Raw genomic sequence first — 54,527 nt, 5'->3', positions numbered from 1 at the left:
CGTAGCTCCCTTTCGTTTGGGACTGCAAAGGTAGAAACTTTATTCTATTCTCCAAAATTTATTTTAACTTTTTTTTGAAGACCCAAAACCTTTTCTCTTATTCCCTGTTATCCCTCTTTTCAACCTCTCTTTCAATCCCCGCTCCCCTTGCGAAAGCGTGTGCAAAAGTGCAACCTTTTTCTCGTTCTGTCAAGTACTATTTGAAAAAAATTTTTGGCAGTTTTTATATGCCATTTCCTGACCGATTGTATTGCTCTTTTTCAAAAAACTACCGCTCTTTCTTCCTGAGCGGGACGCAAAGATAGGCAGTTAAATAATGCTGTGCAAGCCATAAAACGAAGTTTTTATCATTTTACTTTAACATACTGTAAAACAGCTATTAAATTTACAATACAGGGTTTGGTCTGTTTTTATGATAATTTTGAAAAATGAATAGCAGTATTCCCACAGCATTATTAGAATCACTAAGGGGAAAGACAGAGTTCTCTGAAAAAGAGTTTATTACAGCACATGAATCACCCCAACAGGTAACTTCAATCAGGCTAAATCCTTATAAACCCATTAATTTATTTACAACTTACCCTTCTGTTCCCTGGACGGAGTTTGGAAAATACCTGGAGCAAAGGCCTTCTTTTATTTCAGATCCGTTATTTCATGCAGGTTGTTATTATGTACAGGAAGCTTCCTCCATGTTTTTAGAATATGTGGTAAAGCAAAGTGTAAACTTAGATTCTGATATTCGCGTATTAGATTTATGTGCAGCCCCCGGAGGAAAAAGCACGCTGCTATCATCCATTCTATCCAATAGCAGTTTATTGGTTTCTAATGAAATAATAAAAAGCAGAGTCCCGGTGCTGTCAGATAATCTTACTAAATGGGGGCCAATAAATACCGTTGTTACCAATAATGATCCGAAAGATTTTTCCCGGCTCGCAGATTTCTTTGATTTGCTTGTAATTGATGCTCCATGTTCAGGATCGGGAATGTTCAGGAAAGATCCTGCGGCAATTGATCATTGGTCAGAAAACAATGTAGAGCTGTGCAGCCAGCGCCAGCAGCGTATTTTAGCTGATTCTTTATCCACTTTAAAAAAAGACGGAATACTTATTTATTCTACCTGTTCTTATTCCTATAAAGAAAATGAAGAAATAGCAGATTGGATTTGTGATACTTTTGACTTAACAAGCATTCAGGTTCCGATAAACAAAGAATGGGAAATTGTAGAAACTGTTTCTGAGAAACATAAGTGTTATGGATACCGTTTCTACCCGCAAAAAGTAAAAGGAGAAGGTTTTTTTATAAGTTGCTTCAGAAAAAATGAAGGGAATTATTCTTCGCAAAACAATCGTTTTAAGACTTTAAAGATTAAAGGCACTGATGCTGAGATTATTAATGGTTGGATTAATGGCGATAATACTGCTCTTATTCCAGTTAAAGACGGTTATTCTATCATTAATAAAAATCACGAAAGCGATATCCAGGAACTTCAATCAAAATTATATTTAAAAAAGTCGGGTGTATTTGCCGGAAGAATTGCAGGAAAAGAGCTCATACCGGATCATGAACTGGCATTAAGCCTTATTTTAAGTCCAGCTGTACAAAGAATAGAGCTTTCAAATCCGCAAGCTTTATCTTATTTAAGAAGAGATGAGCTGAAAATTGAATCGGCGGATAAAGGCTGGGGATTAATGTGCACTAATAACTTTGGATTGGGGTGGGCTAAAATACTCCCAAACAGGATTAACAATTATTATCCGAAAGAAATGAGAATTTTAAAAGAGTTTTAAGATTAGAAATTACCGATAGAAAGAAGTACCAGCGTACATGCCTCTATTGTTTCAATCCCTTTTTGCCGGGCAAGCTCTTCAAGTTCCGGATTTTCTGCGCCCGGATTGAAAATAATCCTTCTGGGGTTAGTATTTAGAATATAATCATACAGGACTTTCTGATTCTGCGGACCTACATATAAAGTAATCGTATCAATATCCTTATGAATAATTTCAGGTTTTTCAATAGGAACTCCCGCTACTTCTCCCTTTTTTAAACCTACGTTTACAATTTCATGCCCGGCATGAACAAGTCTGTTTGATGCCAGATAAGCATATCGTCCCGGATTAGGTGTTGCACCAAGTACAAGTGTACGTTTCATATTTATAAGACCTCTTTTGAAGAAAATTGTTTATTTAATATAGCTATCTGGCCAATATGATAAATATGGTGATGTATTAATCCTTCAACAGTTTCTTTGAAAGAAGTACCAGAACCCAAAGCAGGAATACGTTCCTCATCAACATAATCCTCCCATTTTTCCTTCGGGAAATTCAAAATCTGTTCTTTCAATTCATAATGAATTTTACTAAAAAGGTCTTTTAATACCATCCATTCTATTCCTGCAGGATCGGGCCAATCCCCTCGTGACGGTACTTTTACTTTTCCGCCCTGCAATCTTTCGTTCACCTCTTCCGTCCAAGCAACCATATGCAGCAAAATTTCGGCAACAGAATGCGCATTATCAGGTCTATTGTGAATACTTAACTCCGAAACCTGGTCCAAGATCTTTGTTACTGCCGTTCCATACCAGGGATCACCATTTACAACATTTTCTAATTTTTCAGCCAGATAAGAATTAATAGAGTACATAAGCTTATCCTATCAATTTCCTTGCCGCTTCAGCGCAATTTATTCCATCTATTGCTGCAGAAATAATTCCACCGGCGTACCCGGCTCCTTCGCCGCATGGGAATAGTCCTTTAACCTGAGGATGCTGCAATGTTTCAGCATTTCTTGGAATCCGGACAGGAGACGAGGTACGTGATTCTACGCCAACCAATACCGCTTCATTCGTATAATACCCTTTACCTCCATATCGGGCCGGCATTTTTTTACCGAAAACAGGCAAGGCTTTTTGCAAAGACCTAAAAACTATATCGGGTAAGACTTCATCAAGAGGAGCACTTTTAGTACCGGGAAAATATGAATTATCAGGCAACGATGCAGAAAGTTTGCCCTGAACAAAATCTACCATTCGTTGAGCCGGAGCAACCAGGCCAATGTCTGGGTTGACACTATTGCCTCCTGCTAAATACGCCTTATGTTCAACTTCAGCCTGATATTTCAAAAGGCTGAACGGATCTTCACTACTGCCTTTAATATCTTTTAAATTGATTTGAACTACCGTACCTGAATTTGCATACGGATTATTTCGTTTTGAAGGAGACCAACCGTTTACCACAATTTCTTTATAATTGGTAGCACAGGGAGCAATGATACCTCCTGGGCACATGCAAAAAGAAAATACGCCCCTGTCTCCTACCTGTTCAACAAGATTATAATATGAAGGAGGAAGATACTCACTGCGTACTTCACAATGATATTGCGCCTGGTCAATGATCTCCTGTGGATGCTCGATACGAACTCCTAAAGCGAAAGGCTTTGCCTCCAGTAGAAGATTCTTCTCGCGTAATAAATAAAAAACATCTCTTGCAGAATGTCCTGTTGCCAGAACCACGGCATCGGCTTCAAATTTATTTCCGTCAGCCGTTTTTACTCCTTTTATTTCATTGGCTGAAATTATAAGATCAGTTATCTTACTATTAAAGTGTACCTCTCCACCTGCATTTAAAATCGTTTCCCGAATGGCTGAAATAATATGAGGCAATTTATTAGTGCCGATATGAGGGCGTGCATCTATTAATATATCTTCTGTTGCCCCGTGTGCGACAAAAGTTTTCAGTACTTTCTGTATATCTCCACGTTTGTTTGACCGTGTATAGAGTTTCCCATCCGAGTAGGTTCCGGCTCCTCCTTCACCAAAACAATAATTCGACTCAGGATTGATGATTCCCTGTTTGGTGATGACAGCCAGATCACGCCGGCGTTGTTTTACATCTTTTCCACGTTCAAGAATAACCGGCTTTAGACCTGATTCAATACACTGCAATGCACAGAATAAGCCCGCCGGCCCCGCCCCCACTATTATAACAGGTTTTTTATTATGTACATTTCCGTACCGGAAGGAATAAATTTCAGGTAATGGCTTCTGATCCTGATATACCTCGACTTTGAGCCGGAATACAACTTGCCTGCCCCGGGCATCAATAGATCTTTTTATGATTTTAACGAGGGAAATATTACGGGAAGAGATGTTTAACCACTCAGCGGCTTTTTTCTTTAAAACAGCTTCATCATTCACTTCCTCAGGAAGTAATACTAATTCAATTTCATTCATATTGCGCCGGGGTTTTATCCCGGAAGTGCAAAATTACAAAAATTGAATCCGACCATTGCAAATAGTTCTATTTAACAAGCAGCTTGTACATTTTATCTGCTACAAATTTATTTCCTTCAGGAGTTAAGTGAACGCCATCAACAGTCAAAATACCCTTTTCCTTATTTTCAGGATTGTTCTTTAAAAGGTATTCATGAAAATCTTTCCTTAAATCAACTAGCTCACATGTATTCTTTACCGCCAGATCACGAATAATTTGAGAGTACTTATTTAAATCTCCATCCAATTCGTTGCTGTAATCTGTTTTTTCGCCAACAACAGCCGGAGTAACCAATACTACCTTTATATTTTGTGCTTCAAATTTCGAAATTAATGCCTGGTAAAATTTTTCGAATTTATCCGGATCGGTACCTGTAAGAAGCAAACGCTTGTGCCACACATCATTTACGCCTACCCATATTACTACGACGTCCGGTTTTTTGCTTAGTACATCTTCTTCGTGCCTCAGGTAAAGGTCGTAAACCTTGTTTCCACCTATCCCGGCACCTACCAGCTCATAATTTTTATCTTTTTTGTTTTCTTTAAGCATATCATTCATCAGGGTGATATAGCCTCCCGGCTGTGCTCCTGCCTGTGTTATTGAATCGCCGAAAAAGATTATACGCGTCGGCTTATTGTCTTGAAATCCGCAAAACAATAATAAACCAGAAAGTAGGAAAAGAGATAATTTCATATGATTATAGGTTAATATATTCAGTTCGGCTGCTAATTTATAAGATTCATTTCCATAAAGCCGATTGTCGTTTAAAAAATATTTTTAAATTCATCGCAACTAAAGCAGTACTGCCATTTTGGTGTTATTTATAGTATATTGTAACAAGGCACGAATTTTGAAATCAAAGAATAAACAAAAAGTATTAACCCTTTAATCATGAGAAAAAACTTTTATACCTTTTTAACAGCAATTTTTGCTACTGTACTTTTCAGTTCCTGCGGATATAACAGTATGGTTAGCTTAGACGAACAGGTACAATCGCAGTGGGCACAGGTGCAGAACGTTTACCAACGCCGGGCTGATCTTATACCCAATTTAGTTAACACAGTTAAGGGAGCCGCAAATTTTGAAAAAGAGACCTTAACGCAGGTTGTGGAAGCGAGAGCCAAAGCCACATCAATTACTGTTGATCCGAATAAGCTAACTCCTGAAAATATTCAGAAATTTCAAAGTGCACAGGGAGAATTATCCCAGGCATTGGGAAGACTTCTTTCTGTTGTAGAAAATTATCCTGAATTAAAGGCGAACCAGAATTTCCTTGGATTACAAGCGCAATTAGAAGGAACTGAAAACCGCATTACAGTAGAACGTCAAAAATTTAACGAAGTAACACAACAGTACAATTCTAAAATCAGAAGCTTCCCTAATAATATCACCGCTTCTTTATTTGGATTTGAGAAAAAGGGATATTTCCAGGCAGAAGCAGGTTCACAAAAAGCACCAACTGTACAATTTTAACATGGGTTTAACCGAACAGGATCAAAAACGCATTCAACAGGCTATTGAAGCTGCCGAACGCTTTACTTCGGGAGAAATAAGGGTTTGTATCGACAAAACATGCTCAGAAGATGTATTAGACCGGGCAGCAAAGTATTTTTCCAAATTAGGAATGGACCAGACTGCTTTGCGGAACGGAGTTTTGATTTATCTCGCTCTGAATGACAGAAAGTTTGCCATTATCGGCGATGAGGGAATTAACAAAGTTGTACCTGACAATTTCTGGGACAGCACGAAAGAAGCCATGCTCAGCTTTTTTAAAGCGAATGACATTACCGAGGGCATAGCAACCGGAATTAAGCTGGCCGGAGATCAGTTACAAAAATATTTCCCCTTCCGTGATGATGATAAAAATGAACTATCGGACGATATAGCCTTTATGAATGGCAATTAACCTCACATTATTTTAAAAAGGTGCATAAAAACTTTAGAATTTTACTTACAACCCTTTGTTTTATTGTTTTCGCCGCTTGTGTCTCGTTTGCACAAAAATTTCCGGAGAAACCAAACCGGCTGGTAAACGATTATACCAATACCCTTACAGCTGAGCAGGCAGAACAACTGGAACGTAAGCTGGTAGCTTTTGATGATTCTACCTCCACACAAATTGCAGTTGTACTAATCAATTCTTTAGAAGGATACGATGTAGCCGATTATGCGGTACGGCTTGCGGAACAATGGGGCATCGGCCGTGAAAAAAAGAACAACGGTGTACTTTTACTTGCCTCTCTCGGTGATAGAAGAGTTACTATTCAAACTGGTTATGGCGTTGAAGGCGCTCTGCCAGATATAATTGCCAACAGAATAATTGAAAATGAGATTAAGCCAAATTTCAAAGAAGGAAATTACTATCAGGGGTTAGAGCAGGGAACAGATGCCATTATAGCAGCAACCAAAGGTGAATACAAAAACGACAATCCTAAAAAGAATAACAAAGGCAGTAAATTTCCGTTCGGGCTCATTGTTATAATTATAATCATCATTGTAATTATTTCCAGAAAAGGTGGCGGAGGGGGTGGCGGACGCAGGGTAATTGGCAGCCGCGGAGGAGCGGATCTTTTCTGGTGGACGCTGATGTCAGGAATGGGTCGTGGCAACGGCAGAAGCGGAGGAGGGTTCGGAGGCGGCTTTGGTGGCGGAGGCGGTGGTGGTTTTGGCGGCTTCGGTGGCGGAAGTTTCGGTGGAGGAGGTTCAAGCGGAAGTTGGTAGAGATTGGACAGGCTTATGGTTGATAGTTTATTTCATGGTTAATAGTGGATGGTTAATAGTTCAGAGCCAATGGTTCATACTGAATTCAATTACTTATAACTTACAACTCATAAAATGATACGTAAAGATTTTCTACTTGCAGAAATACAAAAGCTGGCACAAATTCTGGCGAAGGTATTAAACCTGAAAAACCAGGGGAATGTAGATGAGGCATTACAAATCTCACACGAAACACTAAGAGACAATTTTGGAATTGATACGGAAACTCTTCAAAAATCTTCAGTCAGTCAATTTGAAGAAGAATTGAGGAAGAAAGATTTCCCTCCAGAAAAGCTTGATTTGCTGGCACAATTTCTTTTTGAGAGTGTATATCCCTTTGATACTATGCCACAAACTCATTCTGTATTGCATAAAGTTCTGACTATTTATAATATACTCGAAAAAGAACATCACACATTATCAATGGAAAATTACAGCCGTCGTACAATAATTGACAATTATTTGAATACAAACCAGTATGAGTAACTTGAAGTGGGAAAAGCTTGATTCAACATATCTGATTAAAGAACGTTGGGCCACCTTACGGGTTGATAAATGCAGGATGCCCGACGGAACGTTAATTGATGATTATTATGTACTTGAATATCCCGATTGGGTAAATGCAGTTGCTTTAACAGAAAACAATGAAGTAATAATAATAAAACAATACCGGCATGCGGCAGAAGAAGTAATTACCGAACTTCCCGGAGGATGTATTGACCCAGGAGAAACGCCTGAAGAAGCTGTCAAAAGAGAACTTCTTGAAGAAACAGGATACGCTTTCACTGCTATAGAACCGCTGGTTACATTGTACGCGAATCCTTCTACCTCTAAAAACAAAACATACAGCTTCATAGCTACAGGCGGTAAAAAAATTCAGGAGCAACACTTGGATGGGCGTGAAGAAATTATTGTTGACATTGTAAGTTTAGATGAGTTTAAACGCTTATTACTGGAAAATAAATTTGCCCAGGCTTTGCATGCAAGTGCTATATTTTATGCCTTATACAAGCTCAAATTGATCCGATAAGTTTAGCAATAAAAAAAGTCCTGTTAAATAACAGGACTTTTTTATGAACAGAGATATTTTCCTAACTCATTTTTAATTTCTTCTGTATATCAGCAACGTATGCTTTGAATTTCTTATCTGTGTCAATCAGGTCCTCTACAGTTTGACAGGCGTAAATAACCGTTGAATGATCTCTTCCTCCAAAAAATGCTCCGATAGATTTTAATGAAGTTTTTGTGTGGCTTTTTGCAAGGTACATTGAAATCTGGCGGGCCTGAACAATTTCGCGTTTGCGGGTTTTAGACTTCACCATTTCAACAGGGACTTCAAAATACTCGCAAACAAGCTTCTGAATAAATTCCATTGAAATTTCCCGGGAGGTATTTTTTACAAAGTTTTTAAGCATAGATTTAGCAAGTCCTAAATCTATTTCCTTTTTGTTTAAGGTAGATTGTGCTAATAAAGACACCATTGCTCCTTCGAGCTCACGAACGTTATTATCGATATTGTGCGCTACATATTCAATCACTTCTCCTGGCAGCTCAATCCCATCGGTATACATTTTCTTTTTAAGGATAGCCATCCTTGTTTCGAGGTCAGGAACCTGCAGATCTGCAGAAAGCCCCCATTTAAACCTGCTTAACAAACGCTCTTCCAAACCTGCCAGGTCTTTTGGCGCTTTATCAGAAGTTATAATTAACTGCTTTCCTGATTGATGAAGGTGATTGAAGATATGGAAGAAAATGTCCTGTGTTTTTTCTTTACCAGCGAAATTATGAACATCGTCCATAATTAACACATCCATGGCCTGATAGAAATTTACGAAATCGTTGATGTTGTTATTTTTCAGCGCATCAACAAATTGCTGGGTGAACTTCTCGCACGAAACATAAAGTACAAGCTTATCGCCTAAGGTCCTTTTTATTTCATTACCTATTGCCTGGGCTAAGTGTGTTTTACCTAAACCCACGCCACCATAAATCATTAAAGGATTGAAAGAGGTTCCTCCCGGCTTTCCGGCAACGGCATAGCCTGCAGAACGGGCAAGACGGTTACAATCTCCTTCAATAAAATTTTCGAAACTGTAATTAGGATTTAATTGCGGATCAACCTGCAATTTTTTCAAGCCCGGAATAACAAAGGGATTTTTAATATCCTTGTTTAAAGCAATCGGCATTGGAATTGATTGATTCTTACCTTCTGCCCCGTTTCCATTAGAAGGCATATTTGTTGTAAACGGCTTATTATTTGAAGATTTTTCTACAACAATATTATATTCTAACCTTCCATCCTCTCCTAACTGCTTCTTTACGGTTTTTCGCAAAAGCCCAACATAATGTTCTTCAAGCCACTCGTAAAAGAATAAACTTGGCACCTGTATAGTAAGAACATTTCCTTCCAGACGCAAGGCTTTGATCGGCTCGAACCATGTTTTGAAGCTCTGAGCTGGAATGTTATCCTTTATGATCTGGAGGCAATTATTCCATACACTTGTACTAGTTTTTTCCATTGAGTTTTTCTAATAAACTGATTTACAATAATTGGAGAAGGAAATAATTGAGATCCTTCAGGACATCGAATATTCGAAAAAAAACTTATTAAAAAAACTAAAATTTAAAATAAGTGTTAATTTCTTTTAAATCAATGAAATAACCTGTTTTCCTCAAGTTAAAATTCAAAAATAGCAGAATTTTTCTCCGGCCCCTATTAAACGTGTAATAGATTACCGGGTTTCCATTACTTTTAAAATATTTAAAAAATTTCCGTCTCTTTCTAAACGTTTTAATTGCTCCTCTAATATCAGTACTCACCAAATTCTTTTCTCAAAACATCCGCTATTTCACCTAAGGTTGCATACTGTTCTACAGCTCGTAAAATTACAGGCATCAGGTTGCTTCCATCATTCGCTGCATGGCTTATATCTTCTAATGCCAGCGCCACAGCCTTGTTGTCCCGCTCCTGCTTTAGTTTGTAAATCTTATCTGCCTGAAGTTTTTGAACAGACTCATCTACCCGGAATACCTCCCCCGGATATTCTTCTTCCTCCACTGTTTTATTTACACCTACTATTATCCGATCTCCCCTCTCTACAGCGGTCTGATAATCGTAAGCCGCTTTTGATATCTCCCGCTGAATGTACCCATTTTCTATTGCATTTACAGCACCTCCCATCGCATCAATTTTTTCAATGTACTCTTTAGCCTTCGCTTCAATCTCATCCGTTAAAGCTTCTATAAAATAAGATCCGGCCAAAGGATCCACTGTCTCGGTAACTCCGCTTTCAAAAGCGATAATCTGCTGTGTTCGTAAGGCAATTTTTGCTGCCTGCTCAGTTGGTAACGATAAGGCTTCATCATACCCATTCGTATGCAGTGATTGCGTTCCACCAAGCACCGCTGCCATTGCCTGATTAGTTACCCTTATAATGTTATTTAAAGGTTGCTGCGCTGTTAACACAGAACCGCCTGTCTGGGTATGGAAACGCAACATTTGTGCTTTAGGATCTGTCGATCCCAACTCTTTTACAATGTTTGCCCACATCCTTCTTGCTGCCCTGAATTTAGCAATTTCTTCGAAGAAATTAGTATGACAATTGAAAAAGAAAGATACTCTTTTGGCAAAAATATCTATATCAAGGCCCTTTTCTAAAGCAGCTTTTAAATACGCTTTACCGTTTGCCAGAGTAAAGGCTAATTCCTGTACTGCGGTTGAGCCTGCCTCGCGAATGTGATAGCCTGAGACAGAAATTGTATTCCATTTCGGTAACTCTTTACTGCAGTATTCAAAAATATCAGTAATTAGCCGCATGGAAGGCTTAGGCGGGTAAATATAAGTGCCCCGGGCCGCGTATTCCTTTAAAATATCATTCTGTATTGTCCCTGAAACTTTCTTCAGATCCGCACCCTGCCTTTTAGCTAAAGCAATATACATTGCTAACAGAATTGAGGCAGTAGCATTGATGGTCATCGAAGTGGAAATTGCTTCCAGATGAATGCCATCAAATAACGTTTCAATATCACGTAAAGAATCTATGGCCACACCAACCTTTCCTACTTCTCCATCAGCCATGGCATGGTCTGAATCATAACCGATCTGTGTAGGCAAATCAAATGCTACTGAAAGCCCGGTAGTACCCTGGCTTAATAAATAATGATACCGTTTATTTGATTCCTCTGCAGTAGAAAAACCAGAATATTGGCGCATCGTCCACAGCTTTCCGCGATACATATCTTTTTGTATGCCGCGTGTAAATGGAAATTCTCCGGGAAGCTCGTTCAGAGTTTTCTGTTCTGTATAAACCTCCCGGATTGTTATCCCTGAAGTTGTAGTAATTTTTTTATCAGACATAAACTCTGTTTGAGATTATTAAAATAACTGTTGTATTTCCTTTTTAATTATAGCTGATGCTGCTTCATACGGGCTTTCTTCCATATTGGCTAAATGCAGCAATAAGGCTTTACTCAGCTCAAAAGAAGCCGCATCAGCAGGTAATCCCTTTGCTGCATTATTTATTAAACTGATGGTATCGTCTTTAATCCGCTGAATAACTTTCCAACTCTCGCCCGAAACATAGAGCTGTTGGGTTACATTATGCTGATATTCTGCCCGTATATCAGACAGTGCCAGGTTATGCAACTCCTGAACGGTAGCCCCTGTAACATGCAGCCGAAGCATCATGTTTGAAGGATTAATACGGTCCAGGAAAAGAATCAGACGTTCGTAAGCCTGCAGACGCAGGGGAAGCGAATGAGCAAGGGAAGCCTTTTTAAGTTCAATTAAATCTGTCCGGTAAGAGTCGGATAAGAATTTTTTTATTACCAGCCAGGCAAGGTAAAACACAATAAATCCGGCTGTTATGTATTTGATGATTTCAAGTAAATATGCTAGAACTTCCATTTTTAACTTTTTATAAACATAAGGTCATAAAGCGGCATTAACAACAAAATTGAGCAATTTTAACTTATATTTGTAGTACGAAATAAAGAATTTAAGTATGGAGACAAGTACTTTAACAGCACCGGTTTCATTTACAGAAGGGGCATTAAAAGAGATAAAAAAGCTTCAGTACCAACAGGAATTAGGAGAAGATTTTGGGTTAAGAGTTGGAGTTGAAGGTGGCGGATGTGCCGGGATGAATTATATTCTGGGCTTTGACCAGAAAAAGGACGGGGACCAGGAATATGACATTGAAGGGGTAAGAGTATATATGCATAAAGCGCATGGCCTTTACCTTGCCGGTATGCAGATAGATTTTCAGAACGGATTAAACGCCCGCGGATTTACTTTTAACAATCCAAATGCATCAAGCACCTGCGGCTGCGGAACATCTTTTTCAGTTTGATAAAACGATGACTGTAACAATACAAATAATCCCACTGTCTAATCAGCGGGATTTTTTATTTTAGACCATGGCAGTTAAGATCAGTCATAAAGAGAACATTAAAGTAGCATTGCAATCGATAAAGAGTAATCGTTTGCGAACTTTTCTTACCGCACTGATCATTGCAATCGGGCTAACTGCCCTGGTTGGAATTCTTACTTCCATAGACGCTATAAAAGGTTCGTTAAACAATACGTTTTCAAGTATGGGTTCCAATTCGTTCACTATCCGCAACCGCGGGCTTGGAATACGTGTGGGTGGAGAAGGCCAGCAACCCAAACGCTTTCGTCCTATTACTTACAGGGAATCCGTTGAATTTAAAACACGGTTTAACTTTCCGGCCCTGGTTTCTGTAAACGTATTTGCAAGCTTTGCCGGAACAGTAAAATACGGAAATGAAAAAACTAATCCGAATATTTCAGTTTTAGGGGCAGACGATAATTATCTGTACACTGGTGGTTACAAACTTGCAGCAGGAAGAAATTTTTCACAGGGTGAGCTTGAACTGGGCAGCAATGTTGTAATCATTGGAAATGAAATTAAAACAACTTTATTTCCTAATACCGATGCTATTGATAAAATAATATCTATCGGAAGTAATAAGTTCAAGATTATAGGCCAATACGAAGCAAAAGGATCAAGTGTAGGATTTGGAGGCGACAAGGTATGCGTCATTCCTTTATTAAAGGCCAAACAAATTATGACCATCAATGACCCTTCTTATACAATTTCTGTTATGACCAATGACCCCCAACGGATGGATGCCGCTGCAGGCGAAGCAACAGCACTTTTCAGAAACATCCGCGGCTTAAAAGCCGGCATAGAAGATAATTTTGAAATTACAAAGAGCGACGCACTGGCACAAACGCTTCTGGAAAATATTAAATATATTACCCTGGCGGCCATTGTAATCGGCTTCATCACCCTGGTTGGCGCCTCTATTGGCCTGATGAATATCATGCTTGTATCGGTAACAGAGAGAACCCGCGAAATAGGAATCAGGAAAGCTATTGGCGCCACTCCAAAAGTTATCAGGCTCCAGTTTCTTTTAGAAGCAATCGTTATTTGTTTAATCGGCGGGCTTACAGGCATTATCCTTGGAATTCTTATAGGAAATCTTGTGGCGATGCTTTTGGGCGCAAGTTTTATGTTTCCGGTTGGCTGGGTTACTCTTGGCACAGCTCTTTGTATTGGAGTTGGTATAATTTCAGGTTTTTATCCGGCTTCAAAGGCTTCCAGGTTAGATCCCGTAGAGGCTTTACGTTACGAGTAGAGAAAAGAGATATTAGGAGATTGGTATTAGCTATAAGGTATTAGGTAATAGCTATAAGGGGAGTTATTTATTTAGAACAAAAGTTCGTTTTGCAACTGATATTCCGTCAATACCTTCTTTACGTATGGTAGTGATAAGGCCTGCTTTAGCATAGCAGCATGTTTATGATGATGCAGGTCGCTTCCTAAAAAATCAATGAGATATTTATCTACTAATTCTTCGGCTATTTTTTGAGTCGGTTTACCGTAATAACCTGTAAGAGAAAGTGTATTCAGCTGTAAATAGCAACCCGTTGCTTTAATCTTCTGGTAATTTTCTATTGAATTGGCGAAATAAGGATATCTTTCCGGATGGGCAAGCACCGGTTTATAACCCTTGTCTTTAATCTTTTCAATAGTATCATAAAAAGATTGAGGACAGTTAACAAAAGATAATTCAAAAAGAAGAAATCCTTTTCCAAGAGTCAATACCTGCCCACTTTCCAGCTTATTATCAAAAGTTTCATCAAGATAGTACTCGGCTGCAGCCTCAAGCTGGATCTCTATATTTCTTTTTGCGAGTTCTTCTCGAAGATTATCTAAACCTGTTTTTATTATTTCTGGAGTATTACGATAATAATCAGCCATTACATGGGGAGTTGTAATCAGCTTTTTAAATCCCAGCTCCATCATTTTGCTTACGAGATCAACAGAATGCTCTACAGAAGGAGATCCGTCATCGATGCCGGGAATTAAATGAGAATGCAAATCAACCTTTATTGAAGAAAAGTTAATTCCAGGTTCTTGGCTCTTCTTTTTGAAAAGATTAAACAGCATTAACGGTTATTATATTGCTCCTCGTAATAAAACTGGTAGTGTCCCGAAGTAACGTCCCTTAACCACTCTTCGTTTGCCAGGTACCAATCTACTGTTTTTTCCAGGCCCTCTTCAAACTGCAAACTGGGCTTCCATCCTAATTCCCGTTGTAGTTTAGAAGAATCAATAGCATAACGCAGATCATGGCCCGCACGATCTGTTACAAAAGTGATCAGTTTTTCAGAAGTTCCCTCTTCCCGGTTCAGCTTTTGATCCATAATCTTGCATAAAAGCCGAATCAGGTCAATGTTTTTCCACTCGTTATGTCCGCCAATATTATAGGTAGACCCGGTTTTAGCCTGGTGGAAAATAACATCAATAGCCCGGGCATGATCTTCCACCCATAACCAATCCCGTATATTTTCTCCTTTTCCGTAAACAGGCACCGGTTTATTATTTTTAATATTATTAATGGCAAGTGGAATTAATTTTTCCGGAAAATGATATGAACCGTAATTATTAGAGCAGTTGGATATTACGGCATCTATTCCATAAGTGTCCTGATAAGCTCTTACAAAATGGTCGGAGCTTGCTTTTGAAGCAGAATACGGACTGTGCGGATCGTAAGCTGTTTCCTCAGTAAACATTCCATTTTCCCCCAAAGTTCCGTAAACTTCATCGGTAGATACATGGTAAAAACGCTTGGCAGAATAATCTTCTTTCCAGAATTTCCTTGCAGCATTCAATAAGTTTACCGTCCCTACCACGTTTGTCATTACAAAATCTAAAGGACTGGTAATTGAGCGGTCAACATGAGACTCGGCAGCAAGATGAATTACGGCATCAAATTGCTCGGCGGAGAAAAGCTGGTCAATAAATCCTGCGTCAACGATATCTCCCTTAACAAAATGGTAATTTTCTTTATCTTCTATATCCTTCAGGTTGACCAGGTTTCCTGCATAGGTAAGTTTATCCAGATTCACAATCTGATAATCAGGATACTTATTTACAAAACGCCTCACCACGTGAGAACCAATAAATCCGGCACCTCCGGTAATAAGAATTTTTTTCATAATTGAGGTAAAGCCTTTCGGCTTACAGCTTTTTAAAATGGATTGTCCTTTATGTATTGCTCCCATGCCCAGGCTGAACGCATCATTTCATCTACACCCAGCTCTGCCTTCCAGTTAAGTTCTGTAGCCGATTTAGAAACGTCTCCCCAAACCTGTTCAACATCTCCTTCCCGTCTTGGACCAATCTGGTAGTTCAACTTTACACCTGTTGCATTCTCAAACGCGTTTATTACTTCCAGCACAGAAGTGCCTTTACCCGTACCGATATTGAAAACATCGTATTTCTGTTGCTGCTTACTTTCCATATGCTTTATAGCTGCAACGTGTGCTTTTGCGAGGTCAACAACATGTATATAATCGCGGATGCAGCTTCCGTCAGGAGTAGAATAATCATCTCCGTACACAGTAATGGGTCCGCGTTTGCCTATAGCACTCTGCGTAATAAATGGCACCAGATTTTGAGGGACGCCAATTGGTAACTCCCCAATTAATGCCGAATTATGTGCTCCTACGGGGTTAAAATATCTTAAAGAAATGATCTTGTAATTATCATTAGCAGAAGCAACATCCTGCAAAATTTCCTCAGCTATCTGTTTCGTGTTACCATAAGGAGATTGCGCTTTTTTAACCGGTGCGTCTTCTGTTACAGGTAATTTATCAGGTTGACCGTACACCGTGCAACTGGAAGAGAAAACAAAATTTATGGGCCGGCTTTCAAAAGCGTCCAACAAATTAATAAGGGAGTAGAAATTATTCTTGTAATATTTTAACGGCAATTGTACCGATTCGCCAACGGCTTTAAAAGCGGCAAAGTGAATGACGCCATTTATATCGGGATTTGAAGCAATGAACGCTTTTGTCTTATTTTCATCGCACAGATCAAAATTGTGAAACTCAATTTTTTTACCAGTGATCTTTTCAAGCTGGTTTAATATCTTTTCGCTTGAATTTACCAGATTATCTACAATAACCGGCGTATATCCTGCTTCTATCAATTCAACAACGGTGTGAGAACCGATAAAACCGGTACCACCTGTTACAAGTATTTTCCTGCTCATTGCTACTTATTATAATTTGCAAAATCTTTATGTTCCACTTTTTCAATCAAATCTGGTGGTAAAGATTTAAAATATTCATAGGTAATTTTTAAACCTTCAGCCCGGGATACTTTTGGCTCCCAGCCTAAAATTTCTCTTGCTTTGGAAATATCGGGTCTCCTTTGCTTAGGGTCATCAGTTGGTAGCGGCTTTGTAACCAGCTTCTGACTGGTTCCGGTTAATTTGATAATTTCTTCACCAAATTGTTTTATTGTGATCTCATCCGGATTTCCGATGTTTACAGGGTAGGCATAGTCAGAAAATAAAAGCCGGTAAATCCCTTCTACGAGATCATCTACATAACAAAAAGAGCGGGTCTGAGAGCCGTCGCCAAATACAGTTAAATCCTCACCCCTTATTGCCTGCCCGATAAAAGCAGGTAAAACTCTTCCGTCATTTAAACGCATTCGTGGACCGTATGTGTTAAATATTCTTACTATCCTGGTTTCAAGGCCGTGAAAAGTATGATACGCCATTGTCATGGCCTCCTGAAAACGCTTTGCTTCGTCGTAAACTCCTCGGGGCCCAACCGGATTAACGTTACCCCAGTATTCTTCCGGCTGAGGATTTATATTTGGGTCACCATAAACTTCTGAAGTAGAAGCTACCAGGATCCGTGCTTTTTTTGCCCTGGCTAATCCTAATAAATTATGTGTACCTAAGGAACCTACTTTAAGCGTTTGAATAGGAATTTTCAGATAATCTATCGGACTGGCGGGGGAAGCAAAATGAAGTATGTAATCTAATTTACCTGGAGTATGAACAAAGGTTGAAACATCATGGTTGTAAAATACAAAGTTTTCAAGCTTAAAAAGATGTTCAATATTTCTTAAATCGCCGGTTATCAAATTGTCCATAGCGATTACATGAAAATCTTCCCGGATAAAGCGATCACATAAATGAGATCCTAAAAACCCTGCTGCTCCTGTAATTAAAATGCGTTTTCTTGCCGGCATTATACTTCTGCTATTTTTCTACCTATACTATTGTAATAGAATCCGCAATCTATCATTTTCTGAATATCGTACAGATTCCGTCCATCAAAAATCACTTTTGATTTTAATGCTGTTTCAATTTTATCAAAATCCGGTGTACGGAACAAGGACCATTCTGTTACAATAATAAGGGCATCTGCATTTTCCAAAGCTTCGTATGGATTGTTAGCATATCCTATCGCATCGCCTTTTAATTTTTTCACGTTCTCCATTGCCTCCGGATCATAAGCTACTATCTGTGCTCCTTCATTAAGTAATTCATCAATAATATACAAAGATGGTGCCTCACGAATGTCGTCCGTTTCAGGTTTGAAAGCCAAACCCCATAAAGCAAACTTTTTACCCTTTAGATCGCCGTTATAGTATTTGCGCATTTTATCAACTAACACAACCTTTTGCAGGTCGTTTACTTTCATTACTGATTTTAAAATACGAAAATCATAGTTTGCCTCCTCGGCAGATTTTGCCAAAGCCTGAACATCTTTAGGGAAGCAACTTCCTCCATAACCTACTCCCGGGAAAAGAAAACGCTTACCGATACGATTATCTGCACCAATGCCCTTTCTTACCATATCCACGTCTGCCCCAACCAATTCACACATATTTGCAATCTCATTCATGAATGAAATTTTTGTTGCAAGGAAAGAATTGGCAGCATATTTGGTTAGTTCTGAAGAACGTTCGTCCATAAAAACGATTGGATTTCCGGAACGCACATACGGTCCATATAATTCTTCCATCAGTTTTCTGGCCCTTTCACTGCTGGTTCCTACAACTACTCTATCCGGCTTCATAAAATCTTCTACAGCAACTCCTTCCCGCAAAAACTCAGGGTTTGAAACAACATCTACAGGAACAGTGGTATTTTCTTCAAAAACAGCTTTTACCTTATCCGCTGTACCGACCGGCACAGTCGATTTAGTAACCACTACTTTATAATCTTTAACCAGCTTTGCAATATCTTTAGCAGCACCAAGCACATAACTCAGGTCAGCAGACCCATCTCCACCCGGAGGAGTCGGCAGTGCAAGAAATATAATTTTAGCATCGGCAATAGCCTCTGAAAGTTCTGTTGTAAAACTTAACCTTTTCTGTTCGATATTCCTGTTAAAGAGCAATTCAAGACCAGGTTCATAAATCGGCACCTGGCCTTCTTTCATTTTCTGAACTTTTTCCTCATTGATATCAACACAGGTAACATTATTTCCTGTTTCGGCTAAACATGTTCCGGTAACTAATCCAACATATCCAGTACCTACTACTGCTATTTTCATATATAATATTTCAAATTTTAATTTTTAAACGTTATTTTGGCGAAGATAATAATTAAGCAATAAACATGCTTTTTGTTTACAATTTTTGCATAAAAATTTATCTTCTCTTAATATTCATCTTCTCTTTTTTTAACAGAAAGGCCAGACTCTGGATAAATGGGCGAAAAAATATTTTTAAAATCATTGAAAAAGAGCAAATAACGGGATCAACTATCTGGTTTCACTTTGCTTCGCTGGGAGAATTTGAACAGGGACGACCGGTATTGGAAAAAATCAAACAGCTCTATCCTCATAAAAAAACATTTGTCACCTTTTTTTCACCCTCCGGTTACGAAGTAAGAAAAAACTTCGCTTTTGCTGATTACGTTTTCTACCTGCCAATGGATTCTAAATCCAATGCTGAAAAGTTTATTAAATTAGTCAATCCGGAAATTGCCGTTTTTACTAAGTATGAATACTGGTATCATTATTACCATGAACTTGCTGAGAAAAAAATTCCGTTATATGTAATATCCGCCATCTTCCGCAAAGAACAGCCCTTTTTTAAGTGGTATGGTGGCTTGCACCGAAGAATACTTGGCTTTGTTTCTCATTTTTTTGTGCAGGATGAAAAGAGCAAGCAACTGCTTGACAGCATGGAAGTAAGAAAAGTAACTATAAGTGGAGATACGCGTTTTGACCGTGTTTTTGAAAACTCGCAAAATCCTCAACAGATACAACAAGTTGAAGATTTTTGCAGCGGAAGCAATATTTTTATCGCCGGCAGTACCTGGCCACAGGATGAAAAGCTAATTTCTGCTCTTACCCAAAAAAATCACGGCTGGAAATTCATTATTGCACCTCATGAGATTAAAGAAGAAAAGATAATCAGCCTGGAAGAAAGCCTGAAAGTAAGATCTGTACGCTTCTCAAAGGTTAAAAGCGGAGCTGCTCTCCCTTCTGATGCTTCTGTTTTAATTATTGACAATATCGGGATGCTTTCTTCCCTTTATCAGTATGGAAACATTGCCTATATAGGTGGGGGATTTGGAAGCGGTATTCATAACACATTAGAGGCTGCCGCCTTTGGCCTGCCCGTTATTTTCGGGCCGAACTATCAACGGTTTTTAGAAGCAAAAGAGTTGATAGAAGCCGGAGCAGCTTTTAGCATAAGGGATTCTGAAGAGTTGGAAACTGTTCTTTTGAAATTGAAAGACCCGGTAATACAAAAAGAGAAAGGATTAATTGCTAAAATGTATGTTAAAAACCATACAGGAGCAACCAATAAAATAGTAGAAAAAATTAGTGATGGATTTTGATAAGAATATTTCTCTAGAAACTGAACATATTTTATTAAGGCCGCTTGAAGTAACAGATGCAGATGCATTAAGCCTGGTATCAAAAGATGATGATAACTGGACGTGGTTTCAGCAGAACCTCACAGACGCACAAGATGTACAGGCTTGGGTGGAAGAGTCTTGTAAAAGCCGCCAGAAAAACCAGAAATATCCTTTTCTAATTATTAAAAAAGATGGGAATAAAGCGATAGGTTCATCCAGCTATTTAAATATCAGCATAAAAGATGAGCGCCTGGAAGTAGGTTCAACCTGGTTAGGAAAAGAATTCCATTCTACAGGATTAAACCGGGAAGCGAAGTTTTTACTGCTAAGCTATGCCTTTGAACACCTAAATATTAAAAGATTGGAATTTAAAACAGATGTACTCAACATCCGGTCAAGAAAAGCAATATTAAAAATGGGTGCTATCGAGGAAGGAATCCTCAGAAGCCACATGATTACGCAGGGAGGCAGGAGGAGGGACACTATTTATTTCAGTATATTATCCTCTGAATGGCCGGAAGTTAAAAAAAGAATCTTTCGCGATTTAGAGATGACTTTGTGCTAAGAGATCTCTTAAATTTAACTCTTAGCAATCCCTTCTAAAGTTTCAATCCACTTTGGATTATCATTCAGGCTTTCTACTAATTGTACTTTTTCGCCGCCCAAAGCTTTAAATTCAAGGTCGTATTCTTCTGCAATTTCATAAATTGTTTCCAGGCAATCTGAAACAAAAGCAGGACTAAAAACCAGTACTTTTTTTATTCCCTTTTCGGCCAGCTGATGAATTACCTCACTTGTATAGGGTTGAGCCCACGGATCTTTGCCCAACCGCGACTGAAAGGTAACCGTGTATTTTTCCTGAGGAATTGCGAGTCTTTCTGCAATTAATCGGGCTGTATTGTAACACTGAGCCGAATAGCAGAACTTATTTACATCGGTAAGTCTGGAACAACAATCGGCAGATTGGAGGCAATGAGTTTTTGAGTTATCTGCTTTCCGCAACTGTCTTTGAGGCAAACCGTGAAAGCTAAAAAGTATATGTTCAAATTCCTGATATCCCGCTTTCCTGCCATTTTCTGCAAAAACATCAATCATGGAAGCATTATCATGGAAAGAATTAACAAAGGAAACATTTGGTATTGTTTGCCATTTACTTACAATTTCCATTACTTTCTGATGTACGGAACCTGTTGTTGCAGAGGCATATTGAGGAAACAAAGCAATAATCTTTATACTGCTTACATTGGCTGATTTCAACCCCTCCAGGGCAGATTGAATAGAGGGGCTTTGATACCGCATGCCAAGTTCCACAATATATTCATCGCCTAAACGCTGCTGTAAGAGCTCTTTAACTCTTACGCTGTAATAAAGCAGAGGCGAACCATTTTCTGACCATACCTTTTTGTAAGTAGCTGCAGATTTTGGCCCGCGAAAAGGAACTATAATACCTTTTACCAGAAGTGTACGTCCAATGGTGCTGATATCAATAACCCGTTCATCCATCAGAAACTCATCTAAATACTTTCTTACATCAGAAACAGAGGGGCTATCGGGAGTACCGAGGTTTACAAGTAATATTCCTTTTTTATTCATGAAGCTTCAAAAATAAGATTTGAACTTTCTAAATCACCCAGGGCTGAAGAATTTTAAATTAATATGATTCTTTCGATTTCCACAATTGCCACCAGGGTGTGCCCGGCGAAGCATGGTGCTCATAATGGTAACCAAAAAAATAGCAGGAAATAAATGCTAAAAAATGATTTCTTTTAAGTGTCCGCGAATGATGTTTATTTTGATGTTCGCCGTGATGCGGAAGCCAGGTACCAAAATAAAACAGCTGAACCGTGCTTAATAATGATGGAATTACCCAGAATAGTATAAGATTCGCTTCCGGTATCCACGCTTTAAGGATGTTAAAAACAACAGCCATTGCTATGAGCTGCCACCAGGAAATATACCCGAAAAAAAAGCGAAAGTACCAGCTTATAAAATTACCGTTATGATAATCAGGGTCTTCTTCTGTATGTACAAACCGATGATGCTTATGATGCTTCCTGTTTAGTTTATCAAAAGGAAACAGCGCATACAGCAAAGTGCAGAGCCAACCTGTTGCATTATTTATAACGATGTTTGAGGAAACAGTGCGGTGCATCGCATCATGAGCGGTAATAAATAGGCCAGTGTACAAATGTGTTTGAATGAGCACAAAAAGGTAAACAAAAGGATCGGACCAGGAAAAATTCCAGTTCAGAAGAAAACTAATGCTAATTACCCAGCAAGAAATTACTATCAGGGCAATAAATACTCCGGTATTTTTAGGAGCTGCCATAACAGATTAATAAGTTTCTAATAAGTCCCTCACCTGCTCCATCAGCCACATAGGTGTAGACGTTGCACCGCAAATACCCACCTTATCGCCGGGACAAAACATTTCCGGATTTAGTTCAGAAGTTCCTGATATAAAATAAGTATTGGGATTAAATTGCCTGCACACCTCGAATAAAACTTTACCGTTTGAAGATTTTTTGCCGGAAACAAATACAACTTTATCGAAATCCAAAACAAAGTCACGCAACTCTTCATTCCTGTTTGAAACCTGACGGCAGATGGTATCATTGGCGTTTAATTCATAACCCCTGCTGATGAGTTCGTCTTTAATCTTATAAAACTTATCCGTACTTTTTGTAGTCTGGCTGTATAACGTAATTTTTGAAGGAAGTTCTACATTTTCAAGCTCCGCAAGATCCTGGAATACAATTGCTGTATTATCTGTTTGGCCTTCAAGACCGATTACTTCTGCATGTCCGTGTTTTCCAAAAATCAATATCTTTTCCTTTGCGTCGTACGAATTTTTTATCCGGTTCTGCAATTTTAAAACCACCGGGCAGGATGCATCAATAAGCGTAATATTATTTTCGAGCGCCGTTTTATAGGTTTCAGGTGCTTCTCCGTGTGCACGGATAAGTACTTTTTCGTTCTTCAGATCTTTTAAATCATCATGATTAACAATCCGCAATCCTTTTGCCTTCAACCGTTCAACTTCTTCATCGTTGTGTACAATATCCCCCAAACAATATAAATAACCGTCTTCTTCCAGAATTGCCTCCGCCATATCTATGGCATAAACAACACCAAAGCAAAAGCCGGACGAACTATCAATTGTAACTTCAAGATTATAACTCATGTTAAATAAATTACACAAAAATACGCATTTGTTTATCAGAATGCCCAAAGGTTTAAGGCTATAAAAAACAACAGTTGTGTTATAAAAAAAGTTATAGCCGCCTTATTTTTCTTATTGAAGCTGAAAGAATAAAAAACAAAGCAAAACAGAAAAGAGATAAGGTACCAGCAAACGTAATTTTTAACAGGAATTGCCGAGGTATCCCATTCCCAGTAATCGAACTTTACTGCGACCGGCTCTATAAGATAATCTAAAACAACCAAAGCGAAGGCAGCTATAGCAGACTTCACGATCTTGTTTTCAGACATCTGAAGTGCTTGTACGCAAGTTGCGGCTGCATAAACAAGCATTACCCAATTAAGGCCAATTAGCAACGGCACATCAAATAACTTAAGTCCGAGGGTTTTTCCGTAAGCATAATTACCAAAGATGATACCTGTTTTTACGCCGGCTAGTTCAAGCAAAAATCCAAGCAGGAATACTGTTACTAAATAAAATACAAAGTGCAGGTTCTTATCCTGCTGGCTGATTAGTAACAGGATAAACATCAGCAATAAATGCCAGGGAACCAGTTTAATGAAGATAGGAACCAAGGAGGGCAACAAAAAGCCGATCAGTCCGACAAAATGGAACAATACAATTAAAAAACTACAGATATAACTCCTTTTATTCTCCATTAATAATGGTACGGCCTTTCCATGTAGTGGTTTTTGTCAGGTACTTTTTAACAGAAACAACAGATATGATAATCAATGAAACCATCTGCAACGGATGAAATACTATATTTTGCAATATGCTCTGACCGCTTTGCAGCGATACCAATAATCGTGTTAAAATAATCAGTGTTATCAGAAATGAAAGTAAAGTTAAATTCAAATAAAAGAATATAAAAACCGGGCCAAGCATTACCAGCAGCAGATAGCAAACCAGGGCCGCAACATTATAACCGAACCCTGCCAGCAAGTTTTTGCTAAAGCCGTTAATCGCCTCTTTATAATCGGTGTACATACGACAGAAAATATAACCGTTAGCCAGCAAAGCCTCGCCGGTATAACCGCTGCGTTTAACACATTTCATAATTTCTATATCTTCGACCACCTTACTTTTAACTTTTAAATGCCATTGTTCCTTTTGATATACTTCTGCATCAAACAACATAAATTGCCCGCTTGCAGCTGCAAGTGCAGGATTTGAGCTTAATTTCACTAAACGAAGAGGCAGCAGATACAACAACAGCAAGTGCATGAGCGGCACTACCAGTTTTTCGCCTACAGTTTCCATCTTCTGATTGGCAAAAAGGCTAAGCAGCGCAATCCGGTTTATTTTCATCCGATGAACCGAATTATTGATCAAACCTTCTTTTATTTCTTCATCGGCATCAATAAACATCAGGTATTTCCCGCGGGCTTCCTGAGCAAGTTGGTAGCAGGCATAATTTTTCCCAAGCCAGTCCTCAGGCAATTCCTTTCCTCTAAGTACCCTGAACCGTTTATCTGAATCTGCAAACTCGCTGGCTACAGCATACGAATTATCCGTAGAACCGTCATCCAGAACAATCACTTCATAATTGGAATACGACTGGTTTTTAATAGAATTTAACAAATTGAAAATATTAGGAGCTTCATTCCTTACCGGAATAAGGATGGAAACTTGCTCGTCGTAATGCTTTAATGAATAGGTTAGCTTAGGATTTGAAATAAAATTAAAAAGGGCAATGGTAAAACGCAGAATAAGGAAGAAGAAAATCAGGTAATACAGAATCATCTTTAAACAATAGCGCGATTGTGCTCAGACCGCGATTTCTCATAATGTTTGTTAAAAGCACTCTTTATTAATTGCAGACTCGTATATTCTTCAGCTGCCCAGGTTTTTAAATAACAGGTTATAAAAGGTTTCCTACACTGATAATAATCAACGAACATTGATAAAAAAACGTATTGGAAGTTTTTGTTTGATGCATTAATGATATTTATTAAACCTTTTTGAAAATCTACCTCTGTTACGTGATTAGAGTATAGTTTTCCCTGAGGAAAAAAAAGAACAAGATTTGCAGGATCGTTCAATAATTGGCCCGCATATTCCAGCGAACTGATACTGCTTTTCGAATTTCTTTTTATTGAAAAAGCTCCAAGATACTTCAGGAACCATACTTTTCTATAATTCTCCTCCGTAACCATTACGTAAAACTTTCTTTTAAAAAGCAGCCGGTTTAGCTGGAAAACTAAAAAGCCATCCCACCACGAAAAATGATTGGAGAGCAAAAGGATTGCTTTTTCAGGATCAGTTTGCAAGCTGTTTAAATTAAACCCGCTGAAATCCTTTTTAATAATCAGATTGATGTACCAGGAAAAAAAACGGTGAATAATTTTATTGCTGCGTGGTTTGTCCATCAGTTTTAAAGGTATAAATGCTAAACCAGTTCGTCAACAATTTTAGCGGATAATAAGGCAAGGGGAATTCCCCCACCTGGATGAACGCTTCCACCCACAAAATACAGACCCTTTATTTTGGGCAGGAAGTTAGGATGGCGGAAAAAAGCTGAAAATTTATTATTTGAACTGGTTCCGTAGATAGAGCCCTGATAGGAATAGGTCCGGCTTTCTATTGTCCTCGGATCGAGGATTTGTTCGCATTCGATTAAACCGGCAATATTTTCTTTCAGATTCCGCGATAACTTTTCCAGGATATTCACTTTTGCTTCCGAAATTAATTTATCCCAATCCTGGCCTTTATTTGCCGGAACATTTATCATAACAAACCAGTTCTCGCAATTAGCCGGAGCATCATCTGTCTTATATTTCGAACTGATATTCAAATAAACAGTTGGGTCGTAAGAGATCCTGTTATCTCTCCAAGTGGCATTAAATTCTTCCTCATAATTCTCGCTGAAAAAGATGTTATGCAAATCCAGGTTCTTGAATTGCTTTTTTATTCCCCAGTAAAATATCAAAGCAGAACTGCTGCGCTCCTGTTTATCAATCCTGTTTGGAACAGGGTATTTTTTCAAAAGCTTATTATAAGTGAACCAAACATCCATGTTTGAAACCACTTTTTCAGCTTTTACTATTTCCCCGTTAACTTTTGCCCCTTCAACTTTTCGGCTACCGGTTATAATTTCTTCAACAGGAGAGTTATAGGAAAACTTTACGCCAAGTTCTTCGGCGAGCCTCACCAGACTTGCTGTTATCTGGTTCATCCCTCCTACCGGGAAATAAGCGCCGAATTGTTGCTCCAGGTGAGGGATGACGTTTAATGTTGCCGGAGCCTGATACGGATTTGAACCGTTGTAGGTAGCATAGCGGTTAAAAAAACGAAGGGTTTTGCTATCCCTGAAGATGCTTTCATTTGCGCTGTTCATGGTCCTTAACGGGTCAATAGCAGGAAACTGAAGCAGGGATTTGAGGGTTTTAAGATTGCAATAAGTAGAAAACCGGTGTAAAGACTTTTCTAAAAATACCGGATTTACAATATGATAGATTTGAGCGCTTCTATTTATAAATCTACGTATAGCGTGTTTACTATCGGTAGTTTTTGCTGAAAGTTCTTCAACAAACTTTTCCTGATCTGCCCAGGCATTTATTACGGTTCCGTCTTCATAAAAATAACGGCAGATTAAATCCAGTTTCTCATACTTAAAGTAATCCTGTGGATTTTTTCCGGCAAGGAGAAAAAGTTCATCTACATAGTGAGGCATGGTAAACAAGCTGGGGCCGGCATCAAAGCGATAATCCTTACATTTTATTTCAGAAAGCTTTCCTCCGGGATAGCTGTTTGCTTCAAAAACGTGCACATCAAAGCCTTTAATGGCAAGACGTATTGCGGAGGCAATTCCTGCTATTCCTGCACCGATTACAATTGCTTTTGGCATATGGTATTTGTCTCCTAAGAAGGCAAATATAGTATAAGTTGTTTCCTTGGCCGTCGGGGCTTCTTTCTTTTGTCAGCCCAAAATAAACAAAAGGCTTTATCAATCCCAAGGTGCCTTTTCGCCCCAGCCTTTTGCTCAATTAAAAAACATGTTCGCTGAATTTTGCTGGAAGTGCTGAATGAAAGATTCTGCGAACCCGAACGCAAAAGGAGGCTCGGCTCTACATGTTGTAATTTTCCTGCTGCAGTTTTTTAATTCTTTCCGGCACTGAGGGATTGATGCGTGCTTCGGCAAAAGCAGCGGCAGTTTGTTCGTTTGCTGGTTAGTACAGCGATGTCCCCCGCTGGCGGGGGAATTAAAGGGGGTGGAAAAATTTAGTTCTCCTACAACCTTTTCATCCTTGCTTTCCGGCCTCAGAAGATTTGGTAGTAGAGGCCAATAAACCTGTTGGCATAAACTTTCAATCAGCAATATCATCAAGCTATCCCCGAAGTGGTGCAGAAACATACGAGTTTGCATTACCAAACCCACGGCTGGGGATTGCACTTAAAAGGTTTATTGAGCCTATACAACAAAGATTCTGCAGCCGCGGTGTTTTTGTTTACTTTTTTCACTGCAGTGAAAAAAGTAAATGCCTCTCGCCGGCATGAGGCGGACCAACTTAAATTATTTCAAGAAAAATGTAGTAAGATGAATCAATGTTTTGAGCATAAGCTTCTTCAATACCTTTTACTTCCTTTCGCCTGGTCGGCGGGACTTCTTTCTTTTGAGAGCAAAAGAAACAAAACCCTTTATCAATCCCAAGGTGCCCTGCCGCACCAGCCTTCGCTCAATTAAAAAACTGGGTGCGCTTGCTTTTGCTAGAAGTGCTGAATGAAAGTTATTGGGAACTCTGAACGCAAAAAAGGCTTGGTTCTGCTGATTGTTTTTTCTTGCTGCTGTTTTTTAATTTTTTCCGGCACTTCGGGATTGATGCGTACTTAGGCAAAAGCAGTGGTAGTTTGTTCGTTTGCAGGTGCACTGCCGATTGTTTTGCTACACCCGTTTCATCCGGGCTTTCCGGCCGCAGAACTGACAGCGACGTTTTCCCAACTGATACTGATTGTTTCCTTAAATGATGCTGTTAATTACAGTTAAGTGCCCTTTCCTGTAACCGTTTTTTCCAGATGCTCCATTATCGGAACGGGCTTTTTATTTTCATCTATTGCAACAAAAGTAAAACAGCCATGTATCGCCCGCTCGCGAAAGTCATCGTACATCTTTTCTACAAATATTTCCACATTCACTTTTAAACTGGTACGCCCAACTTCTGCAACACGGGCAATTACTTCGATAATGGTTCCGGCGGGAATTGGCTTATTAAAATCAATACGATCCGAAGAAACTGTTACCATTCTTAAACGGCTGAAACGCGTTGCGGCCATAAAAGCAACTTCATCCATCATATTCATTGCGAAACCGCCATACAGGGTATCATAATGATTGGTAGTATTAGGAAACACGGTTTTAAAAATTCGTGTTTCGGAGCGATTCATTCTTTCTTCCAGATTCATATGATTAAAGAGATTTCTGATACGATAGTTATCGGAATACGGAGTATCATTTTTATAAAAATCATACTCCTTAGTCCTGAAAACAATTATGCTGAACAAGTTACACAACCTTCTTCCATAGAACAAACCGGACCGGCAGGAATTTCATCGGGCACCTGGTTTATACGTTCGGGAATAACCGGCTCCATCGTTTTACCCGCCTGATTCTCTACTGTAAATTTAACTGCCTGTGATGCAGCCTGCGTTCTTAAATAATACATCCCTGTTTTCAATCCTTTTTTCCACGCATAAAAATGCATTGATGTAAGCTTTGATGCATTTGGCGAACTGACAAACAGATTTAACGATTGCGACTGGCAAATGTAAGCCCCCCGATCGGCAGCCATATCAATAATGGTACGCATTTTAATTTCCCAAACTGTTTTATATAATTCCTTTATATCAGCAGGTATTTCGTCAATTTCCTGAATAGAGCCGTTTGCAGAGATGATTTTATTCTTCATCTCCGTGTTCCATAAACCCAGATTCACCAAATCGCGTAGCAAATGTTTATTTACGATGATAAATTCACCGCTTAAAACTCTTCTCGTATAAATATTGGACGTATAAGGCTCAAAACATTCATTGTTTCCCAGTATCTGAGAGGTGGAAGCGGTAGGCATTGGTGCCACCAACAACGAATTTCTTACACCATGATTCATTACTTCTGACCTTAATTCCTCCCAGTTCCAACGGTCACTTTCCGGTTGTACTCCCCATAAATCAAATTGAAATTTCCCTTGGGATAAGGGTGATCCTTTAAATGTCGCATAAGGACCTTCTTTAACAGCAAGGTCTTTTGAAGCAGTCATCGCAGCAAAATAAATAGTCTCGAATATGTCTTTATTGAGCTGCTTCGCCTCGCCGCTTTCAAACGGCAGGCGAAGTAAAATAAAGGCATCTGCCAACCCTTGAACTCCCAAACCAATTGGACGATGACGAAGATTTGAATTTCTCGCTTCATCAACCGGGTAGTAGTTATTGTCAATAATCCGATTCAGATTTAGGGTGACTTGATACGTAACTTCATATAATTTATCATGGTCAAAAGCTCCGTCCTTTATAAAACGTGGCAAGGCGAGGGAAGCAAGATTACAAACAGCCACTTCATCCGCCGAAGTGTACTCCATAATTTCAGTACAAAGATTTGAGCTCTTGATTGTGCCCAAATTCTGCTGGTTCGACTTCCGGTTGGCTGCGTCTTTATAAAGCAGGTACGGGGTTCCCGTTTCCACTTGTGCATCTAAAATGGCAAACCAAAGTTCCTGCGCTTTTACTTTTTTGCGGGCCCTTCCCTCCTTTTCATAGCGCTCGTATAAAGCTTCGAACTCTTCGCCGAAACATTCGTGCAGGCCGGGCGCTTCATGCGGGCAAAATAAACTCCAGTCTTCATTGGCCTCTACCCGCTTCATAAAGAGGTCACAGATCCAAAGGGCATAAAAGAGGTCCCGGGCACGGATTTCTTCTTTCCCGTGGTTTTTTCTCAAATCCAAAAACTCGAATACATCGGCATGCCAGGGTTCCAGATAAACGGCAAATGCACCTTTCCTTTTTCCTCCACCCTGATCAACATACCGTGCTGTATCATTAAAAACTCTCAACATCGGAATGATTCCATTGCTTGTTCCATTCGTTCCGCCAATATACGAACCGGTTGCACGTACATTATGAATACTCAAACCTATGCCTCCGGCACTTTGTGAAATTTTTGCCGTTTGTTTCAATGTATCATAAATCCCGTCGATGCTGTCGTCTTTCATGGTCAGCAAAAAGCAGGATGACATTTGCGGCTTCGGCGTTCCGGCATTGAATAAGGTAGGCGTAGCGTGTGTAAACCAACGCTCACTCATCAGATTATAGGTTTTGATTGCGCTTTCGATGTCTTTTTTATGAATCCCCACAGCTACACGCATAAATAAATGCTGGGGGCGTTCTACGATTTTACCATCGACTTTAAGCAGGTAGGATTTTTCGAGGGTTTTAAATCCAAAATAGTCAAATCCGAAATCCCGGTCGTAAATTATGGAACTATCCAGTAACTCCGCATTTTCTGCGATTATTTGCCACACATCCTCTGCTATTAAAGGAGCGCTTTTTCCTGCTTTCGGATCCACGTAACTGTATAATTTCCGCATTGTTTCAGAAAAAGACTTCACCGTATTTTTATGCAGATTGGAAACAGCGATCCGCGAAGCCAGTAAAGCATAATCGGGATGTTTAGTTGTTAACGACGCAGCTGTTTCCGCCGCCAGATTATCCAGTTCGGACGTGGTTACGCCATCGTATAACCCTTCTATTACTTTTTTCGCTACATCGATGGGATCAACCAAAGTGGGGTTTAAACTATAGCAGAGCTTTTCTATCCGTGCGGTTATTTTATCAAATTTTACGGATTCTACTCTTCCGTCTCTTTTTATTACAAACATGTTAGTTGTTATGAGTTGTAGGTTATAAGTTGTGAGTTATAGGTGAGCCATTAAACTAACAGCTCTTCCTCTTAAAAATCCTCATCCAGTGAAAATCCCTGGGTTTCTTTAGCTGCAAGCACACCGCTTTTCTGATAATCGCCTACGCGTTTTTCAAAAAAGTTTGTTTTTCCCTGCAGGGAGATCATTTCCATAAAATCAAACGGGTTCGAAGTCATGTAAAGTTTTTCATACCCCAGTTCGGTTAGCCAGCGATCGGCAACAAATTCGATATACTGGCTCATTAACTGGGCATTCATCCCGATAAGTTTTACCGGCAAAGCCTCTGTAATAAATTCCTTTTCTATGGTTACGGCCTCTTCAATTATGCGGTATACCTCAAACTGAGATAATTTATTTTTAAGCATAGAATAGAGCAGGCAGGCGAACTCACAATGCAAACCTTCGTCTCTTGAAATCAGCTCATTACTAAACGTTAGGCCAGGCATTAAGCCTCTTTTCTTAAGCCAGAAGATTGAGCAGAAACTTCCGCTGAAAAATATTCCTTCAACTGCAGCAAAAGCCACTAAACGTTGTGCGAACGTTCCTTTTTCAATCCAACGGAGCGCCCATTCTGCTTTTTTCTTCACACATGGCACTGTTTCTATCGCATGAAATAAGCGGTCCTTTTCGCGAGGATCTTTTACATAGGTATCAATCAGCAAAGCATAGGTTTCCGAATGAATATTTTCCATCATTATCTGAAAACCGTAAAAACAACGTGCTTCCGGAACCTGAACCTCGCTCATAAAATTTACTGCCAGATTTTCATTTACAATGCCATCGCTGGCGGCGAAAAAGGCTAGTACATGCGAAATAAAATGCCTCTCGCCAGAATTAAGATTTTCCCAGTCCTTCAAATCAGAAGAAAGGTCAATCTCTTCAGCCGTCCAGAAGCTGGCTTCATGTTTTTTGTACATCTCCCAGATAGTGGGATAATTGATGGGCAGGATCACGAAACGATCCTTGTTCTCTTTTAATAATACTTCATCCTGTTGCATAAACATTTAAATAAGTGATTAAAAAATGCGAAACAGGGATTGACAAAAGGCAGGATACCGGCAAACAGGAAGCTTGCGGAACAGACTTCTGGCAAAACCTTAATCGTGAAAGTTTTGACAAATCGAAAAGGCAGGTGTCTGGCTTGATGAGTTGCAAGTTGCAGGTAATGAGTTGCAAGTGTTATTACTTACAACCTAAAACCTACAACCTACAACTCCCTTACAGTTGCACGTCAGCCCGTGAATTACACACGGTTCCCTTTTAATCATAGACCAGCATTTGCTTTACTATGAACCTGTACGATTTATGTAAAAGAACTTATAGCGTCAAATATAGCCTTATCAAAACATGAGGCCAACAGGAAGTTTTAAACAAAAAAAAGTTATAAACAGTTAAAAGCTAAAATGAATTAGAAGCCTTCGCCGAACATCGTTTCCCAAAACAGAAATGCTGAAACAAATAAGGTGTCTTTAAACAAAAAATTATAATTTTGGAACTTAAATATTTATTCTTATTTCGCCTTTAACATAATAACGATGAAATCTCTTTTTAAAAAACCAGCTATTTTAATTATCCTGTTTACTTTAGTTTCTTCAGCAAATACATTTGCTCAAAATGCGGTTGATAGCGATTTAAGCAATTTAGCAGGCTCAAATTCAGGTCATGACCATACAGGAATGTACATATTTATAGTGCTTCTGTTAGTTCTGTCGGTAGTGGTTGCCTATTTTGGTGATAACAAGAAAAAGGAAAGATTTTAGTCTGGAAAGGCTAATTTCTGAAATTTTGTGTAATCATTAGCCCATACACTCCTCCTTCCTGAATACCGATTCCTACTCTTCCAAAAGCAGGGCGGAGTATATTGGCCCGATGTCCCGGAGAATTCATCAATCCATCGTGGGCTATTGCAAGAGTTTGGGCCAATGCCAGATTTTCTCCGGCTGTTATAAATGACACTCCTTCCGCTCTCATTCTGTCAAAAGGATTTTTTCCCTCAGGAGTAATATGAGAAAAATATCCCCTTGCAAACATATCAGCAGAATGTTTACGTGCTACAACTCTAAGTTCAGAATCGGCTTCTAAAGGCTTCAATCCTGCTTTCTGTCTTTCTTTATTCAGTAACCGAAGCATGTGCTGTTCAAGATCAGGCCGTACTTTTGTTTCCGCTACTTTAAAAGGCAGCTTGATTGATTCTCCCGATTGAGGTTCGATTGTAAAAGTACTACCCGATTTATTGACAATTTTCCTGAAGACCGGAGAGAATTTGGTTTGCAGCAATTCAACTTTTTTAGTTAATACTCCTGCAAGTATACTTTTTTCCATCGCCGGCGATATTCTGCCAAACAAAGGCAATAAAAGCAGAATGGTTGCTATGATAGCCGCGTACAGAACACCATTAATCAAACCCGGAATTGTACCAGCGATCCTGTTTACCATATTGTAATGCAACTGCGACGGAATACTACGCAATATTCCGTTTACTGCAATTCCTATTATAATTCTTACCACAACTATAGTTAATATAAAGGACACAGGATAAGTCCATACACTAAGTGAGGGAATATACTTTTCTAAAAATTCTGTAACATACCTGTATAAAATAAAAGTTGCTATCAAGCCGGTGATCCAGGAGAACAGTTCCAATAATCCAAGAATAAACCCTTTTCTCCAGCCATTCCAGACAGATAGCAGAACAATGCCGATAAGAAGCAGGTCAATAATATTCATTAATAGCTGTCCTCAGTTTTTTAACAAACATTTTCGCAAGAAGTTCGGACTCATTATCAGCACAATACACAACAGTACCGTTCCCTTTATAAAAAATTATTAAAAAATTTACCTGCTGCTGTAGCGTAGCTGATTTTGTTACCGTAATGGTGGTATAGAAGCTGATATTATAAAAACAACCCGACGCAGATGACAACGGAACAAAAAAGAAGAGATGATCTGATAATGTACTTAGTACTTCTTGTAGTGGCTGTTGGCCTGACTATCCTTACAGCTTTATAACATTAACTTATAAAAACTGAAAAAATATAAAAAACAAAACTATAATTTATCTATTAACTATTAATTAATTTTTTAAATGAAAAAGCAACTATTTATTTTATTTGTAGCAGGACTGACTTCAATTGTAGCATGTAAAAAAGATGACAACTCCGGCCCCGATGCTCCCTCAGCTAAAAAACTGACAAAAATTACAAAGACAGAAGATGGCGAAAACACTGTTTATTCTCTTACTTACGACAGTAATAACCGTTTAACATCGTACAAGGACCAGAATAATACAGAGGCAACCACTTTTACCTACGACGCTAACGGAAATATACAGAAGTTAGAGAATAAAGAAGGGGATGATAAAACTGTTTTTGAAGTTACGTACAATAACAATGTTCCGGTATCAGGTTCTTTTAAAACCTACGAAGGTAACACTATAAAAGCAACTTTATCACTTGAATATACTGTAAGCGGAGGTTTGGTAACCAAAATCAAACAAAAAATGGATGCAGTAGCACTTGGTGAATCAACTATTACTTACCAGGGAGGAAATGTTTCAAAAGTTGAAACTACTACTACAATTCCAAATGTTCCGGCTTCTAAAACTACACTTACTTATACTTACGGAACAAAGAAATCGCCATTTCAAAATACAGGATTTAAGTATATTCTTGATCCTATGGGTTTATCCGTTCAATTCTTTGCTAAGAATGACATAACATCAGAAAAATATGATTTCCCCGGAACTGAATTAGACTTCCAATCTAACACTCAATACACTTACGATTCTGCAGGCTATCCTTTAACTGCAACTGAAGGAACAGGAGCAGATGCAGTAACGTATAAGTTCGAATACCAATAGGCCAACCTCACAAAGAATTAACAGGCTCCAGATCCCGGCTTCGCCGGGATTTTTTTGTTTATGTTATTTCATAAAAAACCGGTCGAGTGAAAACTTTCCCGGGCCGGTAAAAAATAAGGTAAGATACATTCCCATATATAAAAAAGACAGTTCCTTTGCGGCAAACGGCTCTGCTTTATTTATTATAAAACAGGCAACCGCCATCATAATAATTAATGGTATAACTGCCAGGCGGGTCATCAGCCCCAGGCAAATCAATATACTGCACATTACTTCAGCAAACACAGCAAAATAAAGCGAAATTTTAACTCCTACTCCAAAGGGATCGGCAAACTCAAAATTCCCTGCAAGTAAATTCTGTAGTTTAGGATAACCGTGAGTAAGCATGGTCGCCCCGGCAATCAGGCGTAAAATAAATAAGCCGGGAAGGTTATAAAATGGAGAGGCGGAAAAGAAAAAGTTCCTCATAATTAACTTTTCATTAAACAAATCTTTCAACTATTTTTTATAGTTAATGTTTTAAAATAGTATTGACCGATAGTTAACCACTAATAAAAAACAAGAAAAGCAACTTATACTCTTACCTTAAATGAAAGCCATAATTTTAGAGCAAGCCGGTGAGGCCGACAACTTAAAAACAGCAGAAATTGCTGTACCAGAAGCAGAATTCAACGAAGTACTTGTAAAAGTAAAAGCGGTAAGCATAAATCCGGTAGATATAAAAACACGGTCGGGTAAAGCGTTATATGCTTCCTTAAAAGACCATTCTCCACTTATTTTAGGCTGGGATATTTCGGGAGAAGTTGTAAGTGCCGGAAAAGACGTTGCAAAATTTGAAATTGGTGACCAGGTTTTTGGAATGGTGAACTTTCCCGGCCACGCCAAGGCATATGCTGAATTTGTTGCCGCTCCTGCCAATCAGCTTGCGCTGAAACCTGTTACAGTTACACACCAGCAGGCTGCAGCATCTTCTTTAGCGGCCTTAACGGCATTCCAGGTGTTAGTTCATCAGGCCAAAGTGCAGGCAGGAGAAAAGGTATTAATACATGCTGCTGCCGGAGGAGTTGGCCATTTTGCTGTACAAATAGCAAAAACATTAGGAGCTTATGTTATTGGAACTTCCTCTGCAGCAAACAAAGATTTTGTTCTTGATCTTGGAGCTGATGAAGCACTTGATTATACCAACATTCGTTTTGAAGAAGCACTTAGTGATATAGATTTTGTGTTTGATGCAGTTGGAGGAGATATTTCTGCCCGTTCGTTAAAAGTTTTAAAACCAGGCGGAAGATTAATTGCAATAGCAGGCGGAATAACAGAAGATGTAAAAAACGAAGCGGAAGGGAAAGGGATTACAGCGTTCCCTTACCTGGTACAATCAAACGGGGCAGACATGGATGAACTTGCTCTACTTCTTGACTCAGGTAAAATGAAGCCTTTTGTATCAAAAGAATTCGCATTTGAAGATATTGCAGAAGCGCACAAACAAATTGAAACCGGTAAAACAAGAGGAAAATTAGTTATAACAGTTGAACAGGAATAATCCTGTTACTTCTTATACTGAATTTTCACTGAAACTACACCTGCATTAATCATATCTATTTTGCGGGCCGCTTTTCGCGAAAGGTCAATAATTCGCCCTGCTACAAAAGGGCCTCTGTCGTTTATACGTACTTTTACCGATTTTCCATTCTTCAGATTGGTTACTTTTACTTTTGTCCCGAATGGCAGGGTACGATGAGCTGCCGTACGTTTAGAACTTCTGAACTTCTCGCCGCTCGAAGTTCGTCGGCCATTAAACTTACTGGCATAAAATGAAGCTTTTCCGGTTTCCGTAATTTTAGAAGAACAGGAACTGATAAATAACATCGCCAGGATAACAAGAACAAGTACGCGAAAATTCATTTTTCTAAAATAAGAAAACTTCAAACAAAAAAGCGGCTCTTTCCAAAGCCGCTCCTGTAAATTAAAGATTGAAACATCTTAGCCTTTTGCGGGAATAAAGTTCATAGAAATGGAATTTACACAATGGCGTGTATTTTTAGGCGTAAAGCCTTCACCCAGAAATACGTGGCCTAAATGAGCACCGCAATTAGCACATACAATTTCGGTACGCAGCCCATCCGCATCCGGAACGCGTTTTACAGCACCATCAATCTCATCATCAAAACTTGGCCATCCGCAATGAGATTCGAATTTACTATCCGACGTGTACAAAGGAGCATTACAACGTTTACAAACGTAAGTTCCTTTTTCCTTGTTATTTAATAATTTCCCCGTACCGGGATATTCTGTTCCTTTATTTACTATTACCCGTTCTTCTTCCGGTGTTAATTTGTTCCAGTTCATTTTCTCTGCCTTTTTAATTTCCTTAATTTCCTTTTTATCCTGTTTTTGTGCACACGCCGTTAAGTTAAACAGCAGAAGAGTGGCAAACAGTATCATTAAATTCTTCATCGACAATCATTTTAATCAACATACGATTTTTTTTACTGTTTTAGATTCTTCAATGCGTAAAATATAATATCTGACATTTAACTGATTATCATGTATCTCTGATTCAAATACCAAATCAGGTCATAAAAAAATCCCGGCTTTTTCAGAAAAGGCGGGATCTCAATTTTCAGTAATATTTAAGTTATTTACTTAATTCTTCAGCCATTGCTGCACCAATTTCAGCAGGCGACTCTACAACGCGAATTCCACACTCACGCATGATCTTCATTTTTGCAGCCGCTGTATCATCAGCGCCACCTACAATCGCTCCGGCATGACCCATTCTACGACCTGCAGGTGCAGTTTGTCCGGCAATAAACCCTACAACCGGCTTTGTTCCGTTATCTTTAATCCAACGGGCTGCTTCTGCTTCCATTCCGCCACCAATTTCTCCTATCATGATTATTCCCTCTGTTTCCGGGTCATTCATCAGTAACTTAACAGCTTCAACTGTTGGAGTCCCAATAATAGGGTCTCCTCCAATTCCGATCGCTGTTGTTATTCCCAAGCCGGCTTTCACCACCTGATCTACCGCTTCGTAAGTTAATGTTCCTGATTTAGAAACTACTCCAACTTTTCCCTTTTTGAAGATAAAACCTGGCATGATACCAATTTTAGCTTCATCAGCAGTTATAATTCCCGGGCAGTTAGGGCCAATTAAACGGGTGTCTTTATCTTTGATATATTCCTTTACCTGAATCATATCCTTTGTAGGAATACCTTCTGTTATACAAACTATTACCTTAATTCCTGCTTCCGCTGCTTCCATAATTGCATCGGCAGCAAAAGCGGGCGGAACGAAAATAATGGAAACATTTGCTCCTGTTTTATCAACAGCATCCTGTACAGTATTGAAAACCGGACGATCAAGGTGAGTTTGGCCTCCTTTTCCGGGAGTAACACCACCTACAACCTGTGTTCCGTATTCAATCATCTGGGAAGCATGGTAAGTTCCTTCGTTACCGGTGAAGCCCTGAACGATAACCTTTGAATCTTTATTTACGAGTACGCTCATTAGTCGGATTTTAGTTTCGCAAAACTAAAACAATCGAGAGGAATCTCAAACTAATTCAATAAAAAGATACAATGGGAAGATTTAATTGAATCGTTTAATTGGTACTATTATACACCGGTGTGTTCAGGGGTGCTTACAAACTCTTTTTCGCTTTTAGCAATTACAATGGTAGCAATTCCGTTGCCTATCATGTTTGTTATTGCCCGGGCTTCAGACATAAACCGGTCTACTCCCAGTAAAATTGCAATTCCTTCAACAGGAACTACTTTTAAAGCAGAAAGCGTAGTTGCCAGCACAATAAATCCGCTTCCGGTTACTCCCGCAGCGCCTTTAGATGTGATCATTAATACGCCAATAATTGTTATTTCCTGTATCAGAGAAAGATTAACATTAAAAACCTGGGCAAGAAAAATAGTAGCCATCGAAAGATAAATAGAGGTTCCATCCAGGTTGAAGGAATATCCCGTAGGAATTACAAGTCCCACTACAGATTTAGAACAGCCGAACCGTTCCATTTTTTCCATCATACTCGGCAAAACCGATTCGGAGGAGGAAGTTCCAAGAACAATCAGTATTTCCTGCCGGATATATTTCAGATACTGCCACAGGCTAAACCTGTAAAGACGGCATATTGCATTTAAAACAACAAAAATAAACAGTGCCATGGTAATGTATACCGAAAGCATCAATTTTCCCATCGGAATTAGCGTTTGCAGACCATAGGTTCCGATAGTAAATGCCATCCCGCCAAATGCTCCGAAAGGTGCCAGCTTCATAATAAACTTCATAATGTTGAAGAGAACCTTGGAAATCTTCTCAAAGGTTGAGATCAGCGATTGCCCGCTTTCTCCCATTTTTGACAGCCCGAAACCAAACAAGATTGCAAAGAACAATACCTGCAGTATCTCTCCTTCTGCAAATGCTTCCATGGCATTTTTCGGAACAATATGCAACACAAAGTCTGTCCAGTTTATTTCAGAAGCGTTTTCTGTATATTGTTTTACAGACGAAGTATTGGCCTGTACATTGATATTTACATTTCGGCCCGGACCGATAACATTGGCGACAACAAGACCGATAACAATAGCAAGGGTGGTGACTACTTCAAAATAAAGCAGAGCTTTTCCTCCAACACGTCCAACTTTTTTCATGTCTCCTGCTTTCGAAATTCCTAAAACGATAGTTAAAAAGATAATAGGAGCTATCAACATAGTGATCATGTTAATAAAAAGCTGACTGATAACTTTCGCAGCAGGCGCAAATCCGGGAAAGTTAATACCAACTAAGATACCGGATACTATGGCAATAAGCACCTGGAACGAAAGGTGAGAGATTACTCGCTTCATTATTCAATAATACTTCTTTTGCTCAATATATTTCAGGCAAAAGGTCAGGCAGTTTTAGCGATACCCTCTGAATTGAACTGAAGATCATAAAGCCGTTTATAATAACCGTTCAACTTTAGCAGATCCTGATGTGTTCCTACCTCTTTGATTTCACCATGATCCAGAACAATGATTTTATCTGCATTTTGAATGGTAGATAAACGATGGGCAATAACAATGGAAGTTCTTCCACGCATCAATTTCTCAATTGATCGTTGAATAAGAAGTTCAGTTTCTGTATCAACAGATGATGTTGCTTCGTCAAGAACCAGGATTTTGGGGTTGTAAACCAGGGCCCGGATAAAGGAAATTAGCTGTGCCTGCCCGGCAGAAAGTGTTGAACCTCTTTCCATTACGTCGTAATCGTAGCCATGAGGTAAACGCTCAATGAATTCATGCGCTCCAACTTCCTTTGCAGCTTCAATAAGTTTTTCGCGGGTTATTTCAGTATTATTTAAACTGATGTTATTGGCAATAGACCCTGAAAACAAGAACACATCCTGTATTACCGTTGCAATCTGCGATCGCAGGTAATCAAGTTCATATTCTCTTATATCAACCTCGTCAATCTTAACGGAACCCTTCCCTATCTCATAAAACCGGTTAAGAATATTAATGGTGGAAGATTTACCCGCACCTGTAGCCCCAACCAGCGCCAGTGTTTCTCCCGCTTTAACCGTAAAAGAAATATTTTTCAATACCCAGTTTTCATCATTGTAAGCAAACCAAACGTCTTTAAATTCAATTTCTCCCTCCATGGTTGTCGACATCAGCTTTCCTGAATTAGCTTCTGTTTCCGGAGTATCGAGCACTCTGAATATTCGTTCGGCACCTACCATCCCCATCTGGAGCGTATTGAACTTATCTGCCAGTTGGCGAATCGGGCGAAAAAGCATGTTTATTAAAAAGATAAAAGATACGATCAGTCCCGGCGTAACACCTGCAGAAGAAGCAGAAATTTCTGACAACTGCTGATCTGTCAATACTCTTTTAGAGCCATACCAAACCAAAAGTCCTAAAGACATAGCCGAAATGATTTCCACTACCGGAAAAAAGATTGAATAATACCAGTTTGAGCGAATATGAGCGTCGCGGTGTTTTTGGTTTACCTGTTTAAACTTTCGCATCTCCTGGTTTTCACGGGCAAAGTACTGGATAATAGCCATTCCTGAAATATGCTCCTGCAAAAAGGTATTTAACTGCGCTACCTGGGTCCGTACTTCCTGAAAGGAAGATTTTATCGCTTCTTTAAAAATATATGTTGAAAGTATCAGTAAAGGCATCGGAATTAAAGTTACCAGGGTTAACTTCCAGTCCTGCAAAACCATATAAGAAACTATGCCTATTACCAGCAGCAAATCGCCTAAAATAGAAATCAAGCCCTCTGAAAATATATCTGCCACAGTTTCCAGGTCTGACACTGTCCTGGTAATAAGTACGCCAATAGGAGTTCGGTCAAAAAATTTAAGTTTTAATCTACTGATGTGGTTGAATACATGTATGCGAAGGTCTCTGATTACGGATTGCCCCAGCGTATTGGTTGAAAAAGTTTGAAAATACTGTAAAACGGTTTGCACGAGCAGCAAAACAATCATGAGAATAGTAAGCTGTGTTAAACCCTGCATATTATTATCCAGTATAAATTCATCTACTGCCTGCTGCATTAAGAGGGGTTGTGCAAGCGAGATGACAGCCAGAAGAATGGTTAAAAACGCCGCAGCAATGAAAAGCCCGCGGTATGGCTTTACATACTTCATTATTCTGTTAAGCAATCGTATATCGAAGGCTTTACCTGTTACTTCTGCCATACTAAACTTTTATTTAAAATTCCTGTTCCGAACTTTCCTTTTCAACATCAATATAAGGATACAAAATACGTGTTAAATATAATCCGCAGGCAGGCACTGAAGTGCCGGCGTTACTGCGGTTTTTACTTTCTATAATATTTCGTATGCCTTCCGGTTTAAAATCACCTCTTCCTATCGGGATTAATGTTCCAACAATTGCCCGTACCATGTTTCTCAAAAACCGATCTGCTGTAATACGAAATACAATACCTGAATCTGTTCTTCTCCATACCGCTTCAGAAACCAAACAATTATTTGTAAAAACCTGTGTATTTGATTTACTGAAACAGCTGAAATCCCGATATTCCAAAATTACAGAAGCAGCTTCATTCATGGCCTCCAGATCGGGTACATCCCTCAATAGCCACGAATAATCCTGCTTAAAAGGATCTTTCTGAAAATGTATATGATATTCATACGATCGTTCTGTGGCGTCAAAACGTGCATGAGCATCTTCCTCAACTTCAATTATGCGATGAACAGCAATATCTTTAGGAAGTACTGCATTCAAGCTCTGCACTTTTGATTTGTCCATCTCCCCTGCAAACTCTTCCAGGTCAAAATGAGCATAAAACTGTTTCGCATGCACTCCTGTATCGGTTCTGCCGCATCCAACTGTTTCTATTTGCTGCCTGAACACCGTACATAACGCATTTTCAAGAACCTCCTGCACAGTAACAGCATTCGGCTGAACCTGCCATCCGTGATACGCTGTTCCCTTGTAAGAAAGTTCTAAAAAATATCGCTGTTTTTTTTTCAAGCACCAAAGTTAACTATCGCATACGAAAATCTTTTTAGCCTGCAACACTTTTCTATATTTGCACTGTAATTTCCATCAACATGCTTCAACGTATTCAAACTGTCTGGCTATTTTTCGCAACAGTATCTCTATTTGCTTTATTGCTGTTTCCTTATGTGCAGGTTTTAAATGCCTATGGCACGGCGAAGGCCATTAAAGTTACAGGCGTTTATGAAAACCTGAATGGTCAGGTTGTACAAACCCAGCCTTTTTTAGGGTTAACCATTGCTACAGTTATTCTGGGACTTATACCGTTTGTAATAATTTTCTTCTATAAAGACAGGAAAAAACAAATTGCCCTGTCTTATGTAGCTATTCTTCTGATTTTAGGATTCAGTTTCTGGCTTGTACAAACAACCAAAGAAGTTATTGGCGGAGTTACACTTCAGTTGCAGAATTACGGATTGGGCATCATTCTCCCCTCTTTAGGAATACTCTTCATTATCCTGGCTCTCCGAGGAATCCGTAGAGATGAGAAACTGATCAAATCTGCCGACCGTTTACGTTAACTGAAGTCAGGCAATGGTAAATTAATTCGCAAAAGGCTTCAAAACTTCAAATCCAACAAAAAAAGCGTATCTTTGCCCCGCTCCGGCAATAAGGCCGGATTTTATATATTATCATGAACCCATTTAGTCAATTGGGTATCCGTCATGATATTGTTAATGCCATCACTGAATTAGGATTTGAAAATCCTACGCCAATCCAGGAACAAGCAATCCCGGTATTACTTTCAGGCAGCAACGATTTTGTCGGATTAGCCCAAACCGGAACGGGAAAAACTGCCTCCTTTGGCCTCCCGTTATTAGAATTACTTGATTTTACTGAAAATCATCCGCAAGCTTTAGTGCTTTGCCCTACCCGCGAACTTTGTTTACAGATCACAAATGATCTGAAAAACTACGCCAAAAACTTAAATAACGTACATATTGTAGCAGTTTATGGTGGCGCAAGTATTTCCGATCAGTTACGCCAGATAAAACGGGGTGTACAAATAGTTGTGGCTACACCAGGACGCATGCTCGACATCATCAACCGCAAAGCGATTGATTTTTCTGATGTTCGTTACGTTGTGCTGGATGAAGCAGACGAAATGCTGAACATGGGTTTCCAGGAAGACATTGACAATATTCTGTCAACTACCCCCGAAGACAAAAAAACCTGGTTGTTTTCAGCTACCATGCCTGCCGAAGTACGGCGGATTGCAAAAAAATATATGCATGATCCGCAGGAACTTACCATGGGCACCAAAAACACAGGTAACGCAAATATCGATCACGAGTATTATGTAGTTAAAGCACGTGATAAATATGCAGCCTTTAAACGTATTGTAGATTTTAATCCGGATATTTTTGGAATTGTTTTCTGCCGTACAAAAATTGAAACGCAGGAAATAGCTGAAGCCCTGATTAAAGACGGCTACAATGCCGATTCTCTTCATGGCGATCTTTCTCAGCAGCAACGCGACAAAGTAATGAAGCGCTACCGCGAACGGAGCCTTCAGCTGCTTATAGCAACCGATGTTGCTGCCCGGGGAATTGATGTTAATGATGTAACTCACGTTATTAACTATTCACTACCTGATGAGATTGAAAATTACACGCACCGAAGCGGGCGTACTGCCCGTGCAGGAAAATCAGGCGTTTCTATTGCCATTATCAATTCAAAAGAAATTGGAAAAATTCGCCAGATAGAACGGGTAATTGGAAAAAAATTCACAAAAGTTGAAATTCCTTCTGGCTTTGATGTTTGTGAAAAACAATTATTCGGACTGATTCATCGTGTACACAATGTGGAAGTAAACGCAGACCAGATTGAGCAGTACATTCCAAGAATTATGGAAGAATTTAAGGATCTGGACAAAGAAGAGGTGATAAAACGCTTTGCTTCTCTTGAATTTAACCGTTTCCTTGATTATTATAAAAATGCTCCCGATCTGAATGCTCCTGCTTACGAAGAACGAAGTTCAGAGCGTAGCGGAGAAAAATTCAGCCGTTCAGGATATAAAAGCGATTACACCCGCTTATTTATAAATCTGGGTTCTGTTGATGATTTTACCCGAGGCGATATGCTTGGATTTATCTGTAACAATGCCAGAATCAGCGGTAAATCTATTGGCAAAATCGACTTAAAAGGAGTATACACTTTCTTTGAAGTTGAAAACGCTGTAGTAGATCAAATTCAGCAAAACTTTAAGTCGGTGGATTTTCAGGGACGCAGTGTCCGGGTAGAAATTGCAGGAGATCGTGATGGTGGAAGCCGTGACCGTGGTGGGGATAATCGCAGCGGATACAGAAGCGGTGGTTCCCGTGAAAGAGGGAACAGCAGCGGTTATCGCGAAAGAAACGGCAATTCACGTGAGCGCAGCGGCGGCTTCAGAGACTTTTCGGGCAAACGCCGTGAAGAAAGAAGCAGCGGAAGCGATAGCGGAAACCGTAGAAGAAAGTACTAAAACGTAAAAAAGCTGCAGAAACCCTGCAGCTTTTTTTATTATTCAGCCTTATCCTTCAACTTTTCCTTACTTATATAAACCTTCTTTCCTTTCTGGTTGATAAAATAAGTATGGTCATATTTATCAATGTAAATACGTTCACCGTTAGGGCCTTGTTTTCCTTTATAAACATTATCTGTAACTTCGGCAAAACCTTTAGCAGCTGCTTCTGAAGTTTCCTGTCCAACTTCTTTTGCTGCTTTCTTTATAGCTTGCCCCGTTGATTTTCCTGCCCTCTTCAAATCCTGCCCGATAGATGAGGTATCATTATTATTCTGTAAGCTGTCGCTTCGGTCCTGGCCATAACTTAATGACCAAAAACTCATTAAAAAAACAGCCATTCCCAAAAAGATCACTTTCTTCATGTTCTCAACTTTCTAAATACACACGTTTACCTTCTTCGTTTTCGTAAAATTGCTGATCGTACATATCTAAATAAACAGGTTCTCCATGCGGTCCATGAACATTATGAAGCAGTTTATCCTTAATTTGATTACCATAAGTTGCCAGTTTGTTTCCAAGGTCTTTGGCCGAATCAAGAACATTACCTGCTACTCTCGAAACCTCATTCCGTTTATAATATAAAATGGCCGTTACAGCAGCTGCGCCTGCAGCAATTCCAATTATACTTGCTAAGTTTTTCATAAGTAAATTTTCTTACTTAACAAAAAGGGAAGCGTTGTAGTTTTATTTAATCTTTCAGGAAAGCTGTTCTGTTAATAGCCGCATTTCAATATGAGGAGAATGTTTCTCATATAAAATTGCGTAAACGGCCCTTGAGATAGGCATTGGAACCTTATATATCTTATTGATTTGGTGAATACAATTAGAAGCATAATAACCTTCTGCTATCATATTCATCTCTAATTGTGCCGACTTAACAGTATATCCTTTCCCGATCATATTTCCAAAGGTTCGGTTCCTGCTAAACTGAGAATAAGCGGTAACCAGCAAATCTCCGAGGTATGCCGATTCTTTAATATCTCGACTAATGGGATGTACAGCAGCAACAAATCGCTCCATCTCGCGAACTGCATTTGAAATAAGTACTGCCTGAAAATTATCACCAAAACCAACTCCATGACAAATTCCGCTGGCCACGGCATATACATTTTTTAGAACTGCCGCATACTCTGTTCCATAAATATCATCTGAAATATTTGTTTTTATATACCGGGAAGTGATCAAACCGGAAAAACATTCGGCTAAGGGAATATTGGGTGAAGCAATAGTAAGATAAGACAACTTTTCTAAAGCAACTTCTTCAGCATGGCATGGACCGCTTATCACTAAAATATCCTCCAATGGGATATGATAGTTCCTGTTCAAAAATTCCCCGATGATGAGATTTTCATCAGGAACGATACCTTTTATAGCAGAAATTATTTTTTTGCCTCTTAATTTCTCTGCGTCAATTTCAGCAAAAGCGCATTTTAAGAAGGCAGCAGGAACACAAAGCAATAAGGTATCGGCTTCCGCAATGGTTGTATGCAGGCAATTACTAATACTTTCTTCAGGAACTTTTATTTCTACAGAGCTTAAATAATTAGGGTTATGCCTGTATTTGCGGATATGCTCTACGGCTTCCGCATTACGCATCCACCATAAAACTTTTTTTTCCTGCTGGTTATCGCATAAAATTTTGACTAAAGCAGTAGCCCAGCTTCCTCCTCCTATAACAGCAATCTTTCTTATTGATAGCTCCATCATCAGGCCTTAACAATTCTTATTTGAGAAGGCCAAGTTAACTATTTTGATGGAGAATTACTTTTTCTCGCCCTGGAATAGTTTGTCTTTACTAACCTTTTTAACCTGCATGCCGTCTTTTAATGTTTTTGATATGGCGGTAAAAGGCCTTGAAACTACTTCCTCTCCAGCTTTTAGTCCTGATAAAACTTCAATATTCACATCGTCCTGTATGCCGGTTTTAACCTCAACCTGTTTCACCTTGCCATCTTTATACACAAACACATATTCTTTAACTGGTTCATCAGCAGCTTTGTCTTCTTTTTTATTTTCTGATTCAGCGGCAGGTTTGTCCATATCATCTTTTGGCTTTTCCTCTTCCCGTGTAGTTACAGATTGTATAGGCACCGCTAATCCGCTTGCTTTTTGTGTTTGAATATCAACAGTGGCAGATAATCCCGGACGAAAAGGCGAAGGATTGGCTGATTTGGTACGCATCAGAGATTCATATGATTCCGGCAATATCCTGACTTTTACTGTAAAATTTGTTACCTGGTCGGCACTTGCACCAGCCACATTTGCCGAGCTTGCAATCTCAGTTACCGTTCCTTTAAACTTCTTGCCTAAAAATGCATCAATTTCTATTTCCGCCGGATCATTCAATGAAACCCTGTTAATATCACTTTCATTTACATCTACGCTTACTTCCATTGTATTAAGGTTGGATATGCGCATAATTTCGGTTCCGGCCATTTGAGCAGTTCCAACTACCCGTTCACCCAACTCTACTGATAATTTTGAAACCACACCATCAACAGGCGCATAAATAGTCGTACGACTCAAATTGTCGGCAGCTTCCTTAACTACGGCCTCAGATTGATCGATACCGTATTTTGCACCAATCACGTTCTGCCGTACAGATTCCAGATTAGCCTTGGCACTGTAGTATTCTGCCTTAGCAGCATCAAACTCGGCCGCAGATATAACCTTTTGCTTGTATAGTTCAGAACTGCGTTTAAAACTGGCTTCAGTATTCTTAAAATTTGCTTCTGCCTGCTTAAGCTGTTGCTGCGCTCCAGACAAAGCAGCTTTCTGACTATTTAAGGATGCAACGGCCCTGTTGTAACCCGATTGCAGAATGTCCGGCTTTACCTTACACAGTAGCTGGCCTTTCTTTACAACTTCCCCTTCCTTAACCAAAAGTTCCACAATTTCTCCTGATACTTCCGAACTTAACTTTACTTCTACTTCCGGCTGTACCTTACCGCTCGCAGAAACGGTTTCAATGATGGTTCTTTTTTCAACCTTTTCTGTTACTACTTCAGGAATGTCTCCATTTCCAAACCATCCCAGCTTGTTTCCTGCAATTGCAATTATTACTAAAACAACTGCTGCGCCGAGTACATATAAAAGCGTATTTTTTTTCTTTGCCATATAAAAGCTAAAATTAAAATGTTAATGGATTGCCCAGGTAAAAATCTATAACCTTGCTTCTGAAGATAAGGTCATACTTAGCCTGTATCAACTTGAATTGCGCCTGATTTAAGTTTGTTTGAGATTGATTAAAATCTAAAGAATTTACAAGTCCAACGTTATATCGCTGTTCTATTACTCTGAAAGCACTTTGTGAGGATTCAAAAGCACTTTGAGCAGAATAATAGCGTTTCTCAGCTGCTTTTAAATCCAATACTGCCTGGCTAATCACCTTGTTTAAGTTATTTTTTGCCAGCTGCTCAGCAATTTGGGCATTCTGATAACGAATCTTTGCTCTGCTTACAGCAATTCTTGAACTTAGTCCGTTAAATATTGGAATGCTTAAACTAAAACCAATTGTTTGATTAAAGTTTTCATTTAATTGAGATCGGAATGGAGTTATTTCTGTTACAGTGTTAAAACCGGGTGTAAGTACCCTCTGGTTTGTGCCTTCTACAAAACCTATGGGATTATTTACACCAGTTGGAACCGATTGCAGAACCCGTTGTCTGTTTGACGAATAGCCAGAGCCCAAACTTCCCTGAAATTCTAACCGTGGATACAAGCTCCCCCTTGCTACTTTTACAGCTTTATCAGCTGCAAGCCGCTCGTATTCGGCAAGTTTTATATCCGGATAATTCTGAACCGCTTTGGTAAAAACTTCGGCAGCTGAATAAGCAGAATTTACCTGCCCAACTTCATCTACTAAAGGTGCTACCACTTCAAATTCCTGGGCCGGATCTCTTTCCATTAATTGAGCCAGACTCAAATAGGATATATCCAACTGATTCTGAGCATCAGTTACATTAAATTCTGCTGTAGCAACCTGCGATTTTGCCTGAGATAGATCCGCAAGCGTCTTATTACCTACATCAAACTGCTTTTGCTCCCGGTCTAACTGCTGACGTGATATATCCAGCTGCTGTTTAGCTGCAGAAAGAAGGTCACGGTTATTTAAAACTGTCAGATAAGTAGTTACAACAGATAAAACCAAATCATTTCTTACCTTTTTGGTATTGCTTTTATCGGCTTCGAGCAAATATTTATTCTGTGCTATCTGGTTTATTTTTTGTCCGCCCTGAAACAAGGTGAGTCCCGAAAAAACGCTACCATTGATAGATGTGATCTGCTGATTAACAAATTGATAAGAAAAGGGGTCAACACTGCGCCCGAAATTAAAATTCAGATTACTGTTTGAATTTAAAGTAGGTAAAAGTGCCAGTTTTGATTCACGTAAATTTTGCTCACTCAACGACTCATTTAACTGGGCCTGCTTAATCTGAAGATTATTTTGAATTACATTCTCTACTGCTTGCTGCAAAGTAACTTTATCCTGCCCTTTTACCGTTAGGCATGCTAATGAAAAAAGCGACAGGAGAGTAAGGCTTTTTAGAGTATATTGAAAAGAACAAAGGGACCGATTATATTTCTTCATCTTAAATGACGATATTTCAAGCTATTATAATATTTAAATTTGAATTATCAGCTCAGTTCTGATACTTCATGTACTTTTGCAATTTAATCTTTTTTAATGTACCTGGTAAAAACTCCGTTCTGGCTTCGTTTACTATATCCATCCTCGCTGACCTGGAATAAATCAAGAACTGAAAAATCCATTTATCTTACCTTTGACGACGGGCCTATACCTATTGTTACACCTTTTGTTCTTGAAACATTAAAAAGTTTTGATATAAAAGCTACCTTTTTTTGTATTGGCGATAATATAAGGAAACATCCAGAAATATTTTCATCAATTAATAACGAAGGCCATCGTGTTGGAAACCATACCTATAACCATTTAAAAGGTTGGACTACAGAAGACGGAGAGTATATAGATAATATTTTAAAATGCCACCAACTTGTAAATTCCCACCTTTTCAGGCCCCCCTACGGAAGAATAAAAAAATCACAGATAAAGACACTCCTTTCGTCTATTCCTGATCTTAAAATTATTATGTGGGATGTATTAAGCGGCGATTTTGATGTAAGTCTGAGCCCCGAAAAATGCCTGTCGAATGTTATCAGGAAAACAGGGAACGGGGCCATTGTTGTTTTCCACGACAGCTTGAAAGCAAAACCCAGAATTGAATATGCTTTGCCCAGAGCAATTCAATACTGGAAAGATAAAGGATATACTTTCCGTACGCTGTAAAATGTTAAAAATATCGCGGAGCAAGTATCCTCTCGTCGTCAAACCCGAATTCGTAACGCAGCATAATTTCATGACTGCCTGAGTTGTAATTCACCAGGCGGGTAATACTTCTGTCGTACGAATACCCCAGGCGTATCTGTGGAGTAACCTGCATTTCAAACATTGCCGACATATCAGATTTATGCCTGTAAGAAGCACCAACAGAAATTACATCGTTTATCCAAAGATTAGCATTGGCATCTACCTGAACGGGGGCCCCCTGAACTCCCTTTACAAGTACGGAGGGTTTTAACTTCACATTTTCTCCCATATCAAAAACATATCCTGTCATTAAAAAGAGATGAAGGTACTGCCTTGCAACCAATCCGTTGGTCTGTATAGTTTCAGAACCGTTATTGAGCCTGTTATTTAAGATATGGGGAGCAGAAAGGCCGACATAAAACTTGTCGGAATTGAAATAAACCCCTGCTCCGAAATTAGGCAGGAATGCATTAACATTCTGGCTGAAAGCGACATCAGGCGTACTTTCGTTTAAAGGGACACTCGTATAATCTGCCCGATAATTTGAAATTCCGGCCTGCAAACCAAATGCCAGTGTGGATGTTTCCATTCTGATCCGGTAAGCATAGGATGCAAATGCCCCGGTAGTTTTTGTAATACCGATTTTATCATTAAAAACCTGTACGCCTAAACCTACATTCTTGTCGGGAAGCGAAGTATCAAAAGACAAGGTTTGGGTTTGGGGAGCACCTTCCATACCTACCCATTGACTCCGGTACAATGCTGTTGCACTTAAAACATTTCTGCTTCCCGCATAGGCTGGGTTTACAGCTAACGTATTAAACATATACTGTGAATACATGGGATCCTGCTGTGCAAAAACGCAGGTCCCCATGCATATTAGCAATTGAATGATTACAAATATTTTACCCATCTCTATCTCTTTATAGTAAGGAAGCTTGCAAACTTAGTTTTACCATTGACTATTACAATATAATAATAAGTTCCGTCAGGTAAATCCTCTCCTACACGTATTCCCTGGTTAGTTCTTCCTTCCCATTCGTTCTTGTAATTCGGATTTTTATACACCATATTTCCCCAACGATTGTAAATTTCAAGACTTATCCTGTCGTTACCTATGTTCTCTATGACAAACTTATCATTTACCCCATCATTATTCGGAGAAAATCCGCCAGGAATATAAATGGTTGTATTTTTCAAAACAACTGGTGTCGGAATGCGTTCCTCTGGACTTGTGTCATTATCAGGATCTGGATTAGAGCCATTTGTTGAGATATCAGTTGTTTTTTGATTGTCTGAACATTCTGCCGAACCAAGTGCCACGTTATTAAATATGCCAAAGTTTTTGTTTGGAATGATATTAACAGTGAAAGAAACAGTATCAGATTTTCCAATATCTAAAGTACTGTTACCTGATAACAGGTCAGTTACAGATCTTCCGTTATAAGATGAATTAGCTTCAAGTTTTCCTGTAGCTTTTACATTTCCAAGAATGGAGAATTGCATAGGAGCCGGGAAAGTTTTAACAAGATCATCCTTAATTTCTACATCCGTCAACGCTAATTTTCCTAAGTTCTTAACAGTTATCTTATACGAAACAGTATAGCTTCCATTGGCTTCAAGTTTAGGTTCTGAAGCCGCCTTTGCCAAACCTAGAACAGGTACCGGCTTTACTGTTATTGTTACTGTTGCGATATTGCTGCATAATATTGCAGGGTTTTTATCGCAAGCTTTATAGGTAAACTTATCGCTGCCACTGTAGCCCTTATCCGGATTATAAGTAAAGGTTCCATCCGCCTTAAGTGTTAGTTTACCATGTGAAGGCCCACTCACTGTACTTGCAACTAAACCATCAAAATCTGCATCTGTATCATTATCCAGTATGTTTCCGCTAAGTTGATCATTTTGTTTAACAATGTATGTGTCATTAGCAGCCACGGGAGCAGTATTAACTGATTTGATAGTAACTTCAAATTTCATCAGAATAGTTCCACCGTTTCCGTCATCTATCTTAATCAGAAACGCGTCCTCACCACTATATCCGGTAGCAGGAGTATAAGTAAATCCTCCATCTGTATCAATGACCAGAGCGCCATGGGCTGGTTTTACAGAAGTTTGATAGCCGAGTTTATCTCCATCTGGGTCGGTAGCCGGTACATTTCCCTTTATAGAGGTATTCTGCTGCATTACAATTGTTTTAAGCAGATTATTTTCTCCTGGAGATTCTCCCCCGGGAGCAACAGGGTTATCGTTAACCGGGTTAATTGTTAAGCTGACTGTTGCTATATTAGAAAGAGCTCCTTCATTATCTTTTACTGTATATTGGAAAGTATCAGAACCATTGAAGTTTTCGGAAGGAACGTAACTTACTGTACCTGCATCGTTAACAGTTATTTTTCCGTGTACAGGGGCTCTTACAATATTAACACTTCCGGCATCAATTGTTCCATCCTCATCCGTATCATTTGAAAGAACATTGAAGAACACTTTAGCATCTTCATCCAGCACCACAAAATCATTTACAGCTACCGGAGGATCATTTACAGCCACAATTGTAATGTTAACAGTTGCCGTATTACTAATTGAAGTGCCAATTTTTACTGTATAAGTAAATTGATCCGTTCCATTATAATTTGCATACGGGGTGTAAACATAGCTTCCATCAGCATTAATCACTAAAGTTCCATGTGACGGGCCCTGATTTTTACTATACGTAATATTGTCAACATCGCTTGCAGATAACCGATTATTAATTGCAACATCTTCATTTGTAGTAACTGCTGCATTGTTTGCTATCAGATTGATACTTCCTACTGTATTGCTGATTGTAGTTGATGCTAAGATATAATTAGTTGCATCAGTACCCTCAATACTTATTCCGTTTACTGTTACACTTTTAGATGTCCCAACATTTTTATTGTTGTAAATGCCTTCAACAGGACTTTTAAGAGTAACTCGGTCACCATCAATAACTCCTTTTAGAATATAGTTTGATGAAGTTAAAGTTGCATTTGCATTCCCGTCGTAATCTTTATTTACAGAGCCAGTCAATGTAACTGTTAATACTTTAGGAGTGATTTCAAGATGGCCATTAACGTAACTGATTAAATAATTATTTGAAGAATAGCCTCCAGGGATAATTACATAGTTACCTATATTCTTTGCGCCCTGTGATGTTCCTGTATAAGATAAAGTACCATTTAGTGCTGCTACTGTTTCCGAATTGACAAAGCCATCATAAGTAACTCCATTACCTCCGGTATAATTAGTAGCATCATACGTCTTGCTTTCATCTACTGCTGTTACTGTTAAGGTAGCCTTGCCTATCGTCAGCGTTCCTGCTGTATACGTGAAGTCGTAGTTAGCCGATGCTCCCCCTGCTGCCGTGATTGCATAGGTACCGGCTGCGCTGCCTGTGGTGGCTGCTGTGGTTGCTGTTGGTGCTGTGGTCAGGTCTGTTGCTGTATCCCCGTTTACAAAGCCAGTGTAGCTTACCGTTAAGGCCGGATTAGCTGATCCGTAGGTCCTGCTCTTGTCCTCTGCTGTTACTGCTAAGGTAGCTTTGCCGATCGTCAGCGTTCCTGCTGTATACGTGAAATCGTAGTTAGACGATACTCCCCCTGCTGCCGTGATCGCATAGGTACCTGCTGCACTGCCTGTGGTGGCTGCTGTGGTTGCTGTCGGCGGGGTGGTCAGGTCTGTTGCTGTATCCCCGTTTACAAAGCCGCTGTAACTTACCGTTAAGGCCGGGTTGGCTGATCCGTAGGTCCTGCTCTGGTCGTCTGCTGTTACTGCTAAGGTAGCTTTGCCGATGGTCAGCGTTCCTGCTGTATACGTGAAGTCGTAGTTAGCCGATACTCCCCCTGCTGCCGTGATCGCATAGGTACCTGCTGCACTGCCTGTGGTGGCTGCTGTGGTTGCTGTTGGCGGGGTGGTCAGGTCTGTTGCTGT

Annotated in this window: 54 protein-coding genes and 1 riboswitch; of the genes, 17 read left to right on the top strand and 37 right to left on the bottom strand. The window is 39.3% G+C overall.

Features of this window, described 5'->3' with window-relative positions:
• Positions 1-428 precede the first annotated feature (428 nt).
• On the top strand, positions 429-1,787 hold the full coding sequence (locus ACLCDL_RS16915; RefSeq protein WP_423149594.1) for a methyltransferase RsmF C-terminal domain-like protein: 1,359 nt from the start codon (positions 429-431) through the stop codon (positions 1,785-1,787).
• 2 nt (positions 1,788-1,789) lie between these two features.
• Here ACLCDL_RS16915 and ACLCDL_RS16910 read toward each other — a convergent pair whose 3' ends face one another.
• The 4 genes from ACLCDL_RS16910 to ACLCDL_RS16895 all read right to left on the bottom strand — a co-directional run bounded on the left by ACLCDL_RS16910 (position 1,790) and on the right by ACLCDL_RS16895 (position 4,961).
• Complete coding sequence (locus tag ACLCDL_RS16910) at positions 1,790-2,149, bottom strand: CoA-binding protein (protein ID WP_423149593.1); 360 nt, start codon at positions 2,147-2,149, stop codon at positions 1,790-1,792.
• 2 nt (positions 2,150-2,151) lie between these two features.
• Positions 2,152-2,640 (bottom strand): DinB family protein, encoded by a 489-nt coding sequence (locus ACLCDL_RS16905; RefSeq protein WP_423149592.1) that lies wholly within the window; start codon positions 2,638-2,640, stop codon positions 2,152-2,154.
• Between the two features lie 4 nt (positions 2,641-2,644).
• Positions 2,645-4,228 carry an NAD(P)/FAD-dependent oxidoreductase gene (locus ACLCDL_RS16900; protein ID WP_423149591.1) on the bottom strand — a complete coding sequence of 528 codons (1,584 nt, stop codon included), beginning with the start codon at positions 4,226-4,228 and terminating at the stop codon, positions 2,645-2,647.
• Between the two features lie 67 nt (positions 4,229-4,295).
• Positions 4,296-4,961, bottom strand: a complete 666-nt coding sequence (locus ACLCDL_RS16895; RefSeq protein WP_423149590.1) for an SGNH/GDSL hydrolase family protein — start codon at positions 4,959-4,961, stop codon at positions 4,296-4,298.
• Between the two features lie 198 nt (positions 4,962-5,159).
• On the opposite strand from ACLCDL_RS16895, the gene ACLCDL_RS16890 reads away from it, so the two are divergent.
• The 5 genes from ACLCDL_RS16890 (at position 5,160) to ACLCDL_RS16870 (ending at position 8,058) form a co-directional block, all read left to right on the top strand.
• Positions 5,160-5,741 (top strand): LemA family protein, encoded by a 582-nt coding sequence (locus ACLCDL_RS16890; RefSeq protein WP_423149589.1) that lies wholly within the window; start codon positions 5,160-5,162, stop codon positions 5,739-5,741.
• Position 5,742: 1 nt separating this feature from the next.
• Positions 5,743-6,174, top strand: a complete 432-nt coding sequence (locus ACLCDL_RS16885) for a TPM domain-containing protein (RefSeq protein ID WP_423149588.1) — start codon at positions 5,743-5,745, stop codon at positions 6,172-6,174.
• A gap of 20 nt (positions 6,175-6,194) precedes the next feature.
• A complete protein-coding gene (locus ACLCDL_RS16880; protein ID WP_423149587.1) occupies positions 6,195-6,989 on the top strand; it encodes a TPM domain-containing protein in 795 nt (264 codons plus the stop codon).
• Positions 6,990-7,103: 114 nt separating this feature from the next.
• Entirely contained in the window at positions 7,104-7,514 is a 411-nt protein-coding gene (locus ACLCDL_RS16875; RefSeq protein WP_423149586.1) for a hypothetical protein, read from the top strand.
• Positions 7,507-8,058, top strand: coding sequence for an NUDIX hydrolase (locus ACLCDL_RS16870; protein ID WP_423149585.1), 552 nt, complete (start codon positions 7,507-7,509; stop codon positions 8,056-8,058). The genes ACLCDL_RS16875 and ACLCDL_RS16870 overlap by 8 nt, the downstream gene beginning before the upstream one ends.
• A gap of 61 nt (positions 8,059-8,119) precedes the next feature.
• On the opposite strand, the gene dnaA is transcribed toward ACLCDL_RS16870, so the two are convergent.
• From dnaA to ACLCDL_RS16855, 3 genes are all read right to left on the bottom strand, one after another.
• Positions 8,120-9,547 carry a chromosomal replication initiator protein DnaA gene (gene dnaA, locus ACLCDL_RS16865; protein ID WP_423149584.1) on the bottom strand — a complete coding sequence of 476 codons (1,428 nt, stop codon included), beginning with the start codon at positions 9,545-9,547 and terminating at the stop codon, positions 8,120-8,122.
• Positions 9,548-9,837: 290 nt separating this feature from the next.
• On the bottom strand, positions 9,838-11,385 hold the full coding sequence (locus ACLCDL_RS16860; protein ID WP_423149583.1) for an acyl-CoA mutase large subunit family protein: 1,548 nt from the start codon (positions 11,383-11,385) through the stop codon (positions 9,838-9,840).
• 18 nt (positions 11,386-11,403) lie between these two features.
• On the bottom strand, positions 11,404-11,934 hold the full coding sequence (locus ACLCDL_RS16855; RefSeq protein WP_423149582.1) for a DUF7935 family protein: 531 nt from the start codon (positions 11,932-11,934) through the stop codon (positions 11,404-11,406).
• A gap of 97 nt (positions 11,935-12,031) precedes the next feature.
• Here ACLCDL_RS16855 and ACLCDL_RS16850 point away from each other — a divergent pair, with 97 nt between their 5' ends.
• Complete coding sequence (locus ACLCDL_RS16850; RefSeq protein ID WP_423149581.1) at positions 12,032-12,379, top strand: HesB/IscA family protein; 348 nt, start codon at positions 12,032-12,034, stop codon at positions 12,377-12,379.
• A gap of 67 nt (positions 12,380-12,446) precedes the next feature.
• A complete protein-coding gene (locus ACLCDL_RS16845; protein WP_423149580.1) occupies positions 12,447-13,691 on the top strand; it encodes an ABC transporter permease in 1,245 nt (414 codons plus the stop codon).
• A 71-nt stretch (positions 13,692-13,762) separates the two neighbouring features.
• Here ACLCDL_RS16845 and ACLCDL_RS16840 read toward each other — a convergent pair whose 3' ends face one another.
• The 5 genes from ACLCDL_RS16840 to ACLCDL_RS16820 are packed head-to-tail and all read right to left on the bottom strand — an operon-like array spanning position 13,763 to position 18,924.
• Positions 13,763-14,506, bottom strand: coding sequence for a tyrosine-protein phosphatase (locus ACLCDL_RS16840; RefSeq protein ID WP_423149579.1), 744 nt, complete (start codon positions 14,504-14,506; stop codon positions 13,763-13,765).
• Positions 14,506-15,558, bottom strand: coding sequence for a dTDP-glucose 4,6-dehydratase (gene rfbB / locus ACLCDL_RS16835; protein ID WP_423149578.1), 1,053 nt, complete (start codon positions 15,556-15,558; stop codon positions 14,506-14,508). The genes ACLCDL_RS16840 and rfbB overlap by 1 nt, the downstream gene beginning before the upstream one ends.
• A gap of 32 nt (positions 15,559-15,590) precedes the next feature.
• Entirely contained in the window at positions 15,591-16,616 is a 1,026-nt protein-coding gene (gene galE / locus ACLCDL_RS16830; RefSeq protein WP_423149577.1) for a UDP-glucose 4-epimerase GalE, read from the bottom strand.
• Positions 16,617-16,618: 2 nt separating this feature from the next.
• Complete coding sequence (locus ACLCDL_RS16825; protein WP_423149576.1) at positions 16,619-17,611, bottom strand: UDP-glucuronic acid decarboxylase family protein; 993 nt, start codon at positions 17,609-17,611, stop codon at positions 16,619-16,621.
• Complete coding sequence (locus ACLCDL_RS16820) at positions 17,611-18,924, bottom strand: UDP-glucose dehydrogenase family protein (protein ID WP_423149575.1); 1,314 nt, start codon at positions 18,922-18,924, stop codon at positions 17,611-17,613. Before ACLCDL_RS16820 ends, ACLCDL_RS16825 begins: the two co-directional genes overlap by 1 nt.
• Before the next feature lie 65 nt (positions 18,925-18,989).
• Between ACLCDL_RS16820 and ACLCDL_RS16815 the strand changes: the two genes are divergently transcribed.
• A complete protein-coding gene (locus ACLCDL_RS16815; protein WP_423149574.1) occupies positions 18,990-20,222 on the top strand; it encodes a 3-deoxy-D-manno-octulosonic acid transferase in 1,233 nt (410 codons plus the stop codon).
• Positions 20,212-20,808, top strand: a complete 597-nt coding sequence (locus tag ACLCDL_RS16810; RefSeq protein ID WP_423149573.1) for a GNAT family N-acetyltransferase — start codon at positions 20,212-20,214, stop codon at positions 20,806-20,808. The genes ACLCDL_RS16815 and ACLCDL_RS16810 overlap by 11 nt, the downstream gene beginning before the upstream one ends.
• 14 nt (positions 20,809-20,822) lie before the next feature.
• On the opposite strand, the gene hemH is transcribed toward ACLCDL_RS16810, so the two are convergent.
• From hemH to crtD, 7 genes are read right to left on the bottom strand one after another with little or no spacing between them, the layout of a single operon-like run.
• Positions 20,823-21,836, bottom strand: a complete 1,014-nt coding sequence (gene hemH, locus ACLCDL_RS16805) for a ferrochelatase (protein ID WP_423149572.1) — start codon at positions 21,834-21,836, stop codon at positions 20,823-20,825.
• A gap of 58 nt (positions 21,837-21,894) precedes the next feature.
• Entirely contained in the window at positions 21,895-22,572 is a 678-nt protein-coding gene (locus ACLCDL_RS16800; RefSeq protein WP_423149571.1) for a fatty acid desaturase, read from the bottom strand.
• Between the two features lie 6 nt (positions 22,573-22,578).
• Positions 22,579-23,427: a 4-hydroxy-3-methylbut-2-enyl diphosphate reductase gene (locus ACLCDL_RS16795; protein ID WP_423149570.1), complete on the bottom strand. Its 849-nt coding sequence runs from the start codon at positions 23,425-23,427 to the stop codon at positions 22,579-22,581.
• A 35-nt stretch (positions 23,428-23,462) separates the two neighbouring features.
• Entirely contained in the window at positions 23,463-24,104 is a 642-nt protein-coding gene (locus ACLCDL_RS16790) for a carotenoid biosynthesis protein (protein ID WP_423149569.1), read from the bottom strand.
• Positions 24,094-25,191 carry a glycosyltransferase family 2 protein gene (locus ACLCDL_RS16785; protein ID WP_423149568.1) on the bottom strand — a complete coding sequence of 366 codons (1,098 nt, stop codon included), beginning with the start codon at positions 25,189-25,191 and terminating at the stop codon, positions 24,094-24,096. Before ACLCDL_RS16785 ends, ACLCDL_RS16790 begins: the two co-directional genes overlap by 11 nt.
• A gap of 2 nt (positions 25,192-25,193) precedes the next feature.
• Complete coding sequence (locus tag ACLCDL_RS16780) at positions 25,194-25,817, bottom strand: lysophospholipid acyltransferase family protein (protein WP_423149567.1); 624 nt, start codon at positions 25,815-25,817, stop codon at positions 25,194-25,196.
• A gap of 20 nt (positions 25,818-25,837) precedes the next feature.
• Entirely contained in the window at positions 25,838-27,295 is a 1,458-nt protein-coding gene (gene crtD / locus ACLCDL_RS16775; RefSeq protein WP_423149566.1) for a 1-hydroxycarotenoid 3,4-desaturase CrtD, read from the bottom strand.
• A 513-nt stretch (positions 27,296-27,808) separates the two neighbouring features.
• Between crtD and ACLCDL_RS16770 the strand changes: the two genes are divergently transcribed.
• Positions 27,809-28,132 (top strand): hypothetical protein, encoded by a 324-nt coding sequence (locus ACLCDL_RS16770; RefSeq protein ID WP_423149565.1) that lies wholly within the window; start codon positions 27,809-27,811, stop codon positions 28,130-28,132.
• A gap of 296 nt (positions 28,133-28,428) precedes the next feature.
• Here ACLCDL_RS16770 and ACLCDL_RS16765 read toward each other — a convergent pair whose 3' ends face one another.
• The 3 genes from ACLCDL_RS16765 to ACLCDL_RS16755 form a co-directional block, all read right to left on the bottom strand.
• Entirely contained in the window at positions 28,429-28,848 is a 420-nt protein-coding gene (locus ACLCDL_RS16765; protein WP_423149595.1) for an acyl-CoA thioesterase, read from the bottom strand.
• 86 nt (positions 28,849-28,934) lie between these two features.
• Positions 28,935-31,313 carry a ribonucleoside-diphosphate reductase subunit alpha gene (locus ACLCDL_RS16760; protein ID WP_423149564.1) on the bottom strand — a complete coding sequence of 793 codons (2,379 nt, stop codon included), beginning with the start codon at positions 31,311-31,313 and terminating at the stop codon, positions 28,935-28,937.
• A gap of 71 nt (positions 31,314-31,384) precedes the next feature.
• On the bottom strand, positions 31,385-32,353 hold the full coding sequence (locus ACLCDL_RS16755) for a ribonucleoside-diphosphate reductase small subunit (protein ID WP_423149563.1): 969 nt from the start codon (positions 32,351-32,353) through the stop codon (positions 31,385-31,387).
• Positions 32,354-32,465: 112 nt separating this feature from the next.
• A riboswitch (cobalamin riboswitch) is annotated at positions 32,466-32,668 on the bottom strand.
• A gap of 222 nt (positions 32,669-32,890) precedes the next feature.
• Between ACLCDL_RS16755 and ACLCDL_RS16750 the strand changes: the two genes are divergently transcribed.
• Complete coding sequence (locus ACLCDL_RS16750; protein WP_423149562.1) at positions 32,891-33,115, top strand: hypothetical protein; 225 nt, start codon at positions 32,891-32,893, stop codon at positions 33,113-33,115.
• Positions 33,116-33,125: 10 nt separating this feature from the next.
• Here the strand turns inward: ACLCDL_RS16750 and ACLCDL_RS16745 are convergent, their stop codons facing one another.
• The gene (locus ACLCDL_RS16745; protein WP_423149561.1) at positions 33,126-34,082 is read right to left on the bottom strand and encodes a CvpA family protein; all 957 of its coding nucleotides are present in this window, start codon (positions 34,080-34,082) and stop codon (positions 33,126-33,128) included.
• Between the two features lie 358 nt (positions 34,083-34,440).
• Between ACLCDL_RS16745 and ACLCDL_RS16740 the strand changes: the two genes are divergently transcribed.
• Positions 34,441-35,214 carry a hypothetical protein gene (locus tag ACLCDL_RS16740; protein WP_423149560.1) on the top strand — a complete coding sequence of 258 codons (774 nt, stop codon included), beginning with the start codon at positions 34,441-34,443 and terminating at the stop codon, positions 35,212-35,214.
• Between the two features lie 63 nt (positions 35,215-35,277).
• Here ACLCDL_RS16740 and ACLCDL_RS16735 read toward each other — a convergent pair whose 3' ends face one another.
• Positions 35,278-35,682, bottom strand: a complete 405-nt coding sequence (locus ACLCDL_RS16735; RefSeq protein WP_423149559.1) for a DoxX family protein — start codon at positions 35,680-35,682, stop codon at positions 35,278-35,280.
• Positions 35,683-35,803: 121 nt separating this feature from the next.
• On the opposite strand from ACLCDL_RS16735, the gene ACLCDL_RS16730 reads away from it, so the two are divergent.
• Positions 35,804-36,754 carry an NADP-dependent oxidoreductase gene (locus ACLCDL_RS16730; protein ID WP_423149558.1) on the top strand — a complete coding sequence of 317 codons (951 nt, stop codon included), beginning with the start codon at positions 35,804-35,806 and terminating at the stop codon, positions 36,752-36,754.
• Positions 36,755-36,759: 5 nt separating this feature from the next.
• On the opposite strand, the gene ACLCDL_RS16725 is transcribed toward ACLCDL_RS16730, so the two are convergent.
• From ACLCDL_RS16725 to truA, 6 genes are all read right to left on the bottom strand, one after another.
• A complete protein-coding gene (locus ACLCDL_RS16725; protein ID WP_423149557.1) occupies positions 36,760-37,116 on the bottom strand; it encodes a septal ring lytic transglycosylase RlpA family protein in 357 nt (118 codons plus the stop codon).
• Positions 37,117-37,194: 78 nt separating this feature from the next.
• On the bottom strand, positions 37,195-37,668 hold the full coding sequence (locus tag ACLCDL_RS16720) for a methionine-R-sulfoxide reductase (RefSeq protein ID WP_423149556.1): 474 nt from the start codon (positions 37,666-37,668) through the stop codon (positions 37,195-37,197).
• Positions 37,669-37,849: 181 nt separating this feature from the next.
• Positions 37,850-38,722 carry a succinate--CoA ligase subunit alpha gene (sucD, locus tag ACLCDL_RS16715; protein WP_423149555.1) on the bottom strand — a complete coding sequence of 291 codons (873 nt, stop codon included), beginning with the start codon at positions 38,720-38,722 and terminating at the stop codon, positions 37,850-37,852.
• 107 nt (positions 38,723-38,829) lie between these two features.
• The gene (dctA, locus tag ACLCDL_RS16710; RefSeq protein WP_423149554.1) at positions 38,830-40,068 is read right to left on the bottom strand and encodes a C4-dicarboxylate transporter DctA; all 1,239 of its coding nucleotides are present in this window, start codon (positions 40,066-40,068) and stop codon (positions 38,830-38,832) included.
• Between the two features lie 44 nt (positions 40,069-40,112).
• Positions 40,113-41,915, bottom strand: a complete 1,803-nt coding sequence (locus ACLCDL_RS16705; RefSeq protein ID WP_423149553.1) for an ABC transporter ATP-binding protein — start codon at positions 41,913-41,915, stop codon at positions 40,113-40,115.
• 13 nt (positions 41,916-41,928) lie between these two features.
• Positions 41,929-42,714, bottom strand: a complete 786-nt coding sequence (gene truA / locus ACLCDL_RS16700; RefSeq protein ID WP_423149552.1) for a tRNA pseudouridine(38-40) synthase TruA — start codon at positions 42,712-42,714, stop codon at positions 41,929-41,931.
• 80 nt (positions 42,715-42,794) lie between these two features.
• Here truA and ACLCDL_RS16695 point away from each other — a divergent pair, with 80 nt between their 5' ends.
• Both ACLCDL_RS16695 and ACLCDL_RS16690 read left to right on the top strand, forming a co-directional pair.
• Positions 42,795-43,262, top strand: a complete 468-nt coding sequence (locus ACLCDL_RS16695) for a DUF4293 domain-containing protein (RefSeq protein WP_423149551.1) — start codon at positions 42,795-42,797, stop codon at positions 43,260-43,262.
• 113 nt (positions 43,263-43,375) lie between these two features.
• On the top strand, positions 43,376-45,205 hold the full coding sequence (locus ACLCDL_RS16690) for a DEAD/DEAH box helicase (protein WP_423149550.1): 1,830 nt from the start codon (positions 43,376-43,378) through the stop codon (positions 45,203-45,205).
• 38 nt (positions 45,206-45,243) lie between these two features.
• On the opposite strand, the gene ACLCDL_RS16685 is transcribed toward ACLCDL_RS16690, so the two are convergent.
• Genes ACLCDL_RS16685 through ACLCDL_RS16665 form a run of 5 tightly spaced genes read right to left on the bottom strand, consistent with a single transcriptional unit; the run spans position 45,244 to position 49,838 of the window.
• Complete coding sequence (locus tag ACLCDL_RS16685) at positions 45,244-45,609, bottom strand: hypothetical protein (RefSeq protein ID WP_423149549.1); 366 nt, start codon at positions 45,607-45,609, stop codon at positions 45,244-45,246.
• Positions 45,610-45,613: 4 nt separating this feature from the next.
• Positions 45,614-45,889: a hypothetical protein gene (locus tag ACLCDL_RS16680; protein WP_423149548.1), complete on the bottom strand. Its 276-nt coding sequence runs from the start codon at positions 45,887-45,889 to the stop codon at positions 45,614-45,616.
• A gap of 54 nt (positions 45,890-45,943) precedes the next feature.
• Entirely contained in the window at positions 45,944-46,954 is a 1,011-nt protein-coding gene (locus tag ACLCDL_RS16675; RefSeq protein WP_423149547.1) for an NAD(P)H-dependent glycerol-3-phosphate dehydrogenase, read from the bottom strand.
• Between the two features lie 54 nt (positions 46,955-47,008).
• Positions 47,009-48,364 (bottom strand): efflux RND transporter periplasmic adaptor subunit, encoded by a 1,356-nt coding sequence (locus ACLCDL_RS16670; protein ID WP_423149546.1) that lies wholly within the window; start codon positions 48,362-48,364, stop codon positions 47,009-47,011.
• Positions 48,365-48,377: 13 nt separating this feature from the next.
• Entirely contained in the window at positions 48,378-49,838 is a 1,461-nt protein-coding gene (locus ACLCDL_RS16665; RefSeq protein ID WP_423149545.1) for a TolC family protein, read from the bottom strand.
• 96 nt (positions 49,839-49,934) lie between these two features.
• On the opposite strand from ACLCDL_RS16665, the gene ACLCDL_RS16660 reads away from it, so the two are divergent.
• Complete coding sequence (locus tag ACLCDL_RS16660) at positions 49,935-50,555, top strand: polysaccharide deacetylase family protein (RefSeq protein WP_423149544.1); 621 nt, start codon at positions 49,935-49,937, stop codon at positions 50,553-50,555.
• 4 nt (positions 50,556-50,559) lie between these two features.
• On the opposite strand, the gene ACLCDL_RS16655 is transcribed toward ACLCDL_RS16660, so the two are convergent.
• The gene (locus ACLCDL_RS16655; protein ID WP_423149543.1) at positions 50,560-51,489 is read right to left on the bottom strand and encodes a PorP/SprF family type IX secretion system membrane protein; all 930 of its coding nucleotides are present in this window, start codon (positions 51,487-51,489) and stop codon (positions 50,560-50,562) included.
• A gap of 2 nt (positions 51,490-51,491) precedes the next feature.
• Positions 51,492-54,527: tandem-95 repeat protein (locus tag ACLCDL_RS16650; protein ID WP_423149542.1), on the bottom strand; the 3,036-nt coding region annotated here is incomplete at its 5' end.

Origin of the sequence: Rubrilithobacter danxiaensis (assembly GCF_047272945.1) — a bacterium.
Classification (GTDB): domain Bacteria; phylum Bacteroidota; class Bacteroidia; order Sphingobacteriales; family Sphingobacteriaceae; genus Rubrolithibacter; species Rubrolithibacter danxiaensis.
Note: the sequence above shows the minus strand (reverse complement) of the source record. Positions and strands in the feature narration are given on the sequence as shown.

Bases quoted from the DNA above. Each gene is read 5' to 3' on its own strand.
- ACLCDL_RS16915 (WP_423149594.1), top strand. From the start codon at position 429: ATGAATAGCAGTATTCCCACAGCATTATTAGAATCACTAAGGGGAAAG.
- ACLCDL_RS16910 (WP_423149593.1), bottom strand. From the start codon at position 2,149: ATGAAACGTACACTTGTACTTGGTGCAACACCTAATCCGGGACGATAT.
- ACLCDL_RS16905 (WP_423149592.1), bottom strand. From the start codon at position 2,640: ATGTACTCTATTAATTCTTATCTGGCTGAAAAATTAGAAAATGTTGTA.
- ACLCDL_RS16900 (WP_423149591.1), bottom strand. From the start codon at position 4,228: ATGAATGAAATTGAATTAGTATTACTTCCTGAGGAAGTGAATGATGAA.
- ACLCDL_RS16895 (WP_423149590.1), bottom strand. From the start codon at position 4,961: ATGAAATTATCTCTTTTCCTACTTTCTGGTTTATTATTGTTTTGCGGA.
- ACLCDL_RS16890 (WP_423149589.1), top strand. From the start codon at position 5,160: ATGAGAAAAAACTTTTATACCTTTTTAACAGCAATTTTTGCTACTGTA.
- ACLCDL_RS16885 (WP_423149588.1), top strand. From the start codon at position 5,743: ATGGGTTTAACCGAACAGGATCAAAAACGCATTCAACAGGCTATTGAA.
- ACLCDL_RS16875 (WP_423149586.1), top strand. From the start codon at position 7,104: ATGATACGTAAAGATTTTCTACTTGCAGAAATACAAAAGCTGGCACAA.
- ACLCDL_RS16870 (WP_423149585.1), top strand. From the start codon at position 7,507: ATGAGTAACTTGAAGTGGGAAAAGCTTGATTCAACATATCTGATTAAA.
- dnaA (WP_423149584.1), bottom strand. From the start codon at position 9,547: ATGGAAAAAACTAGTACAAGTGTATGGAATAATTGCCTCCAGATCATA.
- ACLCDL_RS16860 (WP_423149583.1), bottom strand. From the start codon at position 11,385: ATGTCTGATAAAAAAATTACTACAACTTCAGGGATAACAATCCGGGAG.
- ACLCDL_RS16855 (WP_423149582.1), bottom strand. From the start codon at position 11,934: ATGGAAGTTCTAGCATATTTACTTGAAATCATCAAATACATAACAGCC.
- ACLCDL_RS16850 (WP_423149581.1), top strand. From the start codon at position 12,032: ATGGAGACAAGTACTTTAACAGCACCGGTTTCATTTACAGAAGGGGCA.
- ACLCDL_RS16845 (WP_423149580.1), top strand. From the start codon at position 12,447: ATGGCAGTTAAGATCAGTCATAAAGAGAACATTAAAGTAGCATTGCAA.
- ACLCDL_RS16840 (WP_423149579.1), bottom strand. From the start codon at position 14,506: ATGCTGTTTAATCTTTTCAAAAAGAAGAGCCAAGAACCTGGAATTAAC.
- rfbB (WP_423149578.1), bottom strand. From the start codon at position 15,558: ATGAAAAAAATTCTTATTACCGGAGGTGCCGGATTTATTGGTTCTCAC.
- galE (WP_423149577.1), bottom strand. From the start codon at position 16,616: ATGAGCAGGAAAATACTTGTAACAGGTGGTACCGGTTTTATCGGTTCT.
- ACLCDL_RS16825 (WP_423149576.1), bottom strand. From the start codon at position 17,611: ATGCCGGCAAGAAAACGCATTTTAATTACAGGAGCAGCAGGGTTTTTA.
- ACLCDL_RS16820 (WP_423149575.1), bottom strand. From the start codon at position 18,924: ATGAAAATAGCAGTAGTAGGTACTGGATATGTTGGATTAGTTACCGGA.
- ACLCDL_RS16815 (WP_423149574.1), top strand. From the start codon at position 18,990: ATGCTTTTTGTTTACAATTTTTGCATAAAAATTTATCTTCTCTTAATA.
- ACLCDL_RS16810 (WP_423149573.1), top strand. From the start codon at position 20,212: ATGGATTTTGATAAGAATATTTCTCTAGAAACTGAACATATTTTATTA.
- hemH (WP_423149572.1), bottom strand. From the start codon at position 21,836: ATGAATAAAAAAGGAATATTACTTGTAAACCTCGGTACTCCCGATAGC.
- ACLCDL_RS16800 (WP_423149571.1), bottom strand. From the start codon at position 22,572: ATGGCAGCTCCTAAAAATACCGGAGTATTTATTGCCCTGATAGTAATT.
- ACLCDL_RS16795 (WP_423149570.1), bottom strand. From the start codon at position 23,427: ATGAGTTATAATCTTGAAGTTACAATTGATAGTTCGTCCGGCTTTTGC.
- ACLCDL_RS16790 (WP_423149569.1), bottom strand. From the start codon at position 24,104: ATGGAGAATAAAAGGAGTTATATCTGTAGTTTTTTAATTGTATTGTTC.
- ACLCDL_RS16785 (WP_423149568.1), bottom strand. From the start codon at position 25,191: ATGATTCTGTATTACCTGATTTTCTTCTTCCTTATTCTGCGTTTTACC.
- ACLCDL_RS16780 (WP_423149567.1), bottom strand. From the start codon at position 25,817: ATGGACAAACCACGCAGCAATAAAATTATTCACCGTTTTTTTTCCTGG.
- crtD (WP_423149566.1), bottom strand. From the start codon at position 27,295: ATGCCAAAAGCAATTGTAATCGGTGCAGGAATAGCAGGAATTGCCTCC.
- ACLCDL_RS16765 (WP_423149595.1), bottom strand. From the start codon at position 28,848: ATGAATCTGGAAGAAAGAATGAATCGCTCCGAAACACGAATTTTTAAA.
- ACLCDL_RS16760 (WP_423149564.1), bottom strand. From the start codon at position 31,313: ATGTTTGTAATAAAAAGAGACGGAAGAGTAGAATCCGTAAAATTTGAT.
- ACLCDL_RS16755 (WP_423149563.1), bottom strand. From the start codon at position 32,353: ATGCAACAGGATGAAGTATTATTAAAAGAGAACAAGGATCGTTTCGTG.
- ACLCDL_RS16750 (WP_423149562.1), top strand. From the start codon at position 32,891: ATGAAATCTCTTTTTAAAAAACCAGCTATTTTAATTATCCTGTTTACT.
- ACLCDL_RS16745 (WP_423149561.1), bottom strand. From the start codon at position 34,082: ATGAATATTATTGACCTGCTTCTTATCGGCATTGTTCTGCTATCTGTC.
- ACLCDL_RS16740 (WP_423149560.1), top strand. From the start codon at position 34,441: ATGAAAAAGCAACTATTTATTTTATTTGTAGCAGGACTGACTTCAATT.
- ACLCDL_RS16735 (WP_423149559.1), bottom strand. From the start codon at position 35,682: ATGAGGAACTTTTTCTTTTCCGCCTCTCCATTTTATAACCTTCCCGGC.
- ACLCDL_RS16730 (WP_423149558.1), top strand. From the start codon at position 35,804: ATGAAAGCCATAATTTTAGAGCAAGCCGGTGAGGCCGACAACTTAAAA.
- ACLCDL_RS16725 (WP_423149557.1), bottom strand. From the start codon at position 37,116: ATGAATTTTCGCGTACTTGTTCTTGTTATCCTGGCGATGTTATTTATC.
- ACLCDL_RS16720 (WP_423149556.1), bottom strand. From the start codon at position 37,668: ATGAAGAATTTAATGATACTGTTTGCCACTCTTCTGCTGTTTAACTTA.
- sucD (WP_423149555.1), bottom strand. From the start codon at position 38,722: ATGAGCGTACTCGTAAATAAAGATTCAAAGGTTATCGTTCAGGGCTTC.
- dctA (WP_423149554.1), bottom strand. From the start codon at position 40,068: ATGAAGCGAGTAATCTCTCACCTTTCGTTCCAGGTGCTTATTGCCATA.
- ACLCDL_RS16705 (WP_423149553.1), bottom strand. From the start codon at position 41,915: ATGGCAGAAGTAACAGGTAAAGCCTTCGATATACGATTGCTTAACAGA.
- ACLCDL_RS16695 (WP_423149551.1), top strand. From the start codon at position 42,795: ATGCTTCAACGTATTCAAACTGTCTGGCTATTTTTCGCAACAGTATCT.
- ACLCDL_RS16690 (WP_423149550.1), top strand. From the start codon at position 43,376: ATGAACCCATTTAGTCAATTGGGTATCCGTCATGATATTGTTAATGCC.
- ACLCDL_RS16685 (WP_423149549.1), bottom strand. From the start codon at position 45,609: ATGAAGAAAGTGATCTTTTTGGGAATGGCTGTTTTTTTAATGAGTTTT.
- ACLCDL_RS16680 (WP_423149548.1), bottom strand. From the start codon at position 45,889: ATGAAAAACTTAGCAAGTATAATTGGAATTGCTGCAGGCGCAGCTGCT.
- ACLCDL_RS16675 (WP_423149547.1), bottom strand. From the start codon at position 46,954: ATGATGGAGCTATCAATAAGAAAGATTGCTGTTATAGGAGGAGGAAGC.
- ACLCDL_RS16670 (WP_423149546.1), bottom strand. From the start codon at position 48,364: ATGGCAAAGAAAAAAAATACGCTTTTATATGTACTCGGCGCAGCAGTT.
- ACLCDL_RS16665 (WP_423149545.1), bottom strand. From the start codon at position 49,838: ATGAAGAAATATAATCGGTCCCTTTGTTCTTTTCAATATACTCTAAAA.
- ACLCDL_RS16660 (WP_423149544.1), top strand. From the start codon at position 49,935: ATGTACCTGGTAAAAACTCCGTTCTGGCTTCGTTTACTATATCCATCC.
- ACLCDL_RS16655 (WP_423149543.1), bottom strand. From the start codon at position 51,489: ATGGGTAAAATATTTGTAATCATTCAATTGCTAATATGCATGGGGACC.